Genomic DNA, 57,288 nt, shown 5'->3' with positions numbered 1-57,288 from the left:
CAAGCGATTTAGTTGCATTGTTTAAATTTTTAAGCCCTATTCCCTCTAGAGTTGCAATTTGGAAATATTTTTTTATTAGATAATTTGCTTCATTAATGCCAAAATTAGTCTCTTGAGAAACAGTATAAGTAATTTGACTATTTCCTTTAATTAATAAATTCCTTACTTCATTGCTGCCCACAATGATTTCTGAAGAATCTAATTTAATAATTTCATCAAATAGTTTTGACAGAGATTGTCCTTCTAAAGTTATTAATTCTCCTGTGCTTACATCAGCTTTTGATATACCCCATTCATAAGATTCATCTGAGTTTTCTTCTGATAAGTAAATAGCAGTAATCCAATTATTTTTCTTTGCTATCAACATCCCCTCTTCAATTACAGTTCCAGGAGTAATGATTCTTGTTATTCCTCTTTTAATTGGAGTCCCGTAATTGCCAGAACTTTTTTCTAATTGGTCGCATATAACTACAGAATAATTTTTTTTAATTAAATCAGCACAGTACCTCTCCATTGCATGATAAGGAACCCCTGCCATGGGGATTTTACCAATCTCTTTGCCAGCATCTTTACTGGTCAGTGTTATTTCTAAAAGGTTAGATATTAATACAGCGTCCTCAAAAAAACATTCAAAAAAATCTCCTAATCTATAAAGCAATAACCTATCTTTATTTTCCTCTTTTAGAGTTACATAGTGCTTCATTACAGGAGTTAATTTCAGTTTTGAGACTGTTTTGTAACTATAAGATTCTTCATTAATGCAAACATTTTTGTTATTTGAAATTAAATTAGTCTTGAATTTACTTGTTAAATTAGTTGAATTTTTTCTTTGTCTGGGTCTTTTTTGCGATTCTTTTTTTAAATCTTCCCAAGATAAATCTTCTGGAATTTGTGTTATTTCTTTTTGCTCATTATTTTCATTTTCAATAGCAAATAAATTCTTTTGAATTATCGTATCTTCTTGCATACTTTTTTAATTCCTAAATAGATATTAGGTAGAATTTTTTTTTTTGCATCTTACAAGTCACTACGAGTATGTAAACTTTTACCAAAAAAAGCATTTTCATGAGAATATAATACCCATAAATGTAAATTTTTAATTATGCAGGCTGTTAACTTTTTCTTTATAAATGCTCTTTTGTTCGCATCTTTAATTCTTGTGGTGGGTGTACCTTATTTGTATGCAACTCAAACCGATCCTTCTGATCGTCGTAATCCAGAAATCAAAAAAGTAGAAATTATTGGTGGAGTTTGGTTCCATCTAGTTCTAATTAATGGTGTTATTGCAGGTTTGGTTTGAATTTAATACCTTTTCGTGAGAGTCTATATAATATATCGAAGTAAAATTTAATGGCTATTTTTGAGGGGTCTTTTACTAATGCATCTACTTTAAAAGTAGGCATTGTAATAGCAAGATTTAATGATTTAATTACAAATAAAATACTTTCTGGTTGCCTTGATTGTCTAAAAAGACATGGTTTAGATACTTCTGAATTAAGCAATCAAGTAGATATAGTTTGGGTTCCTGGTTCATTCGAATTACCAATCGCAGCTAAAACCCTCATGAAAAAAAAGAGTTATGACGTTGTAATTGCTCTTGGGGCTGTGATCCGTGGTGAAACTTCCCACTATGATGTAGTTATATCTGAGGCTAGCAAAGGTATTTCACAAGTTTCAAATGAAAATAATGTTCCAATTATTTTTGGAGTTTTAACTACTGATACTATGCAGCAGGCTCTAGAAAGAGCAGGGATTAAAAACAATCTTGGTTGGAATTATGCTTTACAAGCAATTGAGATGGGATCCTTAATTAAAAATTTAAATTAATTGAAAAAATTTAATTATTTCTATCATTGATCCCTTCTTTGATATAAAATGTCAATAATCTGCGGATGTAGCTCAGTGGTAGAGCATCTCCTTGCCAAGGAGAATGTCGAGAGTTCGAATCTCTTCATCCGCTTTTAATGTTTGTATCTTTTAAAGTAAAAATAATTATAAATTTGTAATGTCAAGAGTAATTTCTATAGATGATTTAAGAGAATTATTTACTAAACCTTATGGTGCATCTGCACCAACAAAGCAAAAATGGGCTGAATTTTATAATGATAATGTTATTTTTATTGACCCAACGCAGGAAACAGAGGGTTTAGATTCTTATATCAAAGCTCAAGAAAAGCTAGTTAAAAGATGTGATGATGTCTTTTTAGAAACTCATGCGATCTCCATAAGTGGAAATTGTGGATTTGTTGAATGGACAATGGTTTTAAAAATTATGGGTAAAGAATTTATTTATCCTGGAACTACTCGTTTATTATTTAGTAAAAATGGCTTAATAAAAGAGCACAGAGATTATTTTGATTTTTGTGGACCAACTTTTGGACCAGTTCCTATTTTAGGTTCTTTTATAAGGTGGCTTTATAGTAAGTTTGTTTCTTGATTTTATTGATAAATTGAGTATCTTAATTATTTGAGTTTTTTAAATAAAAAGTTCTTTAGATTTCACGAATTAATAAATTTTGAGAAGTAACTTCTTTAAAGTCCAATTGAGAATAAAATAATTTTTTATTCGTCGTCATTAAATATAACTTCTTTGTATTTTTAACTTTTTTAGAGGATAAAAGATTGTTTACAATTAATTTGCCAAACCCTTTCCCTTGGTGATTCTGATCGATAACAATATCCCAAAGCACCCCGCGGTAAATCCCATCGGTTAAAGCTCTACCAAAACCAACTATTTCTTTCCCAACCCAAAGACTTATTACAACGTCACTGTTTGCAAGAGATTTTTTTAGATCGTTAATTGTTCTATTTTTTGCCCAGAAAGTATTAGTATCTAATAATTTTTGAAGCTTACTTAATCCATTTGTCGGTCTTAGATTAGGACCTAATCCAAATAACCTTAATCCTAAAGCTCCTTTGGAATGCTGGATTAGAGATATTTCTTTCATTTTTTATAAAGGTTTTAGAAAAGTACAGATAACTAGGTAATCTTTGTAATTTCAATCTAAATACCTTAGTCGATCATTTATAAAAAATAAAGAGATAGAAGTTTTCTTCATTCTGTTGTAACGCACTAATTTATAATGTTTGTAATAAGATAAATTTTTGGACTGTTACTTATGCTAAAACTTTTGTTAGGAGATCCGAATACACGAAAGTTAAAGCGCTATCAACCAATAGTTGAAGAGATAAATTTTTTAGAAGAGGAGATTTCTAAATTGACTGATGATGAGTTAAGAAGAGAGACTCATAATCTTAAATCAAAGATCTCATCAGAATTAGATCTTAAGAAACAAAAGGAACTCTTAGATGAATCTCTTCCTAAAGCCTTTGCAATCGTTAGAGAAGCAAGTAAACGTGTCCTTGATATGAGACATTTTGATGTTCAGTTAATTGGTGGGATGGTTTTACATGAGTGTCAAATTTCTGAGATGAAGACCGGAGAGGGAAAAACTCTTGTAGCTACATTACCTTGTTATTTAAATGCTCTTACTGGAAAAGGTGTTCACGTTGTTACTGTAAATGATTATTTAGCTAGAAGAGATGCAGAGTGGATGGGACAAGTTCATCGTTTCTTAGGTATTTCAGTTGGCTTGATTCAGCAAGATATGAGTCCAGTTGAGAGAAAGAAAAATTATGATTGTGATATAACTTATGCCACTAATTCCGAATTAGGATTTGACTATTTGAGAGATAATATGGCTACTGATATAAATGAGGTAGTGCAAAGAAAATTTAATTACTGTGTGATTGACGAGGTTGATTCAATATTAATTGATGAAGCTAGAACGCCTTTAATTATCTCTGGTCAAATTGAAAGACCACAGGAAAAATATCAAAAAGCTGCAGAATTATCTCTGACTTTAGTTAAAGCAAAAGAATTAAGTAAAGATGGTATTGATCCAGAAGGTGATTATGAAGTTGATGAAAAGCAGAGAAGTTGTATATTAACTGATCAGGGTTTCGCTAAGTGTGAAGAGTATTTGAGAGTTAATGATTTATATAATCCCAAAGATCCTTGGGCGCACTATATAACCAACGCTTTAAAAGCCAAAGAATTATTTATTAAAGATGTAAATTACATAATTAAAAATGATGAGGCTGTTATTGTGGATGAATTTACTGGCAGGGTTATGCCAGGAAGGCGTTGGAGTGACGGACAGCATCAGGCAATAGAAGCAAAAGAGAGTCTTAAAATTCAGCCTGAGACTCAAACATTAGCATCCATTACTTATCAGAATTTTTTCCTCTTATATCCTGGTCTAGCAGGAATGACAGGAACTGCAAAAACTGAGGAGGTTGAATTTGAAAAAACTTATAAATTAGAATCAACAGTTATACCAACAAATCAAATACGAAAGAGACAAGATTGGCCTGATCAAGTATTCAAAACAGAGATTGGCAAATGGAAAGCCGTTGCTAAAGAAACTGCACAAATCCATAGAGATGGCAGACCTGTTTTAGTTGGTACAACAAGTGTTGAAAAAAGTGAGTTATTAAGTTCACTTTTATCTGAAGAAAGAATCCCACATAATTTGTTAAATGCTAAACCAGAGAACGTAGAACGTGAGGCGGAAATTGTTGCCCAGGCAGGAAGAGCGGGGGCTGTTACTATCGCGACTAATATGGCTGGAAGGGGTACAGATATAATTCTTGGCGGTAATAGTGACTATATGGCAAGACTTAAATTAAAAGAAATTTTAATTCCTTTGCTAGTAAAGCCTGCTAATGAGCATAAACCACCAATCCCTAAACAAAGAAATTCAAAAACTAAGGCTGGTTTTTCTTCAAAGCTCGGATCAAATTTGAAAAAGAATATTCCAAATTCTTCAACTAGTCTTTTCCCTTGCAACCTCGATGAAGAAATTGAAAAGAAACTCTCTCTTTTATCTGATGAACTTGTTAAGAATTGGGGAGAAAGACAACTCTCTGTCTTGGAGCTAGATGACAGAATAGCTACAGCTGCAGAAAAAGCACCAACCGAGGATAATTTGATAAAGCGTTTGAGAGAATCTTTATCAGATGTAAAAAAAGAATATGAAAAAGTTTTGATTCATGAAGAAGCAAAAGTAAGAGAGGCTGGCGGTTTACATGTTATTGGTACTGAGAGACATGAATCAAGAAGAGTGGATAATCAACTTAGAGGTAGATCAGGAAGACAAGGTGATCTTGGAAGCACCAGATTCTTTTTATCCTTAGAAGATAATTTATTAAGGATTTTTGGAGGTGACAGAGTGGCAAATCTAATGAATGCATTTAGGGTTGATGAAGATATGCCTATCGAGTCAGGAATGCTTACTAGGTCTCTGGAAAGTGCTCAAAAGAAAGTTGAAACCTACTATTACGATATTAGAAAACAAGTATTTGAATATGACGAGGTAATGAACAATCAAAGAAAAGCAGTTTATGGCGAAAGAATAAGAGTCTTGCAAGGAATTGATTTAAAGAGACAAGTAATAGGATATGGAGAAAGAACAATGTCTGAAATTGTAGAGGCTTATATTAATCCTGATCTTCCTCCGGAAGAATGGAATATTGATCAATTAATTTCTAAAGTCAAAGAATTTATTTATTTATTAGACGACCTTAAAGCAGATGATGTCAATTTACTGTCAATAGAAGAATTAAAGAATTATCTTCAAGAGCAGTTGAGAATTGCTTATGATTTAAAAGAATCGCAAATAGAAAAGATTCGTCCAGGATTAATGAGAGAAGCTGAAAGATTTTTTATTTTGCAGCAAATTGATAATTTATGGCGTGAACATCTTCAATCCATGGATTCCTTGAGGGAATCTGTTGGATTGCGAGGTTATGGGCAAAAAGATCCTTTAATAGAATATAAAAACGAAGGATATGATATGTTCCTTGAAATGATGACTAATATGAGACGCAATGTTATTTATTCAATGTTTATGTTTGAACCTAAAATTGAAGTGGATGATAAAAATTAAAGCAAGATTTAATCATCTCCAAGAAATTCTATAATTTCTTTGTCTTTGAGGTTTTGCGCCTCTCCTAGTTTGGAAATATCAATAGATTCTGAGTTGGCTAGGCATTGAAGAGTTTTTTGTAATTTTAGAATTTCATTTTCAAGTAAGTCTATTCTATCCATTAAATTTTTTATCACATTAGCTTCTGCATCTGGTAAAGCTGAGTGAGCTAATGGATTTACTTTAACCCCACTTTGATGTACTACTCTGCCAGGAATTCCAACCACAGTACTGTTCCCTTCTACATTACGTACAACAACTGAACCAGCACCAATACGGGTATTAGATCCTACTGTGATGGATCCAAGAACTTTAGCCCCTGCTCCAACTACAACATTTTCCATTAAGGTTGGGTGTCTTTTCCCATTGCTTTTACCAGTGCCTCCTAATGTCACTCCCTGATAAAGCAGACAATTATTGCCTATCTCAGCTGTTTCTCCAATTACAACTCCCATTCCATGATCAATGAAAACCCTTTTACCAATTTTGGCTCCAGGATGGATTTCAATGCCTGTAACTAGCCTATTGAAATGACTTAATACGCGGGGAATTAAAGGAATTTTTAATTGCCATAATTTATGGGTAAACCTATGAATAACAATTGATTGAAAGCCTGGGTAGCAAAGAAAAATTTCTAATATTCCTCTAGCAGCAGGATCTCTTTCCTTAATAATTTCTATATCGGATTTAAAAGTTCTTAGCATTATGGTCTAATTAATAACTCCTATTTCTTTCTTTAATTGACTTATAGTCTCTGTACTCAAATAATTTTTAGCGCATATTATTTGAGGTAACCTTATAAGCTGAGAACGATTTTTTAATAATGTGTTTTCCACAACTGATAGACTAGGCCCATCACAAACTATATGGCTTGCAGCCTTTAAAAGCGATAGTAATCTATTGTTATTATCTGAAATTGCTGTCATCAACATTAATTCTCCACCTCTCATGCTGTGTATGATAACTTCTGCTGCCCTTAATAAACCAGGACTAATGCTAACAATACCTACACAACTTCCAGTATTTAATTCTTTGAGAATTTTCAATTCCTTTTGAAAGTCGCTCAAGTCAACTGTAATAGCTCGCACTCCATATTGTTTGGCAACTTTTTCTAAGGGCTGTAAAAAATATCTGCTTGTGACAATAGTCCCATTATTCGAACTACTTAAAACTTTTTCTAATTCTTCCATAGGAACAACTTCTACTGGTACATTAATTGTTGGAGAAAGGTCTTCTGCTATTAGCATAGAAGCTCCTATATCTTCTCTAGGAGTGCTGACGATAATTCTTGCTCCGCATTTAATACGCCAATCAATTTCATTAGTTAAGATTTCTCTTGTTTCTTGTAAGGTACATCCAATATTTATGAAGTTATCAATAGTTTTTTTTGCTTCTTGATATGGCGTTTTACCTGGGGAAATTGTTTTTTTTAAGTCTCTTTTTGTAAGATTATCTCTTACGTAGATACCTGATCCAGCTATCGCTTCAACAACCCCGTCTATTTCAAGTTGCCTGTAAACTTTACTTATTGTATTGCGATGGAGTCCAGTTTGCATTGCTAGTTGCCTAGTACTTGGAAGCCTGTGACCAGGTGGAAAATGTCTAGCTGCTATTGCAAAGCAAATTTGATTATATAGTTGAGTCGATGCAGGTATATCACTTTCTTGATGAATATGGAATCTCACTTTAAAAAAATCCTGACAAATTAATTTTTATTTATAGTGACACTTTAACATTCGGCATAGTTTTTGGTAACAATTTTTCACTCTGCCTCTTTTTTTATAAGAGGAGTTTTTCTAGGGCTTAAAAACATAATCATGTTTCTCCCTTCTCTTTTTGGCTTCTGTTGTACTTCTGATTGCTCCTCTAAATCATTAGCCATTTTTAATAGGAGTGTTTCAGCTAAATTTGAGTGTTGAATTTCTCTACCCCTAAAAATTACAGTACATTTTACTTTATCTCCTGATTTCAAAAATTTAGTAGCTTGGCCTATTCGAACGTCATAATCATGCTTGTCAATTTTGTACCTCATTTTTACTTCTTTAACTTCTGTTTGATGAGATTTTTTTCTTGCTTCTTTTGCTTTCTTTTCTTGTTCAAATTTATATTTTCCATAGTCCATAATTCTACAAACAGGTGGATTCGCTTTTTCACTTACCAAAACCAAATCAAGTTCTCTTTGAGAGGCTACTTCTAATGCTTTTAATCTATCTATAACTCCTAATTGTTTACCATCTGAATCAACGACTCTCAGTTGAGGGTATTTTATTCTTTCATTTATATTTGGGAGCTCTCTAATAGGAGCGCGGCGGTCAAAGCGTGGGCGTGGGGGCATTCAGTTTAGTTAATAAATTGATTAGATGATGAACAAAATCTATTATTTATAAAGTTAGCCTAAAAAAGACTCTATTTTAATTATTGCATCTTTTAGCAGGTTTTTGTTATTAAGCCAAATAGGATTATTTTTATTACGAAACCATGTTTTTTGTCTTTTGGCAAATTGTATAGTTTTTGTAGTGGTTAACTCAATCGCTTTATCAATCGCTAAACGATTGTTTATGACATCCCTAGCTTCGCAGTATCCAATAGTTTTCAAAATTGGTAAATCAGAACCATATTGAGAAATCAGTTGTTTTGTCTCTTCAAGAATTCCAGATAAAAACATACTTTTTGTTCTTTGTAAAATTCTTTCTTTTAAGTTATCTCTATCTAATCCAAGCTCTAGTATTTTCCATTTCGGTGGTTTTTGAAATTGAAGAGTTGACAGAGGTTTACCTGTTACGTAAAAAACTTCTAAAGCTCTTATTGTTCTAATCTGATCAGCAAAATTAATTTTCTTTGTTGAAATTGGATCACAATTTTTTAAAAGTTCCCAACACTTTTTCTGACCAAGTTCCTCTAATTGTCCTCTTAAATTATTTTGCGGCGGGATATTTGGAAGAAACAACCCTTTTGTTATTGAGTTCATGTATAACCCGCTTCCTCCAACAAGAAAAGGTAAATTCTTCTGTTTGATTTCTGTTTTTATTGATTTTTGAGCAATTTCTTGAAATTGTTTCACATTAATTGGATTAACGGGCTCTTCAATATCTATTAAAAAATGCTTTATTTGTTTTTGTTGATTTTCAGATGGTTTGGCCGTTCCAATGTCCATAGACTTATAAATTTGTCTTGAATCGATATTATGTATACGAGTTTTGAAATATTCTGCAATTTCAATAGCTAATTCTGTCTTGCCACTTGCTGTTGGTCCAATTAAAACTATTACATGAGGTAGATAAGAAGACATATGAATTTTTGAGGATTAATATATTAGCTATATAATTAAAGTGATTAAATTTTTCATAGACTTCGAGCCTTTCTCTTATTGCGGTGGTAAGTTTAATAGTAAGACCTTTTAAAATATTTTTTAAAAGTTTAATGTTTTTTTTTTATATTAAATGAGTGCGGACAAAAGATCTAATAAAATCTCAAATGACTATGGTGCGGAACAGATTCAGGTTTTAGAAGGTTTAGAACCTGTACGTAAACGTCCTGGGATGTATATAGGTTCTACAGGCCCAAGAGGTTTGCATCATCTAGTTTATGAGGTTGTTGATAACTCAGTTGATGAGGCACTTGCAGGACATTGTGATCACATAGAAATAGTTCTTCGAGCAGATGGATCAGCTTTAATATCTGATAATGGAAGGGGAATCCCAACAGATATTCATCCAAGGACTGGGAAAAGTGCATTAGAAACTGTCCTAACTGTTCTTCATGCAGGAGGTAAATTTGGAAGTGGTGGCTATAAAGTTTCAGGCGGTTTACATGGAGTAGGAATATCTGTTGTTAATGCTTTAAGCGAATGGGTAAATGTGACTGTATATAGGGATGGCAGTGAGTTTAATCAAAGATTTGAAAAAGGGTTATCAAAGGGAGAATTGCAAGCTAAAAAGCAGTCTCAAAAACCATTTAAAAAAGGAACTACTATTTGTTTTAAACCAGATAAAATGATTTTTTCTGGAGGAATCGAATTTGAATATACTCTTCTTTCCTCTAGGTTAAGAGAACTAGCTTATCTGAATGGTGGTGTAAAAATTGTTTTTAGAGATGAGAGAACTGAATTATCCGATGGTTCTTTTAAGGAAGAAATTTATTTGTATCAAGGAGGTATTAAAGAATATGTTCAGTATATGAATTCGGAGAAGGATTCTATTCATCCTGAGATAATTTATGTTGATTCACAGAAAGAAAGCGTATATGTAGAAGCAGCTATGCAATGGTGCTCAGATGTATATTCAGATAATATTTTAGGTTTTGCAAATAATATTAGAACTATTGATGGAGGTACTCATATTGAGGGATTAAAAACTGTTTTGACAAGAACTTTCAATAATCTTGCAAAAAAGAGAGGCAAAAGAAAAGATATTGAAAAAAATTTAGCTGGCGAAAATATTCGAGAAGGCTTGACCGTAGTTTTATCGGTTAAAGTTCCAGATCCCGAATTTGAAGGACAGACAAAAACAAAATTAGGTAACACTGAAGTAAGAGGAATAGTTGATTCCCTTATTGGGGAGGCTCTTACAAAATATATGGAATTCAATCCAGGAATTTTGGATTTGATTCTTGAAAAAGCAATTCAATCATTTAATGCAGCAGAAGCTGCAAGAAGGGCTAGAGAATTAGTCAGAAGAAAAAGTGTGCTTGAAAGTTCAACTTTGCCTGGTAAATTAGCAGATTGTAGTTCTAGGGATCCTTCGGAATCAGAAATTTATATAGTTGAGGGAGATTCTGCGGGAGGTTCGGCAAAACAAGGCAGAGATAGAAATTTTCAGGCTATATTGCCTCTAAGAGGTAAAATTCTTAATATCGAAAAAACTGATGATTCTAAAATATATAAAAATACCGAAATTCAATCATTAATAACAGCTCTAGGATTAGGAATTAAGGGAGAAGAGTTTGATGTTAGTTCTTTGAGATACCACAGAGTTGTAATCATGACAGATGCTGATGTTGATGGAGCCCATATTAGAACTTTATTATTGACATTTTTTTATAGATATCAAAGAGAACTTGTTGAGAGAGGTTTTATATACATAGCTTGTCCTCCTCTTTATAAAGTTGAAAGAGGTAAAAATCATAAATATTGTTATAACGAGAATCAATTAAAGGATACAATTTTAGGTTTTGGTGAAAATGCTAATTATAATATTCAAAGATTTAAAGGATTAGGTGAAATGATGCCAAAACAGTTATGGGATACAACAATGAATCCTCAGACTAGGATGATGAAAAGGGTTGAAATTGAAGATGCACTTGAAGCTGACAGAATATTCAATATATTGATGGGAGATAAAGTTGCACCAAGAAGAGAGTTTATTGAAACTCATAGTTCTAACCTAGATCTGGCAACTTTAGATATATGATCAAAAACCTGCTAAAGAATATTTGTTTAATTATATTTGCACTAATTGGTCCCATCACCTTACCTGCTGGTGGAATTCAAAAAAGTTTAAATCAATATAAGTTTTTCAATAATTCTAAAGAAATTATTATAACCACTAATACCTCTCTTTATTCTTTTCCTCAACAAGAGGCAAAAAAACTAATGGTTCTTAACCCAGGAACTTCAATCAATATATTACGTAATTGGAAAGTAAATGAAAGAGAAATTTGGGTCAGGGTGAAAGTGGCTTCCAATAAAATATTCGAAGATCCTAATAAAATCACAAAAGGTTGGATAAAAATGTAAATTTTGGATTTTCGTTCAATAGTTATTTTGTTAGTTGGGAGTACTATTGGATTAATACTAAGAATATTTATACAAAATAATTTAAAATTAAAGATAGGTTTTGATATTCAAAATACTTCAATATTGAATATCGTAGCATCTTTTTTTTTGGGAAATTTAGTAGCTTTAAACCCCACCAATAATTACATATTATTGTTTTTCTATACTGGATTTTTAGGATGTTTTAGCACATTTTCTTCATTTATATATCAACTATTTATTCTTTTTCAGAAGAGGAAATTTAAAATTTTATTTATTCACTATTTAGAAGTAGTGTTTCTTTCTTTTCTTTTCTTTTATCTAGGTTACTTTCTGATTGAATTTTTTTAAAGTGAAAATAAAAAGTGTTATTTATATTCTTTTAGCTTGTTATCTAGCCACTTTTTTAAGGATATTTATAGCTAATAACTTTGTTATTTCAATTCTAGGATCATTTTGCGTTGGTTTTATTACTAGTAAGAAATTAAGTTTCTCAAGCAAAAAAATTTTACTAAGCGGTTTTTTTTCTTGCTTTACATCTTTTAGCGGATTTATATATTTTTTGTATGAAATTCTTAATCAAAAGGATTGGCTAAAATTTATAATATTTTTTAATTTAATAATCATTGTAAATCTATTCACAATGTATTTGGGGTTCTGGATAAGTAGAAAAATTACTTAGATTTCATATAATGGTGTTGGTACTTTGAATAGGGATTATATTTTATGAATGAAAATAATCTTGAACCGGTTACATCATTATCTTCAGACTTAAGTGAACGAGAAAATATTACTATTCAATTAGAAGAATTGCTCGTCGCAGGTAATTATGATGAAGCAAAGTTACTTTTAGAACCTTCCCAACCTGTTGATATTGCAGATGCTATTGGAAGTCTTCCTTTAATATTGCAGGCATTGGCATTTCGATTGTTAAAGAAAAATGAGGCAATTGAAGTTTATGAATATTTAGATCCAATAGTTCAGCAAACTTTATTAGACAGACTTCGTTCAGGAGAAGTTTTAGAAATCGTTGAGAAAATGTCTCCTGATGACAGGGTTCAACTCTTTGACGAATTACCTGCAAAAGTTGTACGAAAATTTTTGTCTGCTCTTAGTCCTGGAGAAAGGAAAGTAACAGCTGAATTGCTTGGATATGAGCCTGAAACTGCTGGAAGATTAATGACGACTGAATTCATAGACCTTAAAGAGATGCAAACAGCAGCTGAGGCTCTTTCTTTAGTCAGGAAAAGAGCTCCATTTACAGAAACAATCTACAGTTTATATGTTACGGATAAAGAAAGACATTTAACGGGCATTCTATCTTTGAGAGACCTTGTAACTGCCGATCCCTCTAAGCCAATTGGAAATGTTATGACAAGAGATGTAGTTAATATTTCTACGAATACTAATCAAGAAGAGGTCGCAAGAGCAATACAAAGATATGATTTTTTAGCCCTACCAGTTGTTGATAAAGAAAAAAGACTCGTTGGGATAGTAACTGTCGATGATCTAATTGACGTCATAGAGCAAGAAGCAACAAGAGATATTTATGCAGCTGGGGCAGTTCAACCTGGAGATGAAGATGATTATTTTCAAAGTAGTTTGTTTACCATCGCTCGACGAAGAATTTTGTGGCTGTTAATTTTAGTGTTAGCAAATGGTTTGACGACAAAGGTTATAGCAATGAATGATCAAATTTTAAAAGAAATAGTTTTACTAGCTGCATTTATTCCGTTGCTGATAGGTACTGGGGGGAATGTTGGCGCTCAAAGTTCAACAGTTGTAATAAGAGGTTTAAGTACTCAAAAATTGAAGTCTCTTGGTGCAATTAAGGCAGTAGTTAAGGAGGCAATAACAGGCGCTATTTTGGGTGTTTTGATGATGCTAGTAGTATTCCCCTTTGCTTGGTGGCAGGGGGAAGGTCCTTTAATAGCCTCTGCGGTAGGAATAAGTTTAATATGCATAACTACTTTGGCTGCCACTACAGGTGCTCTTTTACCTTTGTTGTTTGACAGAATGAAATTAGACCCAGCTTTAATGTCTTCCCCTTTCATAACAACTGTTACTGACATTGCAGGTGTTTTTATTTATCTAAGTACAGCAAAATGGTTATTAAGCTCTTCATTGAGCTAAATTCACTAGGTATTTATTCTCATTTTTGTAAAAATGTGGATTTTTTTGTTTAACTTTACATTTCTTAATGGTATTGTTTACAGAACAACTTTTAATTTTCATGCCTTCTGAAACATTAAGTGAGAATAAATTAGCGACAATATCGACTTTAAAGGCTAGTAATGATGTCGACCTTGTTAGATCATATTTGAGGGACATAGGTAGAGTTCCATTACTATCGCATGAGCAAGAAATTACCCTTGGTAGGCAGGTGCAAGAGTATATGCAAGTCGAAAGAGCAGAATTAGAGATTATTGATTTAACAGGTGATAAGCCAAGTATTGAAGAATTATCAAGTAAGTTAAATTTATCTGCTGCCACAATAAAGAAAAGATTGAGGGCTGGACAAAGGGCTAAAGAAAGAATGGTTGCAGCTAATTTAAGGTTAGTAGTAAGTGTTGCAAAAAAATATACAAAAAGAAATATGGAATTATTAGATTTAATCCAGGAGGGAACAATAGGTCTGGTAAGGGGAGTAGAAAAATTTGATCCAGCCAGAGGTTATAAGTTTTCAACTTATGCATACTGGTGGATTAGACAAGGTATTACTAGAGCAATTGCTGAAAAAAGTAGGGCAATAAGACTACCAATTCACATAACTGAAATGCTGAATAAGTTGAAAAAAGGTCAAAGAGAGCTGAGTCAAGAAATGTCTAGAACTCCAACAGTTAGTGAACTGGCGAAATACGTAGAGCTTCCTGAAGAAGATGTTAAAGATTTGATGTGTAAAGCTGGGCAGCCAGTTAGTCTTGAAACAAAAGTCGGTGATGGCGAAGACACCGTTTTATTAGATTTACTAGCAGGCGGCGAGGATTTGCCAGATGAACAAATTGAGATGGATTGTATGAGAGGCGATCTTCATTCTCTTTTGCATCAATTACCAGACCTGCAATGTAGAGTTTTAAGAATGAGATACGGTATGGATGGTGACGAGCCAATGTCTCTAACAGGTATAGGAAGGGTGCTAGGAATAAGTAGAGATAGAGTTAGAAACCTGGAACGAGATGGTTTAAGAGGTTTAAGAAGACTTAGTGATAATGTGGAAGCTTATTTTGTTTCCTGAAGAAATTCACATATTAACTTATTTGTTTTTTCAGGCTCTTCATCATGAGGACAATGTCCAGCACCTTCGATAATATCTAATCTTTTAATATTTCTGAATTTTTTCTTCCACTCTTTTGCTTCACTTAAGGATTCCCAAGGATCTTTTTCTCCCCAAATCATTTGGATTGGAATCATAACCTTATCGAAAAGGTCTGTAGCAAGATAATCATCAAATAGGTTAATAAAGCCACGAAACGCTTCTTTAGAGTTTGTCCTTTGAGAGGGTTGATAAAGTATCTCGATTAATTCTTCATCGATATTTTTCCCTGATGGGTAAGCTTGTTTAAGTATTTTCTTTATAATTTTTGGATTAGCAGCTCTTGTAAAAAGTGTACTACTAATTATTCTTTGTCTCACTAACGTTTTTAAAACTGGCCTGAATAAATTCATTAAAATATCATTTTTTTTCAAGCGTTTATCATCCATAGTTCTTTGCGCACAATCAATCAAAATGACACCTTTACAATCATCTTTAAGAATTTCAGCAGCTTTTAATGCAATAACACCACCAATAGAGTTGCCTACTAAGTAAACAGGAGATTTTATTACCTCTGAGCAAAATGTTGATATTTGATTACTCCACAAGTCAAATGAATATTTAATTGAATTTTCTCTGTAAGGTTCGTAATTCAGTAGAGCACTAGGCTGACTGCTTTCTCCGAATCCTAGTAAGTCAATTGCATAGCAATTAGAAACTTTGCCAAGAAAATCTTGATTATGTCTCCAATGTTTTTTTGATGCCCCAAATCCATGCACTAATAAAATATTGATATTATTTTCGATAGTAGATTTTTTGGATAAAGACCATGAAATTTTCCAATCTTTCCATTTCCAAGTTTCAGATTTAGTAAAAGTCACTATTAATAGAATATTAATTAAACTTTAATTCAAAAAAAAAAATAATGTTTTTGATTAATTATTCTTAGGTAAGAAAAATGGTTTTATCTTATGGAAAAGACTAAGGTCGTATGTATTGGAGAGGCTTTAATAGACAGGATCAGGAATAAGTCAAATCAAGGATTTACAGATTTTTTGGGCGGTGCACCGGCTAATGTTGCTTGCGCATTAAAAAAATTGAAAATAGATTCAATATTTATTGGACGTTTAGGGAGTGATGATTTTGGGAAAAAATTTATCAGGCAATTTAATGAATTGGAGGTTAATTTAGATTTATTGCAATTAGATAATGTTTTTTCTACTCGCGTGGTTAATGTAGACAGAGATCACTTTGGAGATCGCTTCTTTTCAGGATTTGAACCAAGCTCTTATTCATGCTTCGCTGACGAGGCTCTGAGTAAAAAATTAATCGAGAAGAAACTTCCAAATTTGGAGAAAATTTTTTTAGAAACAAAATATTTGGTAATGGGAACAATTGTACTATCATCTCCAAAATCAGCAGAGACTATCTTTTTTCTTTTAGAACAGGCCAATAAATTTGAAGTCAAAATAATTATTGATTTAAATTGGAGAGAGGTGTTTTGGGATTATTCAAGTTTTTCATCAAAGATTAGTAAAACTGAGAGAGTTTATTTAATTAAAAATTTTTTAAATCATGCTCATGTTTTAAAACTTGCTAAGGAAGAAGCGACTCTATTTTTTGAGCATGAAAATCCTTCGCTAATATCTCAACAAATGCCAAAAAGACCAGATGTCATAATAACTGATGGAAAAAATCCTGTTGCATGGCATATCAATGGACTGCAGGGAACTACTGAAACTTCTCATTCACAAAAGATTGTCGACACTACTGGTGCCGGAGATGCTTTTCTCGCAGGATTAATTTCAAAGTTAATTTCTTCTGGCTATCCTTCAAATAAAATGGAGATAGAAGATTGTATTAAGTTCGCAAGTGTTTGCGGATTATTAACTTGTCTTGGTGAAGGCGCTATCGAGCAACAGCCAGATTATGAAAAGGTTAATAAATTTTTAGGATCCCTTATTTCATAATGCCTGCCATAATTTCTTGCGTAACTAATTTTTATTTTCCAGAAATTATCAATAAGTGGTTCTATTAATTCAGGCCATTCAATAACTAAAATGGCTTGGTTTTGTACTGCTTCTTCTTCTTCAGAAAAAAAAACTTCTTTCGCTGAGGAAATATTTTCTAACCTGTATAAATCAAGATGAATCAGCGGAATTTTTCCTGAACTATAATGATGCGACAAAGAAAATGTAGGGCTTGTAATATCCTCAGAGATAGATAACCCATTGGCAATGCCTTGCACAAATGAAGTTTTTCCTGCCCCAATTGGACCCTGTAATAAAACTATTGATTGGGGATTTAATTTTTGTGAGAGTTGTTCCCCTAAATTTAAAGTTTCTTTTAAACTCTCAATAAACACAAAATTACACAAAAATCATTTATAGTTTAATAGAAAAACATGTTGCTAGAAATGGTTATTGCAAATTCAGTTAAGACTTCTACACCCAAATTCGTAATTTCTGATATTTCCTTGTCAGATTTTGGACGTAAAGAAATTAAAATTGCCGAAACTGAAATGCCAGGATTAATGGCACTTAGAGATAAATATCAAACTGAAAAGCCACTCAAGGGAGCAAAAATAGCTGGTAGTCTACATATGACTATTCAGACAGCAGTATTAATTGAAACTCTTGTTGATCTTGGTGCAAAAGTTAAATGGGCTTCATGTAATATTTTTTCAACTCAAGATCATGCGGCTGCAGCTATTGCAGACCAAGGAATTTCTGTATATGCAAAAAAAGGTGAGACTCTTGATGAATATTGGCAATACACCCACTATATCCTTGATTGGGGTTCAGATTCACCAAATATGATTCTTGATGATGGAGGAGATGCAACTGGTTTATTAATACTCGGTAGTAAGGCAGAAAAGGATTTGTCTGTTCTAGATAACCCTAGTAATGAAGAAGAAATTGCTTTATTCAACGCTATTAAATCTAAACTGCAAGCCGATAGTAACTTTTATTCTAGAATTAAGAGTAATATTATTGGTGTCACTGAAGAAACTACTACGGGAGTTGCAAGACTTTATCAACTGCAAAAGCAAAATGCTTTGCCTTTTCCTGCTATTAACGTTAATGATTCAGTAACTAAAAGCAAATTTGATAACTTATATGGATGCCGAGAATCTTTAGTAGATAGCATAAAGCGTGCAACTGATGTGATGATTGCAGGTAAGGTTGCTTTAGTAATTGGTTTTGGTGATGTAGGTAAAGGTTCAGCGCAATCATTAAGAGGACTTGGTGCAATTGTAAAAGTTGCTGAAGTTGATCCAATTTGTGCTCTTCAAGCCGCAATGGAAGGATTTAGCGTTGTCAGGCTAGATGATGTTGTGGAAAATATAGATATATTTGTTACAGCTACTGGTAATTATCAGGTGATAACACACGAAAATCTTATCAAGATGAAGGATGAGGCCATAGTTTGTAATATTGGACATTTCGATAATGAAATTGATGTAGCTTCATTAAAAAATTATCCATGGGAAAATATTAAACCACAAGTTGATCATATAACTTTACCTAGTGGAAACAAAATTATTCTTTTAGCTGAAGGTAGATTAGTCAACTTAGGTTGTGCCACTGGACATCCAAGCTTTGTTATGAGTAATTCTTTTACTAATCAAGTATTAGCTCAAATCGAACTTTTCAATAAGTCAGAGCAATATGAGAAAGAGGTGTATGTTTTGCCCAAACATTTAGATGAAATGGTAGCAAGATTACATTTAGATAAAATTGGTGCAAAATTAACAAAATTAACCAAAGAACAGGCTGATTATATTAATGTTTCTGTTGAGGGACCTTATAAGCCAGAACTTTATAGATACTAAGCTTGATTTTAATTTTTATAAATTTATTCACTTCAATTCCAGAATATATCAGTTTGGCTGTTGAAAAGAATTCAACAATTGCATACCTTACTATCTGTTTGGCTATGTTTTTAGAAAATATAATACCCCCAATCCCTTCTGAAATAATAATGCCATTGGGCGGATTTTTTGTTTATCAACAAAAATTAAATTTCTATATTTTAGTTTTTTGGGGGTTGCTGGGAACGATTCTAGGATCACTTCCTTGGTATTACTTAGGTAGATTAGTTAATGAAAAAAGACTTTCAAATTTTCTAGATAAAAAAGGGAAATATCTAGGAATTTCTTCTAATGATCTAAATAAAAGCAAAAGGTGGTTTGAGAAATACGGGGTTTCTTTAGTTTTTTGGGGGCGATTAGTACCAGGTATAAGAACTTTAATTTCAGTTCCTGCTGGCATAGAACTTATGCCATTAAGAAAATTTTTGATTTGGACTACATTTGGTAGCTTGATATGGATCGCGCTGCTCACTTATTCAGGCTATTTATTTGGTGAAAATTATCCAATTATTGAAACTTATTTAGATCAAATTAAATATGTTGTGAAGCCAATTTTAATTTTAATTTTCTTTTATTTTTTTATAAAACTACTGATTAGGTTTTTAACAAAAAATAGAGCTTAGAAAGGGATTTCACCAGAGTTATTATTGTAAGAAGAACTATTATTAGAATCTCTTTTAGAACCTAATAAATGAAGTTTATCTACCCTTACTACTGGCCTAAATCTAGTTTCATTGGTATTTCTATCTGACCATGATTCAATATTTAGTCTCCCTACTATTCCTACTAAAGAACCCTTTTTGACATAGTCGACAGCTACTTGAGCTTGGTTTCCCCATATCTCAAGATTAAACCAATCAGGCATTTCGTCTTTTCTTCTGTTGACTGCTATGGCAAATTTAGTAACCATTGCTCCGGAATCAAAGTTTTTTATTTCAGGATCTGCTCCTGCTCTTCCAACTAAACTAACTGAATTGATTGTCATAATATTTTTTTTTTAATATTACTCATATTCTCAGATTCTGCTCAAAGTTTTGCGTGCTATTCATAACTAAATAAGAGAAATGTCATGGCTCAACAAAAAATAGTTATATCATTTACTAAGAAAGGGTTCTTATTGTGATTTTTAACAGATTTAAATTTTCTAGAGACATTGGCATAGATTTGGGAACGGCCAATACTCTTATACACGTATCAGGGAAGGGGGTTGTTTTACAGGAGCCTTCAGTAGTCGCAATGGATTTAGACGAAGGGATTCCGTTGGCTGTCGGTAAAGAAGCAAAGTTAATGCTTGGAAGAACTCCTGGCAATATAAGAGCCGTCAGACCACTAAGAGATGGGGTTATCGCAGATTTTGATGCGGCAGAACAAATGATAAAAACTTTTATTCAGAAATGTAACGAAGGTAAGGGTATAGTAGCCCCAAGAATAGTTATTGGTATTCCAAGTGGAGTTACCAGTGTTGAGCGAAGAGCAGTTAGAGAAGCTGGATTAGCCGGATCTAGAGAAGTTCACTTAATTGATGAACCTGTTGCAGCAGCAATAGGAGCATCATTACCAGTAACTGAGCCAATTGGAACTATGATTGTTGATATTGGTGGCGGTACTACTGAGGTTGCAGTATTAAGTTTGGGAGGTACTGTATTAAGTGAGTCTGTTCGAATAGCAGGCGATGAAATAAATGAATCAATTGCCTCGTATCTTAAGAAAGTTCATAATTTAGTTGTTGGAGAGAGAACTGCAGAAGAAATTAAGATTAAAATTGGATCTGCATTTCCAGATGATGATTTTGATAAAACTACATTAGAAGTGAGAGGGTTACATCTTTTATCTGGGTTACCTAGATCAATAACTTTAACGTCAGGAGAAATTAGAGAAGCCATGGCTGATACACTTATCAAAATAGTTGAAGCTGTAAAAAGAACTTTAGAGAGAACCCCTCCTGAACTTGCTGCAGATATTGTTGAAAGAGGCATTATGCTTGCAGGAGGGGGTGCTTTAGTAAGAGGTATTAATGATTTATTGAGCAATGAAACGGGTATTTTTACTCACATAGCAGAAAACCCACTGCTGTGTGTAGTTAATGGCTGTGGTGAGGTTTTGGATGATTTTAAAAAACTTAAAAGAGTTGTGGATAATCCAGAGTTTATAAGTAACGCGATAAGAAATTAAAACTATGTTAGGTATCCGACGAATTTCTACTAGTCGTTGGTGGCATAAAAAGAAAAGTTGGATATTTTTTGGAATTTTTTTATTTTTAGTTTTTGTAAGGATATCAAAAGGATCTATCTATAAGGATTTTTATTATTTTATTTCCAAGCCTTTTTGGCCTGGTCAATTTCAAAAAGAAGTTATTCTTGAGAGTATAAAACAAGAATCTTTAATAAACTTCAATCTTCTTACAAAAGATAATATAAGATTGAGGAAAATTTTATCTCTTCAAGACTCATCTAATAATGACAGGATTTCAGCTGCAGTTATTTCTAGGAAAACAGGTAGCTGGTGGAGACAAATAATCTTAAACAAAGGTTCAAAAGATGGAGTGGAAATTGGTAATACTGTTGTTGGTCCTGGTGGATTATTAGGAAGAGTACAAAATACTTCTTTATTTACTTCTTCGGTAACTTTATTAACTTCACCAGAAAGTAAAGTGGGAGTATGGGTGGATAGAATCCAAATTAATGGATTAATGGTCGGTTTAGGGGATGATTATCCTCGCTTAATACTTTATTCAAAGGATGCTGATATTAAAGTCGGAGATTTTGTATCATCTTCTCCTGCGAGTACTTTATTACCTCCCAATATACCTATTGGCATTGTCCACTCCATAGATGAGCCATTTAAAGCAAGAAAAACAGCCAAAATATCACTTTTAGCAAAACCTTACGCAATTGATTGGGTTCAAATTTTAGAAGTAAAAATTTAATGTATAAATTTTTTACAAAAAAAATTACTATGATTTTTTTTATTTTTGTCCCAATTATTTTTTTATGGCACCCTAATTGGCTTGGATTTTTAGGAGTACAGCCATATTGGCCTTTATTTTGGTTATTGCCTTGGTCAATGATTAATGGATCAATTAATGGACTAATATTTGGTTTGTTTTTAGGACTGATTTTAGATTCTTTAACTCTGGATAATAATTTTACTCAAATTCCAGGTTTGATTTTATGTGGATTTTTGTTTGGGCGAATTAAATTACATAGTGATATTGTGTTAAATCATTTTAGGTTTGGTTTAATTTGTTCTTTTGGAAGTTTTTTATGTGGGACTCTTTATTTTTTTCAGATTTTATTTAAAAATTTTTCAGATGGTACTTTTTTATTATTTATACCCAGTTTTCAAAATATCTTAGCTGAAGTTTTTCTTACAGGATTTTTTGCTCCTTTTATTTGCTCTCAACTTTTTAGAATGTTCAAATCTTCAGGGAGAAAATTTCAATAATAAATTTTGCAAAGAAATGAAAAGTCTGCAAAAAAAATACATAATTTTAAATTATTTAAAATTTCTGTAAATCTAAGGAATATCTCTTTGAGGGTTCTTAATGTTATATTTTTAATTGTTAGAATAAAAATTCAATGCAATAATTCTTTGCTTTGAAATGTCTGAAAATCTTTTTTATCTATGTCAAAAGCAAGAATTTTAGTTGTTGATGATGAGCCAGCAGTTTTGAAGGTATTAGTTACAAGACTTCAACTTGCAGGATATCAAGTTTATTCAGCCACTAACGGCGAAGAAGCTCTTGAATCTTTTCACAGAGACTCCCCAGATTTAATAGTTCTTGATGTTATGCTTCCAAAAATGGATGGATTTGCAGTTTGCAGAAGAATTAGAGCTGAATCAGTTGTCCCAATAATATTTTTAACGGCTCTAGAGGCAATTTCAGAGAGAGTCGCAGGTTTAGATTTAGGTGCTGATGATTACTTATCTAAACCCTTTAGCCCAAAAGAGTTAGAAGCTAGGATAGCGACTATTTTGAGAAGAATGGGACCCACTGTCTCGGTTAACGAAACTAAAGAGGTTCCATCTGGTAAAGGAGTTATGAAATTTGGAAGTTTAGTTGTTGATACTAATCGTAGACAAGTCTCTAGAGCCGGGGAAAGAATTAGCCTTACTTATACTGAATTTAGCCTTTTAGAGTTATTATTCGATGAGCCTGGAAAGGTTGTCCCAAGAGCTGAAATCTTAGAACAGTTATGGGGTTATCCTCCTCGGAGAGCTGCAGATTTAAGAGTTGTAGATGTTTATGTAGCAAGACTAAGAGGTAAATTGGAACCAGATCCACGAAATCCAGAATTAATATTAACTGTTCGAGGAATTGGTTATGCATCTCAGAGAGTTGGCGAAACAGCAACATCTTTGGCAAGTTGAGCATTTGTCTGATACTTTTATTAAATAAAACAAACATTTAAGATAAATTTTGTCCGAAATAAGAGAAGTACGCCTTCAAAAAGCTAATTTACTACTCAGTAAAGGATTCGCTTCTTACGCAGAAAGTTTTAGGGTTACCCATACTATAAATTTTCTTGCTAAAAAATTTGATTATTTAGAAAATGGTCAAGAGGAAGACTTCAGTGTCTCTATTGCGGGTAGAGTGATGGCAAAAAGGGTAATGGGTAAAATTGCTTTTTTTACAATAAGCGATCAAGAAGGTCAGATTCAGCTTTTTTTAGATAAACGAATTATTAATTGCAATTTAGAAAAACAAAAATTACTCTCTTTTGATGATATTAAAGAACTAGTAGATATTGGAGATTGGATAGGGGTCTACGGCACTATTAAAAAAACTAATAAAGGTGAGCTTTCAATTAAAGTTGAAAAGTGGGAAATGTTATCAAAATCATTACAGCCTTTGCCGGATAAATGGCATGGATTGACTGATATTGAAAAAAGATATAGACAACGTTATCTAGATTTGATAGTGAATCCTCACTCAAAGAATGTATTTAAAATAAGAGCAAAATGCATAAGTTTTATAAGAAAATGGCTAGATGATAGAAATTTTTTAGAGATAGAAACTCCAATTCTGCAATCTCAAGCTGGTGGTGCTGAAGCAAGACCATTTATTACACATCACAATACATTAGATATTCCGTTGTATTTAAGAATAGCTACAGAATTACATTTAAAAAGAATGGTTGTTGGAGGATTTGAGAAAGTTTATGAATTGGGAAGAATCTTTCGAAATGAGGGGATAAGTACAAAGCATAATCCAGAATTTACTTCAGTTGAAATCTATGAGGCTTTTTCTAACTATGTCGATATGATGAATTTAACAGAAGAACTCATTAAAGATATCGTAGCCGATGCATGTGGCTCTTTAGTAATAAATTATCAAAGTAAAGAGATTGATTTCTCTAAACCTTGGTTAAGAATATCTATGAAAGATATAGTCAAAAAATATACAGGGATTGATTTTGATTCTTTCAGTGGGGACTTTCAAGCAGCAAAAAAGGCAGTTAAAAGTATAAATGTTGAATTTTCTACTAAGATCAATACTATGGGAAGACTTTTAAATGAGGTCTTCGAGCAAAAAGTAGAGCCAGTACTTATAGAACCTACTTTTGTTATCGATTATCCTATTGAAATTTCTCCATTAGCTAGGCCTCATGTTGATAATAAAGAAATAGTTCAAAGATTCGAATTATTCATTGTTGGCCGAGAGTTGGCAAATGCTTTTAGCGAGTTGATAGATCCAGTTGATCAAAGAGAAAGAATGGAATTACAACAAAATCTTAGAGATGAAGGAGATTTTGAGGCTCATTGTATAGATGAAGACTTTTTGAATGCTTTAGAGATTGGGATGCCTCCTACTGGAGGCTTAGGTATAGGCATTGATAGACTTATAATGTTAATTACTAATAGTCCATCCATTAGAGATGTAATTCCTTTCCCATTGTTAAGACCAGAAATAACTTCGAAAAAAAATGAAAAATCACCCTTGAATGAAGTAAAATAAAAAAATTAATCCAATACGAAATTTTTAAATGAGTGGTGAACGTGTTGGTTTCCGTTTCAAACATGCGGATGCAGTAGTTAAAAGAAATCCTCAAGGCCGATCAAGAAGAGGATGGGTTATTGAACCAGTAGAGCAAACTACAAGCAGGGGTACCAAAATGCCTGCTTACAAAATTCGCTGGAGAGATAGTGAGAGACCTGAAACTGTTTTACAGCATATGTTGATTGCTGATCCAGATCCTTCCCCTCCTCCAAGCTCAGTAAGTTTAGATGCATAGTTTCAATAAGTTTGAATTATATTTTTATCTTTTTAGTGCAGAGTTGATTTCTTTTTTTAAACTTTTTTGTTTTTCAGATTGTCTTTTGTCATGTAATTTTTTCCCTTTACCGACACCAATAGTTAGTTTTATCCATGAGCCTTTTAAGTAAAGAGATAATGGAACAATAGTCATTCCCTTTTTTTCACTATTGGATTTAAGTTTTATTATTTCTTTTTTATGTAGTAGCAACTTTCTATTTCTTAATGGATCATGATTAAAAAAAGACCCTACATTTTTGTGTGGTGAAATGTGAACATTCAATAATAAAATTTCACCATCTCTGAACGAACAGTATCCATCTCTTAAATTTGCTTTTCCGTTTCTAATAGATTTTACTTCAGTCCCTAAAAGTTCAATTCCAGCTTCGATTGTCTCAGATATGGCATATTGAAATTTTGCATATCTATTTTCAGCTAAACGTTTAAAATTATTTTCTTTTTTAGTATTTTTTTGAACTTTGTTTGAATTTTTTGCCATTTTAGTTGTAAGAAATCTTTCTACTCGGAACAATTGCAATTAACCTTTCATTATGGCAATAATTTCCTCCAATATAGGCGATAATGACTTTTCTCTTCGTAAAAAAGAGCTTAGGTTAGTTGATTCTAAAATCATTCCAGAAGAAAAAATAAAACATAATCTGAACTTAGCTCGTCCTGTTTCTTTGAAAGAATTTATTGGCCAAGAACAACTTAAGTCTTCTTTAAGAATAGCTATAGATGCTTCAATTTATAGGAAAGAACCTTTAGAGCATACTCTTTTATATGGACAGCCCGGTTTAGGTAAGACCACCCTTGCTTTTTTGATAGCTCATGAAATGAATACAAAATGTAGGATAGCTACTGCACCTGCAATCGAAAGACCAAGAGATATTGTGGGGTTACTGCTTGGATTAAAAGAAGGTGAAGTTTTATTTATCGATGAGATACATCGCTTAAATAGGTTAACTGAAGAATTGTTATATTCTGCAATGGAGGATTTTAGACTAGATTTAACTATGGGAGCTAATAGAGGTGCACGTTGCAGAACAATTAATCTTCCTAGGTTTACACTGATCGGTGCAACAACTAAATTAGCCTCAATTAGTGCCCCTCTCAGAGATAGATTTGGTATTTCTCAGAAAATTGAATTTTATACATATGATGAATTAAAACATATAATTGTTAATTTCTCCCGATTTATAAACCTTAATTTAGATGATGAAGCATCTTATAATTTAGCGAAGATATCTCGAGGGACGCCAAGAATTGCTTTGAGATTATTAAGAAGAGTTAGGGATTATGCTCAAGTTGTTAAAAAAACTAATGTAGTCTCCATAAATTTAATAAAAAAAGCTTTAAATTCATACCAAATAGACGAAAAAGGATTGGATTCTTTAGACAGACAATACTTATCTTTTCTCAACCAAAACAATAATATTCCAATTGGCCTAGATTCAATAGCAGCCGGATTGGGTGATGATTCTTCAATGTTAGAATATGTTATTGAACCATATCTGATTCAAATTGGTTTCCTCATGAGAACTCCTCGAGGAAGAGTGCTTACTGCTTTAGGAAAAAAGTACATTGATTCAAAAAATGATAACTTTTAAAAAAGTTAAGGTTTGTTTTTTATTAATTTTTGTTTTTTTCAATATTTTTTATATTGCACCATCCTATTCATTATCTTTGAGAGAGGATTTATTTAAGAATGCATTAGATTTAAGCTCAGGCGGAAATTTTAATCTCGCTTTACAAGAATGGAATCGCTATATTGATTCTTATCCTGATGATGCTGCAGGTTTGAGCAATAGAGGCAATGTAAGACTTGTCATAGGTGATATAGAGGGATCAATAGATGACCAGAATAAGGCAATAACATTAAATCCTAATGAAATTGATCCTTACATTAACAGAGGTATAGCAGAGGAAGCATTGGGTCTATGGTCGCAAGCAAAAAAGGATTATATGTTTGTTATTTCGCAAGATAGTAAAAATTTCTCCGCATTATACAATTTAGCTAATGTTGAAGGCTCTACATCAGAATGGGAAAAAGCAAGAGATTTATTTTCAAAAGCTGCTTTATCTAATCCTGGATTTGCTATGGCAAGGTCAAGTATGGCGTTAGCAGATTTCCAGTTGGGAAATATTGATAAATCTGAAAAAGAATTAAAAAATTTAATTAGACGTTATCCAACTTTTGCAGATGCTAGGGCAGCTTTAACAGCTTTGAATTGGTCCAAGGGTGAATTTGGTAAGGCAGAGAGTAATTGGATAGCAGTAACTGAATTAGATCCTAGGTATAGTGATGAGGAATGGTTAAAAAAAATAAGAAGATGGCCTCCAAAACCAATTAAAGATTTAATGAAATTTATCGATTTAAAATAAGTAATGAATAGAGACCAGTTTTTTAAAAAAATTGATTCGTTTAATGATGAATTAATTAATTTAAGAAGATATATCCATGCACATCCTGAATTAAGTGGTCTTGAAAATCAAACAGCTATTTTGATAAGTGGTTATTTAAAAAATATTGGTTGGGAAGTTAGAGAATCTATAGGCAGGACTGGAGTTATAGCTGATTTTGGGCCCTTAGATAAAGGTATTATAGGATTAAGAGTCGATATGGATGCTTTACCAATATTTGAGGAGACTAAATTAAGTTTTTCTTCAAAAGTTGATGGTGTTATGCATGCATGTGGTCACGATTTGCATATATCGATTGGATTGGGTGTAGCAAAAATTGTTAAGGATTTAAAACTTAATTTTGGGACTCGAATAATTTTTCAGCCTGCTGAAGAAATTGCGAGTGGCGCTAGATGGATGATTAAGGATGGAGCAACAAATGGTTTAACTCATATTATTGGAGTTCATGTCTACCCCGATTTATCTGTAGGGACTATTGGAATTAAAGAGGGAAGTTTAACTGCGGCCGCTGGAGAACTTAAGGTTGAGATTAAAGGAAAATCAGGCCATGGTGCTCGACCTCATGAAGGGGTTGATGCTATTTGGGTTGCCTCTAAAGTGGTCTCGGGAATTCAGGAATCAATAACACGTAAATTGGATCCTCTAGATCCTGTCGTAATAACTTTTGGCAAAATAAATGGTGGCAATGCATTCAATGTTCTTGCAGAAAAGGTTAATTTAATCGGTACTGTTAGATGCACTAATCTTAAATTATTTAAGAATATTGGTAATTGGCTCAATGAAACTATTTCTGATTTAGCTAATAGTTGTGGAGCTGATGCAAAAGTAATATTTAGAGAAATTACTCCACCAGTTAATAATAATTCTGAAATCAATAGAGTCCTCAGACATTCTGGAATTAAGGTTTTGGGTCAAGAAAATGTTATCGAGCTCCAAAAACCATCATTAGGTGCTGAAGATTTCGCTGAGTTCTTGAATGAGATCCCTGGAGCTATGTTTAGGCTTGGTGTTTCTAGTCCAAATGGATGTGCTCCACTACATAGTTCCAAATTTGATCCAGATGAAAGAGCTATTGCTGTTGGAATTAAAGTGATAACAGAATCCATAGTAAAATTAAATAATGAAACAATTAATGCAGTTGATAAATGAAAATTAATAAAAGATTTCTTTTATCTTTTGTAGCTCCTTTGATGATTTTCATATCAGCTATTGGCTTAATATTGAGGGATAATACTAGGAGGATATTTTATTTGCCTATTGGCTTAATGGGGATTTCAATTATTTTGGAGAAAGATCTAAGTAGAAGATTGGATAGGAAAAATATTTTAAACAAGATAAAGTCCTATCAAAAAGTTAAATAGAATTCTTTTATTTATTTTTACGCAACATGTGATGACTATTTTTTAGAAAAGAGCTATTAATAATATTAATACTAGGGGTGCTAGGAAATTTAACTTAGCTGAGATCATACCCTTTGAACCTGAATCATTCATTTTGATGAAGGGAAGTGGAAATCTGATCAAACTTTAGTAATAAAACTTTAAAAACTTATAAATTATGAGAAGTTCCTGGATTAAGCCTCGCCTTGGAAAAAATAATGTAACTCAGATTAACTTTGCGAGGAACGGATATATTACGGAAGAAATGGATTTTGTTGCAAAAAAAGAGAATCTACCTGCTTCTTTAATAATGGAAGAAGTAGCAAGAGGAAGATTAATAATTCCAGCGAATATTAATCATTTGAATCTTGAGCCAATGTGTATAGGTATTGCCTCTAGATGCAAAGTTAATGCAAATATTGGTGCTTCCCCTAATGCAAGTGATATCAATGAAGAAGTTGAGAAACTCAAGCTGGCTGTTAAATATGGTGCTGATACTGTTATGGATCTTTCTACAGGAGGGGTAAATTTAGATGCAGTGCGGCAAGCAATTATTCACGAATCTTCTGTGCCTATAGGGACAGTTCCTGTTTATCAAGCTTTAGAAAGTGTACATGGCTCAATAGATAGACTAACTGAAGACGATTTTCTTCATATTATTGAAAAACATTGCCAGCAAGGCGTAGATTATCAAACTATTCATGCTGGATTATTAATAGAGCATTTGCCAAAAGTTAAAGGAAGAATTACTGGAATTGTAAGTAGAGGGGGTGGGATTTTAGCCCAATGGATGTTACATCATTTTAAGCAAAATCCTCTCTATACAAGGTTTGATGATATTTGTGAGATTTTTAAGAAATATGATTGTACGTTTTCTCTTGGAGATTCACTCAGGCCTGGATGTTTGCATGATGCTTCTGATGATGCTCAGTTAGCTGAATTGAAGACCTTGGGAGAACTTACTCGAAGAGCATGGGAACATAATGTTCAAGTAATGGTTGAGGGTCCTGGACATGTACCTATGGACCAAATTGAGTTTAATGTGAGAAAGCAAATGGAAGAATGTTCAGAAGCGCCATTTTATGTACTTGGTCCATTAGTAACAGATATATCTCCTGGTTATGACCATATATCAAGTGCTATTGGAGCGGCGATGGCGGGTTGGTATGGCACTTCTATGTTATGTTATGTAACCCCTAAAGAACATTTAGGTCTTCCAAATGCAGAAGATGTACGCGAAGGATTAATTGCTTATAAGATAGCAGCTCATGCTGCTGATATAGCTAGACATCGATCTGGAGCTAGGGATAGAGACGATGAACTTAGTCATGCAAGGTATAACTTTGATTGGAATAAACAATTCGAACTTTCATTAGATCCAGAAAGAGCGAAGCAATACCATGATGAGACACTACCTGAAGAAATCTTTAAAAAGGCCGAATTCTGTTCAATGTGTGGACCTAAGCATTGCCCAATGAATTCAAAAATTTCTGATGAATCTCTTGATCAACTAAAAAATAAACTTGAAGGCTGTAGTACTTCAGTGTAGTTATTAATTAATATTTATAGAATTTCTTTTGTCTTATTAACAACGTTTTCAACCGTAAATCCAAAATTCTTCATACACTCGCCGCCAGGAGCTGACGCGCCAAACCTATCCATAGTAATACAAATCCCATCAAAACCTGTATATTTGTGCCAACCAAATGAATGGGCAGCTTCTACTACAACTCTCTTAGTTACACTATTAGGTAAAACACTTTCTTTGTAAGATTCTTCTTGTTCTTCGAAGAGTTCTACGCAAGGCATAGAGACAACTCTAGTCTTTTTACCTAAGTTTGAAATCTCCTTACTTGCTTCAATACAAAGATTTAGTTCACTTCCAGTGCCAATAAAGATTAAATCTGGCGTCCCTTCGCAATCAGAAACTATATATCCTCCTAATGCAACTTTTTCGATTGAAGTATTATCTTGGTTAGGCATACCTTGTCTACTTAAACAAAGAGCAGAAGGCCTTTTTCGATTCTGAATAGCAAGCTTATAAGCCCCACTCGTCTCATTCCCATCTCCTGGTCTGAAAACTAGCATGTTAGGCATTGCACGAAGAGAAGGGATAGTTTCAATAGGTTGATGTGTCGGACCATCTTCTCCAACACCAATTGAATCATGTGTTAATACATAGATAACTCCTAATTCGCTAAGTGCTGAAAGCCTCATTGATCCTCTCATGTAATCTGCGAAAACAAGGAAGGTTCCACCATAAGGTATGAGGCCACTATTGTGGTATGCAATCCCATTAAGTACTGCTGCCATTGCATGCTCTCGAACTCCAAAATGTAAATATCTTTTTTTAGGGCTGTGAGACTGGAAAGATCCAGTTTCTCCTTTGATATCTGTGTAGTTAGAGTGAGTTAGGTCTGCTGAACCACCTATTAATTCAGGTAAGTTAGGACCAAGGGCACCTAAACATATTTGTGAATGCTTTCTGGTGGCTAAACCTTTATCATCAGGTGTATAAGAGGGTAGATCTGAGTCCCAATTCTCAGGTAATTGGCCTTTTAACATTCTGTTTAACTCGGCTCCTTCAGACGGATATTTTTTCTGATATTCTTCAAATCTAGAATCCCATTCTTTCTCTAAGTTTTGTCCTTTGTTTATTGATTTTCTAAAGTGCTTATATACTTCATCTGGTATTTCAAATGGAGGATATTCCCAATTTAAAAACTCTCTGGTTAATGAAGCTTCTTCTTCTCCAACAGCCGCTCCATGAATTCCAGCAGTATCTGATTTATTAGGCGAACCATAACCTATGGTTGTTGAGATTTTTATTATTGAGGGTTTGTCTGTAACTAATTTTGCCTTTTCAATAGCTTCAGTTATTCCTTTAACATCATGATTTCCATCTTCAACATGTTGGACATGCCATCCATAAGCTTCATATCTTTTCAAAACATCTTCAGTGAAAGAAACATCGGTTCGCCCATCAATAGTAATTTGATTATCGTCATAGAGTGCAATTAATTTCCCAAGCTTAAGATGACCAGCTAATGAGCAAGCTTCTGATGCAATACCCTCTTGATTGCAGCCGTCACCCATAATTACGTAAGTATAATGATCAACGATATCGCAATCAGGCTTATTGAATTTAGCTGCTAAGTGAGTTTCCGCTATTGCTAAACCAACTGCATTAGAAATTCCAGCTCCTAGAGGTCCAGCAGTAACTTCAACTCCCTCAGTTTCGAAAGTTTCTGGATGTCCAGGAGTTTTGGATCCCCATTGCCTAAATTCTTTAATATCTTCTATGGAAACCGATTTGTAACCTGTCAGATGCAGCAAAGAATATAACAACATACAGCCATGACCAGCTGATAATACAAAACGATCTCTATTGAACCATTTTGGATTATTAGGATTGTGATTAAGTATGTTTTGCCATAATGCATAACCCATAGGAGCACAACCCATTGGCAATCCAGGATGTCCACTATTAGATTTATTTACTGCATCTACAGCAAGCATTCTTATACTATTTACACAGAGTGATTCTAATGAAACAGATGCAGCGACCATTGTTTTAAAATAAGATAAGTTGGAAATACAGAATTGGTTGTCTTCAATTCATTTTGCTGAAAGCAAGGCAAACATTGTGACCACCAAACCCGAAAGAATTTGAAAGAGCAACTCCTACTTGAGCGTCTCTTGCATTATTTGGTACATAATCAAGATCACAATCAGGATCTGGATTGACGTAGTTAATTGTAGGAGGGATAAAATTATGTGTCAAAGAAAGTATACAAGCTACAGCTTCTATACCTCCTGAACCTCCTAGGAGATGACCAGTCATCGACTTAGTAGAGCTTACAGGAATAAGGTAAGATCTGTCTTTAAATATTGATTTAATTGCAGAAGTTTCATTTTTGTCATTAGCTGATGTACTCGTTCCATGAGCATTTATGTAATCAACTTTTTCAAGGCTTAGAGAACTGTCTTCAATGGCTAGTTTGATAGCTTCTGCTCCTCCAACCCCACCTGGAGAGGGAGCAGTGATGTGATGAGCATCGCATGTTGTTCCATATCCAATAATTTCTGCATAGATTCTTGCATCCCTTTTTTGTGCATTTTCTAGAGTTTCTAAAATAAGAATTCCAGATCCTTCTCCAATAACAAATCCATCTCTTTCTGCATCAAAAGGTCTACTCGCTGTTTCAGGACTTTCATTTCTGAAGGAAAGAGCTTTAGCACTGGCAAAACCAGCTACTCCAAGAGGAGTAATACTTGCTTCTGCCCCTCCACAGATCATTGCATCTGCTTTCCCGAGTTGGAGCAATCTAAAAGAATCTCCAATTGCATTAGAACCGGCAGCGCAAGCAGTGGAAACAGAAGAGCTTGGTCCTTTTGCGCCTAAAGCAATGGCAGCTAGTCCAGTTGCCATATTGGGTATCATCATTGGAACTGTAAATGGACTTACTCTTTTTGGTCCTTTATGACTCAGTATCTGAGCTTGGCTTTCCATTGTTAGTAAGCCTCCAACTCCCGAGCCAATAATTACTCCAATTCTTGAAGCATTAGCTTCAGTAATTTCAAGTCCAGAATCATTAAAGGCTTGCTTTGCAGCAATAACACCAAACTGTGAAAAACGATCCCACCTTTTTGATTCTTTAGCTTCAATAAAATTGTCAGTTTGAAGGTTTTTAACTTCTGCTGCAAATTTGCAAGGATGTTCTACTGGATCAAAGAGAGTAATTCCTGAGACCCCATTCATTCCCTTTTGAAGACTGAGTAAATATTCATCAATGTTGTTACCAATTGGAGTTACTGCTCCGATACCAGTAATAACTACTCGATGGAGATTTCGCATTCTTGATTAACCTTTTTTTTCTTCGATGAATTTAACTGCATCGCCAACTGTTGCGATTCCTTCAGCTGCTTCATCAGGGATTTCAATATCAAATGCTTCTTCTAGAGCCATCACTAATTCAACGGTATCTAGAGAATCTGCACCCAAATCATTTTGGAAATTGGAGTCTGATTTTACTTCTCCTGCTTCAACGCTTAATTGCTCTGAAACAATAGAACAGACTTTTTCGAGGATTTCTTCTGACATAGTTTATGGAAATTACTAATTATCTATAAGATTTTATGCCCTAGAGTTAACAAGAGTGAAGCATATCTTAATTTTTTTAATTTCTTTGTAAGACAATAGTATTATATAACGAGGTTCAAAAGACAATTTTTACATGTCACACGCAGTTAAAATTTATGACACTTGCATTGGATGCACCCAATGTGTAAGGGCTTGCCCACTTGATGTTTTAGAGATGGTCCCTTGGGATGGCTGCAAAGCTGGCCAAATTGCATCATCCCCTAGAACTGAAGATTGTGTAGGTTGTAAAAGATGTGAAACGGCTTGTCCTACAGACTTCTTAAGTATTCGTGTTTATTTGGGAGATGAAACGTCTAGAAGTATGGGCTTAGCGTACTAACTTATAGTGCAGTTTCAAGAGAGTCCATACATTCAGAAATAAGTTTTTTTTTTCAATATAATTGAAAAAAAAAAATTTCGTATGTGTGGGATAGTTGCTGTAACTGGTTATAAAAAAGCTTTACCAATATTGATTAATGGTTTAGAAAAACTTGAATATAGAGGCTATGATTCCTCAGGTATTGCAATTATAAATTCAGAAACAAATTCTATAACTTGTAACAAAGCAGAGGGGAAACTTAAGAATTTAATAAGTAATCTTAATGATCAGAATATTCCGGGAACTGTGGGTATAGGACATACTCGTTGGGCAACTCATGGAAAACCTGAACTTAAAAATGCTCATCCCCATACTGATAGTGCGGGAACCATAGCAGTTGTTCAAAATGGCATTATTGAAAATTTTCAAGATTTAAAAAATAAATTAGAAAAAGAGGGTATTAGTTTTAATTCCGATACAGATACCGAGGTCATTCCCCATTTAATTGAAAGAGAATTAAATACATTAAGTAAACTTAATCTTGAGAATAATGGTTCAACATTATTAGTAGCTGTGAGAAATGTAATATCTGATCTAGAAGGATCTTATGCTTTGGCAGTTTTATGGGCTGAAGCTCCAACCTCTCTTGTAGTTGCAAGAAGGCAAGCACCTTTGATTATTGGTTTGGGTGAAGGAGAATTTATTTGTGCGAGTGATACTCCAGCTATTGCAAACTTTACAAATATTATTTTGCCTATGGAAGATGAGGAAATAGCTTTATTAACCCCTCTTGGGATCGAAATATATGACTCAAACAACGAAAGACAATATAGAAATCCAGTCTCTTTAAAAGTCTCAGAGCAAATAATGGATAAGATGAATTTCAAACACTACATGTTAAAAGAGATATATGATCAGCCTGGCACTGCAAAAAACTGGTTAGAAAATTACTTAATCAAAAACTTAGAAAATGGTCAATATCAAATCAAATATCCTTTTGATACGAAGTTTTTAAAATCAATTGAGAGAATAGAAATTATCGCTTGTGGCACAAGTAAACATGCTGCAATGGTGGGAAGCTTTTTATTAGAACAATTTGCAGGTATACCTGCAAATGTCTTTTACGCAAGCGAATTTCGATATTCACCACCTCCACTTCTCCCAAATACATTAACGATTGGCGTCACACAATCTGGAGAAACTGCTGACACAATTGCAGCACTCGATATGGAAATTAAAAGACGGTCTTCAATTGATGATAAAAAATTTAAACCCAATCTTATTGCAATAACAAATAGAAAAGAAAGCTCGATAGGAAGGCAGATCCCAAATATAATTGATATCTGTGCAGGAATAGAAGTGGGAGTTGCGGCAACAAAAACTTTTTTTGCACAATTACTTTCTTTTTATGGATTAGCTATAAAATTTGCGCATATTAAATGCAGTCGAAGTTCAAATGAAATAGATAAATTAATAACAGAATTATTAAAATTGCCACCAATAATAGAAGATCTCTTAGAGAAACATAATAAATCATCAGAAAAGTTAGCACATGATTTTTTTAATATCAAAGATGTCATATTTTTAGGGAGAGGTATAAATTATCCTATTGCTCTTGAAGGAGCTCTAAAATTAAAGGAAATAAGTTATATTCATGCAGCTGGATATCCAGCTGGAGAAATGAAGCATGGTCCAATAGCTTTGTTAGATAAAAAAGTACCTGTAATTTCTATTGCCTCCTCTGGCGAAGTTTTTGATAAAGTAATTAGTAATGCTCAAGAAGCAAAAGCAAGAAATTCATATTTGATTGGGATAGCTCCTGAAATTAATGGAACTGAAATCTTTGATTATTTAATGCAAATTCCTTCCTCTAATGAATGGATTTCCCCTTTACTTAATATAATACCTTTGCAATTATTGAGTTACCATATCGCAGCTCATAGAGGACTTGACGTAGATCAACCAAGAAATTTAGCTAAAAGTGTAACAGTGGAATGATTAATCTTTTTTAGATTTATAGCTCTAACAGCCCCTTTGGAGGATTGATGATTAGAAAGTTATTTTTAATATCTACTACTGGGACTATTTCTTTGACAAATGGTATGAGAACTTTTTTTTGATTTTTAAATAGTTCAATAACAAGTAAATTGTTTTTCTCATTTTCTAAATTAGTAACTTTCCCAATTATTAATTCATCATTTTCTACAGTCTTGACTTGTAAATTTATAAGTTCTAATAAATGGTATTCCTCTTTTTTTAATTTAGGAAGTTTATTTGTTTTTACAAGAATTTTATATTTTTTCAGTTGCTCTGCATTATTTCTATTATTTATCCCTTGGAATTTAATGATAAAAGTTTCTTTCCCAGGTTGTTTAAAACCAGAGATGAGTTCTATCTCTGAAGGAGGTTCATTTTCTTTTTGTAACCATCTCATTCCTGGTTTTAAAAATCTTTCTTCAAAATCACTTAAAGATTTAACCTTTACTTGTCCCTTAATTCCATGACATGATGTTATCAATCCAACAACTAACCATTCATTTTTATCTATCATAAATTGTATTAATAGTAATTTATGGAATTATCAACTAAACCAATACTCCCTGGCTCTTTTGTTATTGTAAAAGATGCCAACTCCATATATAGAGGATATAAAGGCTTCGTACAGCGAGTTACAAAAAAAAGAGCTGCTGTTCTGTTTGAAGGGGGTAACTGGGATAAACTCATAACTTTTCAGCTAATTAATTTAGAAATAGTATAAAAATTAGATTTTACCTGTAGTTATAAATTTTTCTATCAAAATTCTAGCTGCATTTGTCTCTGCTTCCTTATGAGATTTTCCAAATGCAGAAGATTCTTTTAATCCTTCGATAAATATTTCGCAACAAAATCTTTTTGGGTCGCCATTTTTATTAGATACTTCAATTATTTTATAAACTGGCAAATCGTAACCTTTACTTTGACACCACTCTTGTAATACAGTCTTAGATTTGAATTTATATGGAGCTTTTAAAAAAATTTCTGAATCTTTCTCCCAAATATCATCTAGCCATAGATTTACTTCCTTAATAGAATTAAAGCACTTATAAAGGGCACCGATTAAAGCTTCTGTAGCTTCACAAATAATAGTGTTTTTTGAATTTTCATCACCTAGAGCTTTAGGGCCTTTAATTATAAGTTCCTCTATACCAATTTTTTTGCCTAATTTAGTTAACCATTCATCACTTACGATTTGTGCTCTTAGCTCTGATCTTTCTCCTACACTCATTTGAGGATATTTTTTTTCAATAAAAATAGACGCAGCTAATCTGAGTACTGCATCCCCAAAGAATTCTAAGTTTTCGTAATTTATTATTTTGTCATTTGAGGAATGGATTAATGCTTGATTAAAATCTTGAATCACTGAAATATTTTGTTTTTGAATTATCTCAGAAAATCTTTTTGATTTAATTTTTAAGTACTTTAAAAAAGTAACTATTTGATTTATCCTCTTTTCGTTAATTGTATTTTTCATATGATTTTAATAATCGCATCAATTGGAAAGCAGGTCATAAGCCGGGTTCTGTTCATCTTAACTAAGATGGGCAATCATCTATCTAGGGCTGGAATTACTTCACAGTCTCAAGCGGCACTTAAAAGTAGATCTTGTAATGGTCATAAATCTACTAAGCCTTGCACCCTGCCGGGGTTTACCTAGCCAACACTTCTCAATGTTGCTGGTGCGCTCTTACCGCACCATTGCACCCTTGCCATACTAAAAGTATTAGGCGGTATGTTTCTGTGGCACTATCCTCACGGTTACCCGCACTGGGAATTACCCAGCAAGCCTGACCATGTGGGAGCCCGGACTTTCCTCAAAAAAGTTTTATTTTGGAAACAAAATAAAACTTTTTTGCGATTGCCTCTCCTGCTTTCATTTAGCATAGTGCTTAATACCCCAAAAATCATCTATGGGGCTGTAGCTCAGCAGGATAGAGCAACGGTTTCCTAAACCGTAGGTCGTGGGTTCGACTCCCACCAGTCCCGTTTAAGTAATAAACTATATGTAGTATGTGTGCAAATTTCCTACTCTCTAGCTAGCGTATAATTAGTAATAAATCTTTTATGGCTAAGTTGCATGATATGCGTTTAAAGCTCTTAATTCAACAAGAGCACGAACGCATTTCTAAATCTCAACCTAATGATGTAGATCTTTCAATAGTTCAAGCAAGATGCTTATGCTGGCTTGCTTTATTGGCAGAAGCTCATGAAGATCAAGCAAATGATGCTGAAAAAAGAGGAGATGCTGAACAAGCAATGGGATGGTTTGCCGATTCTATGAGATTAAGAGACGTAATAAACTTGGTTACTAGTATTGAGATACCTTTGCCAGATAGTCCAGATTCACCAGATGAAAATGACGAATTATTGGATGGACCTACAATTATGCCCAAATAGTGGGATGATATAGAAAGAGTTATATTTTCTTTTGACTGAAGAACCCTGTCAATGCTCTGATTGTCAGAGATTTTATAAAGAGCATGATCGTTTGATTAGAGAATTCCCTACTTTTAAGCAGCAACAAGAATTAAATTGGACATCAATTCAATCTTTTAGAACTCTCTGTAATAAAATGACTAGTGAATTACAGAGACAATTATCTGAAAGAGAATCTAATGAAAATATAAGTTCTGTAGAAAAACATATTTCTGATAGAGAAATTGCTGAAGCTTTAGATGAACTTGAAATTGTTAATGCTTATTTATATTCAATTGAAGCATTAATGGAAAGAATTTTTGATACAAAAATTTCAAATAATATTGAATTAAAATTCAAAGAAATTGCAAACGAACTTGCACCAGACCCCTTAAACGTTGATAGATTAATTTTGAACAGGTTATTTCATCAAACTCCAGATTTTCCAGATAAGAAAAATTTTAATTAGATAATTCTTCGACATCGCAAGTAATCTCTACGGGCATTGGAGAGACTTTCCAAATTGATTTGCAGTATTCTCTTATAGATCTATCTGATGAAAAATAACCTGATCTTGCTGTATTTAATAATGCCATTTTATTCCAAGAATTTTTATTATTCCAGCATTTACTAACTTCATCCTGCTTATTTAAGTAATCTTGGAAGTCAGCCATTACAAAGAATGGGTCATGTCCGGTCAAGCTATTTAATAAGGGTTTAAATAATTCTTTATCACCGTTACTAAAGTGCCCAATTTCTATTAGGCGTATCACCTCTTTAAGCTCTGGACAATTCTCAATAAAAGTATTGGGCAAGTAATTATTGTTTTTTAAATCCATAATTTCACTTTCAGTTTTCCCAAAAAGGAAGAAATTTTCCTTATTCACAAGATCCCTTAATTCTACATTAGCTCCATCTAAGGTTCCAATAGTCAGTGCACCATTCATGGCAAACTTCATATTTCCAGTACCAGAAGCTTCTTTTCCTGCAGTTGAAATTTGTTCTGATAGATCTGTGGCAGGATAAACTATTTCACCAAGCTTTACATTATAGTCTGGCAAAAAAACAACCCTTAATAGACCATCCATATCTGGATCTGAATTAACTACATCAGCAATACCATTAATGAATCGAATCATAAGTTTTGCCATAAAGTAACCAGGGGCAGCTTTACCTCCAAAGATTATTGTTCTTGGTACTTCATATTTGTTTGTGCCATTCTTTATTCTTAGATATTGAGCAATAATTTGTAAGGCATTTAAATGTTGTCTTTTATATTGATGAATTCTTTTTACTTGAACATCAAATAAACTTGATGGATCTACAAGTATGCTTGTTTTTGAATGGATAAAGCTAGCTAATTTTCGTTTACCATTTAATTTAGTTTCCTCAAATTTTTGTAAAAAATTGGCATCGTCTTTTTTCCCTTCTAACTTTTTCAAAAGTTCCATATTAGTTATCCAATCAGGACCTACTTCTTTTTCTAAAAGGTCAGATAAAGATGGGTTTGAGAGGGCGACCCATCTTCTTGGAGTAACTCCATTAGTAACATTTGTAAATTTTTCAGGCCATAATTTTGCAAATTCAGGGAGAAGCTGTCTTTTTATGAGATCTGAGTGAAGAGTCGCAACCCCATTTATATGATGTGCTCCAATTGTAGCTAAGTGTGCCATTCTTACTGATTTTGATCCTTCTTCATCAATAATTGAGAGTTTTTGAAGAATTTTGTCATCACCAGGATAACGTAGCCTTAATTGTTGTAAAAAACGCCAATTAATTTCATAAATAATTTCTAGATGGCGAGGAAGAAGATCATTAAATAAACTTAAATCCCATTTTTCTAAAGCCTCTGGAAGTAAGGTGTGGTTGGTATATGCAACCGATGATGTTGTTATGTTCCAAGCTTTATCCCAACCTATTTGATATTGGTCAATAAGAAGTCGCATTAATTCTGCGACAGCAATAGCTGGATGGGTATCGTTTAATTGGACTGTCCAATGTAGAGGAAATTCAGTTATTGGTATTGATCTTTTTTCAAGGCTTCTCAACATATCCTGAAGAGAGCAACTTACGAAAAAGTGTTGTTGTTTGAGTCTTAATCTTCTACCTTCATCGGTTCCATCGTTTGGATATAGAACTTTTGAAAGAGTTTCAGATGCAACTTTTTCTTCTACTGCTCCATAGTAATCACCAATGTTGAAGGCATAAAAGTCAAAACTTTCTGTCGCATCAGCTCTCCATAATCTTAATCTGTCACATGTATTTACCCTATATCCCAGGACTGGAACATCATGAGGAACTCCAATTGCGTGTTCTGAAGGTATCCATCTTGATCTATAGTTTCCCTTGTCATCTCTATAACTTTCAGTTCTTCCTCCAAAACCCACAAAACATGATTCGTCAGGTTGTGGAAGTTCCCATGGCCATCCTCCTTTAAGCCATTTATCTGTCACTTCAACTTGCCAACCATCTCTAATTAATTGATTGAATATTCCAAATTCATAGCGAATACCATATCCCACAGCTGGTACTTGTAAGGATGCTAATGATTCCATATAACATGCTGCAAGTCTGCCAAGTCCGCCATTTCCTAATCCTGGCTCTTCTTCTACTTCAAGAATTGTTGACAATGATTCAATCCCAAATCTCTTTAAAGCATCTTCTGCTTCTTGAGTTATGCCAAGATTGAGGAGGTTATTACTTAATTGAGGACCTATTAGAAATTCCGCTGATAAGTAAGCTACTGTTTTTTGTGGTTTTTTTCTTATGGCTTCTTGGCTGGCTAAATATCTTGTCATTAGCCTGTCTTTAACTGCGTAACTTAATGCCATATACAAGTCATGAGGACTTGCAGAAGTTGCTAATTTCCCAAGAGTATAAAATAAATGAGCCGTCATTCCTTGAAAAACAGCATCCGAATCCATGCCAGCTTTCTCAGGATCTAAGTAGCAACCAGGAGTAGGCAAGCGTAGATCTAAGGGTTCGTTGGAATTCATTGGATTAGCCATATTTAAGACAATAGCCATTTTTTAGAAAATTTCTTTGTAGTAACTTCAGATCCACACTTGTTGAGTATTTTTGCTTTTTTTTTACATATTTCTTAAAGTGGGCCCTCAATAAACTATCTTCCAATTATGTAGTTTATTTTTTCTCGAATTTCATATGTATTCTTTACTTGCTGAATTAAGTGCGCATGATTTAGAAGTTGCTGAAACGTTGATCGGAGTTATAAGATTTCTACTGATCTTTTTATCAGCAAGAGCATTAGCAGAAGTATTAGTAAGATTAAGTTTACCAACGATTGTAGGTGAGCTTCTGGCAGGGGTTGTAATAGGGGCTTCAGGATTCCATTTATTGATACCGCCCTCAGCTGGAACTGAACTAAATGAGGGACTTGTAAATGTTATTAGTTCATTGGCTTCAATTCCTCCGGAAGCAGTACCTGATGTTTATTTCGAAAGTTTTCCATCTCTCCAAGCAGTCGCAACACTTGGTTTATATGCACTTTTATTTTTAACAGGATTAGAAAGTGAGTTAGAGGAATTGGTAGCTGTCGGTGCGCAGGCTTTTACTGTTGCTATGGCTGGGGTAATTTTACCGTTTGCTTTTGGAACTCTTGGATTAATGTTTATTTTCCAAGTAGATCTAATTCCAGCAGTTTTTGCTGGTGCATCTATGACAGCCACAAGTATAGGAATTACTGCTAGTGTTTTCGGTGAATTAGGATATTTAAAAACTAGAGAAGGGCAAATTGTTATTGGCGCAGCAGTGCTAGATGATATTTTGGGAATTGTTATTCTGGCAGTTGTTGTGGCTCTTGCTGCAGGAGGTTCTTTAGAAATTGCTCCTATTATTAAATTAGTTGCGGCAGCAGTAGTATTTGTTATTGCTGCTATTGCATTAAGTCGAACAGCAGCCCCAGGATTTGATTGGTTATTAGATAGATTAAAAGCTCCTGGAGCTGTAGTAGTGGCTTCTTTTGTAATACTTGTATTATGTTGTTTTGTCGCAACAGCCATTGGATTGGAAGCAGCTTTAGGTGCTTTTGCAGCTGGATTAATTCTTAGTAGTTCTAAAAATAATCATGCAATACAACAATCTGTTTTACCTTTAGTTTCCTTATTCGCAACTATTTTCTTTGTATTAGTTGGAGCTGGAATGGATTTATCAGTTATCAATCCACTTGATCCAACAAGTAGATCAGCTCTTGTAGTTGCAGGATTTTTATTAGTTGTTGCAATTATTGGAAAAATTGCAGCCGGATGGGTATTTTCAATTGATAAACCTACAAATAGATTAGTTGTAGGTTTGGGTATGATGCCTAGAGGAGAGGTTGGTTTAATTTTCCTTGGGCTAGGAACAAGCGCTAAGTTGTTAACTCCTTCTCTTGAGGCAGCTATTTTATTAATGGTTATTGGAACTACTTTTCTTGCACCTGTTCTCTTGAGAATTGTTCTAAAAGATAAGCCCCCAAATGATGGTAATAAAATTTCAGATGATGTTGCAGCTGATCCTGTTGGTCTTCTTTAGGAAATAAGTTTATTAGAATCAAACTACATAATATTTTCAATAAATGGAAAAATCAGCTTTGATAGATAGTGATGTAAATTATGATTGGAATTTTTTAAATTACCCCATACATACTGTTTCTGCTAAGCCTGAGCAAATATCAAAAGAATGTGCAATTTTATTAATTCATGGTTTCGGGGCTTCTACGGATCATTGGAGATTCAATATTCCTATTTTGAGTAACAAATACGAAGTTCACGCTATGGACCTACTGGGTTTTGGAAAAAGTCCTAAGCCTCAAGATGTTGAATACTCAGGATCTTTATGGAAAGATCAGGTTGTCGCTTATGTAAAAGAGAAAATAAAAAAACCTACAATTGTTGTTGGAAATTCATTAGGTGGTTATGCAGCATTAGCAGCTGGTTCAGAATTAAATGAGCTAAACGCAGGAGTGATATTACTTAATGCTGCAGGATATTTTAGTGAAGAAAAAACTATCAAAAAGAATATGTTGCAAACTTCAATTGAAACAGTTGCAGGCATATTTTTGAAAAATGTTGTTCTTCAACGTTTAATTTTTGAGAACATGAGAAATCCTAAAAATATTAAAAAAACTTTGAATCAAGTTTATGTTGACAAAAAAAATGTTGATGATTTTTTAGTTGAGTCAATAAGAAAGCCTTCGCTAGATTACGGAGCTTTTAATGTTTTTAGAAGTGTATTTAACCCATCAGGTCCTCAGGGATTGCCGTTGGATAAGTTATTCGCAAAACTCGATTCACCATTATTACTGCTCTGGGGAAGCAAAGATCCTTGGATGAACACTCCAAAAAAAAGAAATTTATATAATAAATTTACACCAAAGAATACAAAAGAAATCATTCTAGATGCTGGGCATTGTCCTCATGATGAAATACCTGAATTAGTTAATCAGCATATTTTGGATTGGGTTGATTCTCTCTAAGTAAAAATTATTGTGCAAACTAAATTATCTAATAAAGACAATGGAATTTTTGTCTTTCAATTAGATCAAAATAACTATATTAAATTTTGTCCTCAAAGAGGAGGTGTTATTACAAATTGGGTTTCGGATGGTAAAGAGATACTTTATTTCGATGAAAAAAGATTTATGGATAAAACAAAAAGTATTAGGGGAGGCATTCCAATCTTGTTCCCAATTTGTGGAAATCTCAATACCTCTAGTTCAGTATTTGGAAAAGATTATATGCAATTAACTCAACATGGTTTTGCTAGGGATTTGCAATGGCAATACTGTTTTAACGAAAATGAAAAATCTTTATGCTTATTTTTAAATGAATCTAAAAAAACCAAAAAATATTATCCTTTCGATTTCGAATTAAAAATAGAAGTTATCTTAAATATTAACTGTTTAGAATTTGAAATTAAGATTTATAATAAAACAGACACTGCAATGCCTATAAATTTTGGATTGCATCCTTATTTTAATGTTTCAGATTTCAAGAATTTAGAGTTTATTGATATTCCACTTAATTGTCAGAATCAAGAAAAAAACGTCATAAGTAATACTTTGGATGAATTAAACAATATTAAGTTAGGAGTTGATCTTCTTATGTATACATCCGGTAGGAGCTCTTTTCGAGATAGAGTTTTCAAAAGACAGGTAACTTTAAATCATCCATATCCTTTTGATCTAGGAGTGATTTGGAGTGATCCTCCAAGAAGAATGATATGTTTTGAACCTTGGACTAGTCCCCGAAATTCTTTTGTTGATGGTTTCAGAAACATTATGATTCCTTCAAATTATAGTCAAAGGTTTGATGCCTCAATACAAATAAAATCTCTTAATTAATTATGTAATACTGATGAAATTTGTTGTTATTGATGATGATCCAACAGGCTCTCAAACTGTACATGATTGCTTATTACTTCTTAAGTGGGACTGCTCAACTTTAGTCAAAGGTTTTGAATCTAAATCTAATTTATTTTTTATTTTGGCTAATACAAGGTCACTTTCGGAAAATGATGCGCAATTAACTATAGAGGAAATTTGCAAAAATCTTAAGACCGTCATGGCTTCTCATTCTTATGAAGAAGAAATTATTTTTATAAGTAGAGGAGACTCTACTCTTCGAGGACATAATTTTATAGAGCCAAGTGCCCTAAATAGTTGCTTAGGTCCTTTTGATGCTACTTTTCATATTCCAGCTTTTATAGAGGGTAAAAGATTAACAATTAATGGATCACACTTTGTTGATAAAACCCCTATCAATCAAACAATTTTTGCAAGAGATAAAATTTTTGGATATGAGACAAGTAATGTCAAGAATCTTTTATTTAAGAAGAGTAAATCGCAAATAAATTTTGAAGATATTCAAAATCTTTTATTGTCAGATATAGAAATTCTGAATGATGAAGAAAATAACATTGTTTTTAAAACATTAAAGAACTTGAAGAATAATAAACATGTAATTGTAGATGTAGAAAATTATTCTCAACTAAAAAAATTTTCTTTAGTAATTAAAAAATTAACTAAACAAAAAAAATTCCTTTTTCGAACTGCAGCAAGTTTTATAAGTTCAATTTCTGAGAAAAAAAGCGCCTCTCAGGGGAAAACATTTTTCTCTAATTTAAGAATAAGAAATAAAGAAAATAGTTTTCTTCCAGGATTGATAATTGTTGGATCCTATGTGGAACTTTCAACGATACAATTGAAAAATTTATTAGAGATAAGTAATTGCAGCCCAATTGAATTAGATGTTTTTGAATTCTTTAAAATTAATTCATCAGACAATAATCAGGAGCTAAAGAATTACTTTAAAAACAAATTTTTGAGAGAAATTAGACTTTCTTTTGATCAAGGAAAAACTCCTGTATTGTTTACTTCAAGAAAAATTTTGTCCTTAGATTACTCTGAACAATTTAATTTGTATAATTCACTTGCTTTTTTTATTGCTGAATTAGTCGCAGATTTGAAGTATGAGATAGGATATTTGATTTCAAAAGGTGGAATAACAACAAATGTGATTCTTAGTAATGGACTTAATGCAGATTATGTTTATCTTGAGGGACAGATTCTAACAGGCATTTCTGTAGTGACTTACAACTTAAAAAATGATGAAAAGCTTCCTATAGTTACACATCCTGGAAACATTGGCACTAAAGATTCATTAGTCAATATATGGAAAGTTTTTGAAAATAAAAATAATTTTTAAATTTAGAATTTTGAGATAATTTCTTTAGCAAAACTACTGCAGGATAATGGTTCTACTTTGGGTTCCATTAAACGTGCTAGATCATAGGTGACTTTTTTTTTCTCTATTGCCTTACTTAAACCGTTAGTAATTAAGTTAGCGGCTTCATCCCAACCAAAATATTCAAGCATCATAACACCACTCAGAATTACTGAACCTGGATTAATTTTATTTAATCCTGCGTGTTTTGGCGCAGTACCATGCGTTGCTTCAAAAATTGCTGCATTATCACCAATATTCGCACCAGGAGCCATACCAAGTCCACCAACTATTGCCGCAGCTGCATCAGAAACATAGTCGCCATTAAGATTTAATGTTGCAAGAATTGAATATTCTTGAGGTCTAGTTTGAATTTGTTGAAATATACTATCAGCTATCCGATCATCAACAAGAATTAGTTCTTTCCATTTACCATCTCCATGGGAATGAGAGATTGAGGAAATAACTTCTCTAATTTCTTCGCAGATTAATGCCTTTTTATTTTTAGTAAGTTTGTCAAAACCTGGTTCGATTTTTTGTGCATTATTCTCAACTGTAATTTCTGGATTTTTCTGAATATTATCTAAAATCCAGCTTTCTCTTTCCGTAATGCAGTCTTCTCTAAATTCATTCACTGCCAATTCATATCCCCAATCTCTAAAAGCACCTTCTGTATACTTCATAATATTACCTTTATGTACAAGAGTTACATGTCTTTTATCTCTTGCTAACCTTTTTGCATGTTCAATAGCCTTTCTAATATGCCTTTGGCTACCTATTTTACTGACTGGTTTTATTCCAATTCCAGACCCCTTTGGAATTGATCTATTTTTTAAATTTTTACTATTTGGTATTACAACGTTATTTAAGTGATTAATTAATTCAATACAATTATGATCTTCAGCCTCCCATTCAATTCCCATGTAGATGTCCTCAGTATTTTCTCTATAAACAATAACGTCTAAATTTTGAGGGTTTTTGTGAGGGCTTGGAGTTCCTGTATAATATCTACATGGTCTAACACAGCTATATAAATCAAAGATTTGTCTTAATGCAACATTAAGTGATCTAATACCTCCTCCTATTGGAGTTGTTAAAGGACCTTTGATGGCCACACCGAAGTGTTTAATTGCTTCAATAGTATCTTGAGGGAGATAGTTATATGTTCCATAAATTTCACAAGCTTCATCCCCTGCATAGACTTTAAACCAATTAATTTTTCTTTGATCTCCATAGCTTTTTTTTATCGCTGCATCAAGAACAAGTTGAGTCGCTGGCCATATATCAACTCCAGTTCCATCACCCCTAATAAATGGGACAATTGGATTATTAGGAACATTAGGCTTGCCTTCATTAAAAGTTATTATCTCTCCTTCATTAGGTAAATTTAATTTTTCAAATTTTGGCATAGCATTGAATTAATAACTAAGATAACTCATTTAAGTTCTTCGTATTGTAATTTGCGATGAGTTATTTTCTTTAAAAGCTAGAAATTTATTATTCAAATGTGAATAGGGAATACTTTATTGATCAGCATATCAACATCTTTATTAAAAGAAAAAGTAGTTAATAAGCAAGTTAAATGAAATTATGTCATTTTCAAAAAAAACACTTAGCTATTTATGAATGCGAGTTCAAACGTAAGTAATGTTGAAATAGCTAATAAAATTGCTTCCACTGCAGTGTTGTTTCGGAAATATTTTCCAGATGCCAGCGTAAACTTTAGTCCCTGGGAAAATTCAAACAATGAATCTATGCAAGATAGCATTGACTTTGCGTTTCATTTCCCTGGTTGGAGTCCTCTCATTGAATGTAGAGCAATACTTTTACAATTAAGAATTGAAAATGATGACAATAACAGAGTCCCAAAATTGTTAGGAATAATAATGAGAGGTATGATTGTACCCTCCGAGAGATGGAGAGTAGCGACTATCGGCCACTGGGAAGTGACTGGTACTCATTTACCGCAAAAGGAACAGAAAGATAATCTTTTTTTGGTTTGTAAAGAACTTTATAAGTTATTCTCTACAACATCCGCTGGTAACAAAAATTAGCTGTTTTATGTATTTTCCTTGTAGATTAAATACACTTAAAAAATTAATTCAAAATAAATGACAGTCGCTCTTGCAGGACAACTAAGAGAAGGGACAAAAAAATCCCATACCATGGCCGAAAATACTGGTTTTGTGGCTTGTTTTTTAAAAGGAGTTGTTGAAAAAAAATCTTATAGAAAATTAATTAGTGATTTATATTTTGTTTATGAGGCTATGGAAGAAGAAATTGAAAGATTAGTTTCCGAGGAACATCCCGTAATAAAACCTATTGGTTTTAAATCTTTATTCAGAAAAGAAACCCTTGAAAATGATCTTAAATTTTATTTTGGTGATAATTGGAAGAATGAAATTAATATTTCTCAATCAGCAAAAGAATACGTTGAAAGAATCCGTGAGGTTGCAAAAAATTCACCGGAGTTGTTGGTTGGTCACCACTACACGCGCTATATAGGAGATTTATCTGGTGGTCAAATTTTAAAAAGGATTGCTAAAAAAGCATTAAATTTGCAGGGAAATGATGGTTTAAATTTTTATGAATTTGAATTAATTACTGACGAAAAGAAATTCAAGGAAGAATACTCCCTTACTTTGAATCAACTTCCAATAAATCAAAAAACTGCTGATCAAATTATTGATGAAGCTAATCAAGCTTTTACTTATAATATGAAAATGTTTAAGGAGCTTGAAGGCAACTTGATTGCTGTTTTAGGCAAGATTGTATTCAATTACATTACAAAAAAAGTTAGGAAAGGAAGCACTGAGACCTAGTATTTATGTTTGATTCATTAGTTGATTTCCTTAAAACCAATATTGATGAATTAAATGGTCATGAAGTGCAAATATCTAGCGAATTCAAAGAACATCAGAATGAAGACTCAAAATATATTATTAAGAATTGGCTTTTTTCATCTCCCGAATATAGAAAATGGCGAATAACTAGATTAGACGGTGGCAAAAAACTGCAAGTGTTTAATACAGTTGCATATCCAAATTTTGATAGTGAAGTGCCTATTCTAGGAGCGGATATTTTATGGTTTGGAGCTTCTCAAAAGTTATTAGCAATCCTTGATTATCAACCTTTAATTCAAGAATGCAAGTATCTTGAAAAATATTGTTCAAGTTTAGGTATTATTAAGAAAAAATATTCTGCATTTGATAATAATAAAATGAAGAATATCTATGATGCAAAAAAGTATTTCTCCCCATGGGTGATTATATGTAGAGGAAATAAATTAAACCTTGATAGAGATTTAAATAATATATTCCATTCATTTGTAAATAATTATTTGAATATCTATAAATTGAATCCTGTTAATCAATTTTTAAATACTGAACAAATAAAGATTAATCAAATTAAATACGATAAGTACAGTTTTGAAAAAGACCCTGCGGATAAATTGTTTAAATCTTTTTTTGGTGACAAATGGACAAAACAATTTATTAATAAATTTCTTTTTACACTAAATAATGAAATTATTCATTGAATGTTAATCCAAGATACTATTTTTTATAGACCAGATTGGAGATGGCATAATTTTCTAAAATATTTAATTAATAATTTAAGTAAATATAATTGTTTAGAAAAAATAATACCCTCCGAATATTCTTATAAAGATTCAAATTATGGTTCAAAAAAATCAAAAAAAAATGTGAATCTTTCTACTTGGGGTGTAAAGCATAAAAAAAGAATTCAATTTGCAAGAGCAGTTTGTATTAACAGTCCAAATTATTCTGTTTTAAATTTTTTAATTATTCCAAATACTATGTATAACGTACCATTTTTTGGAGTAGATTTTGTTTCCTTACCTAATAGTCATTTATTAGTATTAGATTTCCAGCCTTCATTAAAAATACAAAATCAATATAATAATGATTTATTAGAAAAACTTATAAAACTCAAAACTCATTGTCATTCATCACTCCCATTAGCTGAAAAAATGTCTTCAGATGTAGCGAGATTCTTTTCTCCAGGAGTAATCTGGTCAAAATTGCCAAAAGATGAAAGGAGTGATTCTTTAATTGCTAATCAGCTGTATAAATCATTTAAGGAATATCTAACTTTGTATTTGGAAATTCTTTTTGAAAGTAAGGAAGCTAATACGGAACTGCAAAAAGAATTAATAAATGGTCAAAAAAATTACTTGAAATATAGAAGAGATAACGATCCAGCAAGGCCAATGTTATCGAGTTTGTTTGGCAAGGAATTTACTGAATCTTTAATTAAAGAAGTTTTATTTACTACTTAAAAGTCTTATAGTTAACTAAATTTGAAATAATATGAAAAAAATTTCTGTACTTTTTGTATGTTTGGGAAATATTTGCAGGTCTCCTGCTGCAGAAGCTATTTTTATAAGTCTCATTGAAAAGAATGGATTAACTGATGGCTTTATTGTAGATTCTGCTGGAACTGGGAGTTGGCATATTGGAAAAAAAGCTGATTCGAGAATGAGAATTGCAGCATCAAGAAGAGATCTAAATATCTTGAGCAGGGCTCGTCAAATTACTAGTAAAGATTTTGACCAATTTAACTATATTCTTGCGATGGACGACTCAAATTTTAGAAATATTCAAGATCTTAAAAATAGAACAACTTCAACTGATTTTTCATCAATTAATAAAATACAAAATTTCAGATCAGTTTTTAATGAGCAAGAAGTTCCAGACCCATATTTTGGAGGTGATGAGGGCTTTGATTATGTTCTTGATATTTTAGAAGACTCTGTAAGTGGCTTCTTGGCAAGTATTTCTTGAATTTATTGGATCTGAATCTCTTTAGGAATCTTGTCATTATAAAGATCAATAATTTTATCTACTACCTCATGAATTGAATATTCATCCGTAACGATTTCTATTGCGTCATTCGCTTTTAATAAAGGTGAAATTTCCCTATTAGAGTCTTCAAAATCTCTTTTCTTTATAAGTTCCTTTAATATATGAAGATCTATTTCTTGTGAGTCTTTATTTTTTTTGTCAGATCTTCTTCTTTTTGCTCTTTCATCGATGCTTGCAGTTAAAAATATTTTAAGTTCTGCATGAGGAAAAACAGTAGTTCCTATATCTCTGCCCTCAGCAACAAGTCCGCCTGTTTCCCCAATTTTTCTTTGTTCTTCTACTAAGAATTTTCTTACTTCTTTAATTGAGGAAATTTTAGAAACGATGGAACTTATCTCTTGCGACCTAATTTCTTCAGTAACACAGTAGTTATTAATAAAAACATCCTGGTGTGAATTTTCATTTGACTTGAACACAATAGAAATATTTTTAAGAACATTTTGTAATTTTTTTTCTTTTTTATAATCAATATTTTCTTTTATTAAGAGCCAACTCAATGCCCTATACATTGCACCAGTATCTAAATATAAAAGTTGAAGTTTCTTGGCTATTAACTTTGTTACGGTACTTTTACCTGAACCTGCAGGGCCATCAATTGCAATAATCGGTCTTCTTTTCATTAGAAAAACGTGATCAATTAATCTTGTCTCTCCACATCTTATCGCACCAGCCAGTAAAGAAATATTATCCTCAATTCTTGCTTTTTGGAGGGTATGAGGGTGTAAATGTTCTAAATATTCGATTGAAATTTTTTTTGCTGACAGCTTTTTAATTATTTCTTTTACACTGATCTTTTTTTCTTCTTGAAAAGTTTTTTTTGCTAATAATAATTCTTTTGAAAAAAATCTAATTAATTTTCTTTCGTTTTTTGATAAATGTAAATTACGAGAACTTAAAGGAATTCCATCAAAATCTCTTTGTGTAGGAATAGATTTGATAGTAACATTTAATTTCTTTGTTAGGACAAGATTTTTTAAAATTAAGAGTTGTTGCCAATCTTTTTCTCCTAAATAAAGATTTTTTGGCTTGATGAGATTAATTAATCTATAAACTACAGTGCAAACTCCATCAAAATGTCCAATTCGATTTAATCCACATAATTGAGAAGATAATTCTGCAGAAGCTTTCAGGAATGTAATATTTCTATTATTTGGCGGATACATATCTTCAGTACTGGGGATGAAGATGGCATCTGCACCATTTGCAAAAGTGATATTAATATCATTATCAATTGTTTTAGGGTAATTCTCTAAATCTGACTTGTCATCAAATTGAAGTGGATTAACAAAAATACTTACTAAATTAACATTGGAATTTTCATTTTTAGCTGTTGATATTAGTTTTGTATGTCCATTATGAAGATTACCCATTGTTGGAATGAAATTAATATCACTATTTATATTTTTTCTCCAATTTTTTATTTCTTCTGTTTTCCTTATAATTACTTTCTTCACTTTGTTTTTTTAAAATAAATCTATTTGATAAATAATTACTGGACAAAAGCAATCTTAGTAGGAATATCTATATAGAGAGAGTCTATCATTTTTATTTTATGGATTACAAAACATCAGGCGTTGATATAGAAGCTGGTCGAGAATTTGTTTCCGAAATTAAACAGGCAGTTGAAGGAACGCATACATCTAATGTGATTGAAGGTATTGGTGGGTTTGGAGGTTTATTTAGAATTCCTATAGATAGTTTTAAAAAACCAGTTCTAGTTTCAGGAACCGATGGCGTTGGAACGAAATTAGAATTAGCCCAAAGTGAAAATTTTCACTTTGAGGTTGGGATTGATTTGGTTGCGATGTGCATGAACGATATTATTACTAGCGGCGCAAGACCTTTATTTTTTCTTGATTATATTGCTACTGGCAAGCTTGATAAGAAAAAATTATTGCAGGTTGTTCAAGGCATTTCATATGCCTGTGTAAAAAATAAATGTTCATTACTAGGTGGGGAAACTGCTGAAATGCCTGGATTTTATTCAAAGAATAAATATGATTTAGCTGGATTTTGTGTAGGAATAGTTGATGAGGACAAGCTTATTAATGGTAAAAAAGTATCAGAAGATGACTTAATAATTGCTTTAAAAAGTAATGGAATCCATAGTAACGGCTTTAGTTTAGTAAGAAAAATTATTCAAAATAATAATCAAATAGATAAAGAATTCGAAAAAGTTTCTCACTTAAATTTTTATGATGAGTTATTAAAACCTACAAAAATCTACAATAATGTTATTAATCAAATGTTAAATGAAAATATAGAAATTAAAGCTATGTCTCACATTACTGGTGGAGGCATTCCAGAGAATCTACCAAGATGCATACCCTCTCATTTTATTCCCTATATCGATACTAAATCTTGGGAAATTCCTACTTTATTTAAATTTTTAAAAGAAAAAGGGATGATTCCTGAAAAAGATTTCTGGAATACTTTTAATCTTGGAGTCGGATTTTGTTTAATTATTGATAAACAATTTAAAGATTCAATATTAAATATTTGTAAAGATCATCAAATCGATAGTTGGGAGATTGGACAGATAGTACGAAAAAAAGATTCAAAAGTTAGTAAATTTTTGCCTGAAATTTTAACTTAAATTTTTTATCTTATTTCTAAAATGAATTTAAAAATTTTTTTTTATACACAAATGAAAAAGTTAGGTGTAATATAATAAAATTAGCACCGAATTATATCGGAAGTTTAAGTATTAAGATTTAACCTTTAATTCAATGCCTTTTGCAAATAATCAAAGAATTACACGTAGACGTAGTTCAGCTGGTCCTACACCTCCCAAAAGACCTATAGGTAATAATTCTGAATTTAGTGGAAGACAAGCTCAGGGTCCAAGACCTACTTTTTTGACACTGAGGGATCATGGGAAGGTGTTTGTTGCTGATTTGCCTAATTTGTCCGATGGTCAATTAGCTCATATTAGTAAAGAAGCTAATGAGGTTTTAAATAGTTTGGAAAAAAGGCTGAGTGATCTTGAGAATGAGCCTAACGTTATTAACCCTGAAAACGATACGCTGATAAAAGCTTCTACTAAAAGAGATGTCACACTTAGATTTATTAAATCCATAGAAGAAGAACAAGAACATAGAAAGAATAATCCTGCTTTGAGAGATGCTGCTTCTGAATCTTTACCTAGAACTTTTCTTGAGGTTGCTAGACATAGATTGCCAGGTGCTACTTTTGATTCACTACTTAGAGAGGCTCTTGAAGCATGCGCAGTTGATGAGAGTGCTGAAGAAAATCAAATTATTGATGAGCCTAAAGAAACTGTAAAAATCATGGACATACCCTCTTCCAACACAAATGCTTCACTTGTTGTTAGTATTGACTCAAGTGATGACTCCAAGAATGGCTCTATTTGATTCAAGAAAAGGGTTTATAAGTTTAAAGGTTCAAAATAGTTCAAAAATTAATGTTCCTCTAAAGAAAGATACGATTTTGTGTAATCATTGTAAAAGGACATCATCAAATGGTGTTAGATGTCTAGGAATGTGTGTCGCAGATAATGATTACTAAAATAGTTCAGCAATATATAGAAAATAATCTGGTGATAATAAATAAATTCATTTAATGTTTTTTATACATGAATATATCAAGTTAATATTTATCTACAATTAAGAAAGGTTATTTTTCTACATATAAATAAGTGATTGTAACTTTTTAGATAATGAGTGCATAAGACTTGAAGTGGGCAAACAAATTTCCTCATATTTTATTTTTCAGAACCTCAAAATATTGAAAAAACAAAACAGTATGTAAAAGTAAAATAGTTTAATAATATTTATTTTTGAGTGACTAATCTTTTCTCCAAAAATATTCCATTAGAAAATACTCGTTACCTTTTAGAGATTGATGGTTTAAGAGCATTTTAGTAGGAGCTGTTATTATCAATCACTTCAACAAAGAAATATTTCCCAAGGGATACCTTGGAGTTGATATATTTTTTGTTATCTAAGGATTTGTAATAACATCATCTCTTTATAAAAGATCAAGTAAAAACTTGCAGGATTTCATTAGTGGATTTTATGAAAAAAGAATAAAACGATTAGTACCAGCACTTTCAATAAATTTATTTACATTCAGCATTTCCTATCCCTGCGCCTAAAACTGCCCCTAAAGGAATAGTCCAACCATATGCATCTCGTTTTGATAAAGATGCTGCAAGTCCACCTCCAATCAATCCACCTAAAGTTTTACTAGTAGTGCATTTTGGAGCAGGTTTATATTTTACATATGAAGTTTGGGGTTCAGGTTTGTGATGATAATAATTAAATACTTTTCGATGATTATTGCATGGGATAGAAACTTTCTCGTTATAAGATTTGACATAACCAGGCGACATTGAATTGCCTGGAATATATTGTTCCCTGTACTCATAACGGAAACACTTGTTTTCGTATGCGTATCCTTTTTGTGACTCATATGCTTCACGATTACTGCGATCTCCAATGCTCTCATAAGCATTTACTGGAAGAGATGAACCAAATATAAGAATTGCGATAAATGTTTTCATTTTAAAAATTAAGATATTTTCAGCAACTCACTCACACATGTCAACATTAAATTATTTATTTAAAATTTAAAGTTTCAATATTATTCTTTGTCAACTGTCACATGTGACAGTTGCTCTCACAATGATTAAAAATAGATAATTTTCTTCAAAGAAATTTGAATTCTCTTCAGAAATACTTTTTCTCATATGAGAGGTGTTAGGTGAACTTATGGGATAATATTAAAAAAGGGAAAAAGTTCGATTAACCTATCACTCACCTACCGCTAAAAACGCTTTGAAATTTAATAATAGATATTCTAAACTCAAGTTTTTGGAAGGGGTTACAGCGAATCTTTTAACCCAAATAATAAAGGTTGCACCCAGATTCGAATTGGGGTATTAATACTAAAAAACAAGACTTTATCTGCAGTTTCAGCGATAATAATTAACAACTAACCGCCCACTAACCGCACATAAAGGTTATTTTTAGTGCTTATTTTTGCTCTTGATTAACTTTTTCGTCAGGAATTTCGGGAGGTAAATGATATTAACTGGCACCTCTAAAGTGTTCCCCTAATGAATAGTTGAGGAAACCTTGAATCAGGAATACAATAGATTGAAGAAAATACAGGAGGATCAACAACAATAATGACAAAAGATTTTGACGATACAAATTGGAAGCAAGAAATATTAGGGAGTTTGGAGTTTAACCAATCCAAGTTTGCTAGTAAGTTTCTCAAAAATGGACCAAAATCATTTATGCAGAGTATCTATCTTGGTTATCTCTACACCAGATGGAAAAAATTGAAAGGATATGACAAGTTTGATCCAAAAGAAAATACAGGGCAAATGCAATCATCATTAAAAGAGTTTTGGAAGAGAACCAAATCAAGATAATTGAAAAGTTCGATATGTAGATTTTCAAAAAAGATCTCACACAGTTGAAGTGCAAATTGCTATGCGTTATAAAAGAATTGAGAACTTAAGTGAGCCTCTCCAAAGCAATTTTCACAAACTAAGAATGTCATTGTTAAATAAATTCTCGATTCAAGATATCATACTCTCAAGCAAAGAGGCATATGAAAAGGAACTCAATAACAAAGGTGTGGGTTCAGATATAGGAAAATCATTATTTAATAAATTCTCGATTAAAGATTTCATACTCTCAAGCAAAGAGGCATATCAAAAGGAACTCAATAACAAAGGTGTGGGTTCAGATATAGGAAAGTCATTATTTAATAAATTCTCGATTAAAGATTTCATACTCTCAAGCAAAGAGGCATATCAAAAGGAACTCAATAACAAAGGTGTGGGTTCAGATATAGGAAAGTAATT

At 32.7% G+C, this 57,288-nt stretch carries 62 protein-coding genes, 2 tRNA genes and 1 other RNA gene (1 of these 65 only partly in view); 45 read left to right on the top strand and 20 right to left on the bottom strand.

The features are described 5' to 3' along the window. Positions 1–967, bottom strand: the start of a protein-coding gene (mutS, locus tag EU92_RS08370; RefSeq protein WP_032513514.1) for a DNA mismatch repair protein MutS. 1,775 nt of this gene lie to the left of the window's left edge; only the first 967 of its 2,742 coding nucleotides appear in the window; the start codon lies at positions 965–967; its stop codon lies beyond the left edge, outside the window. 135 nt (positions 968–1,102) lie between these two features. On the opposite strand from mutS, the gene psbZ reads away from it, so the two are divergent. The 4 genes from psbZ to EU92_RS08390 all read left to right on the top strand — a co-directional run bounded on the left by psbZ (position 1,103) and on the right by EU92_RS08390 (position 2,437). Then, positions 1,103–1,300: a photosystem II reaction center protein PsbZ gene (gene psbZ / locus EU92_RS08375; protein WP_032513513.1), complete on the top strand. Its 198-nt coding sequence runs from the start codon at positions 1,103–1,105 to the stop codon at positions 1,298–1,300. A 50-nt stretch (positions 1,301–1,350) separates the two neighbouring features. Next, entirely contained in the window at positions 1,351–1,827 is a 477-nt protein-coding gene (gene ribH / locus EU92_RS08380; RefSeq protein ID WP_025893656.1) for a 6,7-dimethyl-8-ribityllumazine synthase, read from the top strand. A 61-nt stretch (positions 1,828–1,888) separates the two neighbouring features. Continuing rightward, positions 1,889–1,960 (top strand) — tRNA-Gly (locus tag EU92_RS08385). 45 nt (positions 1,961–2,005) lie between these two features. Beyond that, complete coding sequence (locus EU92_RS08390; RefSeq protein ID WP_032513510.1) at positions 2,006–2,437, top strand: nuclear transport factor 2 family protein; 432 nt, start codon at positions 2,006–2,008, stop codon at positions 2,435–2,437. A gap of 55 nt (positions 2,438–2,492) precedes the next feature. Here EU92_RS08390 and EU92_RS08395 read toward each other — a convergent pair whose 3' ends face one another. Next, positions 2,493–2,948, bottom strand: a complete 456-nt coding sequence (locus EU92_RS08395) for a GNAT family N-acetyltransferase (RefSeq protein WP_032513509.1) — start codon at positions 2,946–2,948, stop codon at positions 2,493–2,495. Between the two features lie 171 nt (positions 2,949–3,119). Between EU92_RS08395 and secA the strand changes: the two genes are divergently transcribed. After that, complete coding sequence (secA, locus tag EU92_RS08400; RefSeq protein ID WP_032513508.1) at positions 3,120–5,951, top strand: preprotein translocase subunit SecA; 2,832 nt, start codon at positions 3,120–3,122, stop codon at positions 5,949–5,951. An 8-nt stretch (positions 5,952–5,959) separates the two neighbouring features. On the opposite strand, the gene cysE is transcribed toward secA, so the two are convergent. From cysE to miaA, 4 genes are all read right to left on the bottom strand, one after another. Then, positions 5,960–6,694: a serine O-acetyltransferase gene (gene cysE / locus EU92_RS08405; protein WP_032513506.1), complete on the bottom strand. Its 735-nt coding sequence runs from the start codon at positions 6,692–6,694 to the stop codon at positions 5,960–5,962. 6 nt (positions 6,695–6,700) lie between these two features. Then, positions 6,701–7,675, bottom strand: coding sequence for a GntR family transcriptional regulator (locus EU92_RS08410; RefSeq protein ID WP_032513505.1), 975 nt, complete (start codon positions 7,673–7,675; stop codon positions 6,701–6,703). A gap of 77 nt (positions 7,676–7,752) precedes the next feature. Further along, on the bottom strand, positions 7,753–8,325 hold the full coding sequence (infC, locus tag EU92_RS08415) for a translation initiation factor IF-3 (protein ID WP_032513503.1): 573 nt from the start codon (positions 8,323–8,325) through the stop codon (positions 7,753–7,755). Positions 8,326–8,379: 54 nt separating this feature from the next. After that, positions 8,380–9,279 (bottom strand): tRNA (adenosine(37)-N6)-dimethylallyltransferase MiaA, encoded by a 900-nt coding sequence (gene miaA, locus EU92_RS08420; RefSeq protein ID WP_032513502.1) that lies wholly within the window; start codon positions 9,277–9,279, stop codon positions 8,380–8,382. Between the two features lie 151 nt (positions 9,280–9,430). Between miaA and gyrB the strand changes: the two genes are divergently transcribed. From gyrB to EU92_RS08445, 6 genes are all read left to right on the top strand, one after another. After that, entirely contained in the window at positions 9,431–11,398 is a 1,968-nt protein-coding gene (gyrB, locus tag EU92_RS08425; protein WP_032523371.1) for a DNA topoisomerase (ATP-hydrolyzing) subunit B, read from the top strand. Continuing rightward, entirely contained in the window at positions 11,395–11,724 is a 330-nt protein-coding gene (locus EU92_RS08430) for a hypothetical protein (RefSeq protein WP_032513607.1), read from the top strand. Before gyrB ends, EU92_RS08430 begins: the two co-directional genes overlap by 4 nt. 3 nt (positions 11,725–11,727) lie before the next feature. Continuing rightward, on the top strand, positions 11,728–12,093 hold the full coding sequence (locus tag EU92_RS0108680) for a CrcB family protein (RefSeq protein WP_032513606.1): 366 nt from the start codon (positions 11,728–11,730) through the stop codon (positions 12,091–12,093). Between the two features lies 1 nt (position 12,094). Next, positions 12,095–12,424 (top strand): CrcB family protein, encoded by a 330-nt coding sequence (locus EU92_RS08435; protein WP_032513616.1) that lies wholly within the window; start codon positions 12,095–12,097, stop codon positions 12,422–12,424. A gap of 44 nt (positions 12,425–12,468) precedes the next feature. Beyond that, positions 12,469–13,875, top strand: a complete 1,407-nt coding sequence (gene mgtE, locus EU92_RS08440; RefSeq protein ID WP_032513605.1) for a magnesium transporter — start codon at positions 12,469–12,471, stop codon at positions 13,873–13,875. Positions 13,876–13,975: 100 nt separating this feature from the next. Further along, the gene (locus tag EU92_RS08445; protein ID WP_032513604.1) at positions 13,976–14,977 is read left to right on the top strand and encodes an RpoD/SigA family RNA polymerase sigma factor; all 1,002 of its coding nucleotides are present in this window, start codon (positions 13,976–13,978) and stop codon (positions 14,975–14,977) included. On the opposite strand, the gene EU92_RS08450 is transcribed toward EU92_RS08445, so the two are convergent. After that, positions 14,962–15,876, bottom strand: a complete 915-nt coding sequence (locus EU92_RS08450) for an alpha/beta fold hydrolase (RefSeq protein WP_032513603.1) — start codon at positions 15,874–15,876, stop codon at positions 14,962–14,964. The two genes, EU92_RS08445 and EU92_RS08450, sit on opposite strands and share 16 nt — an antisense overlap. Before the next feature lie 90 nt (positions 15,877–15,966). Here EU92_RS08450 and EU92_RS08455 point away from each other — a divergent pair, with 90 nt between their 5' ends. Further along, positions 15,967–16,965: a carbohydrate kinase family protein gene (locus EU92_RS08455; RefSeq protein ID WP_032513602.1), complete on the top strand. Its 999-nt coding sequence runs from the start codon at positions 15,967–15,969 to the stop codon at positions 16,963–16,965. Here the strand turns inward: EU92_RS08455 and tsaE are convergent. Then, positions 16,923–17,360, bottom strand: coding sequence for a tRNA (adenosine(37)-N6)-threonylcarbamoyltransferase complex ATPase subunit type 1 TsaE (gene tsaE, locus EU92_RS0108675; protein WP_032513600.1), 438 nt, complete (start codon positions 17,358–17,360; stop codon positions 16,923–16,925). The genes EU92_RS08455 and tsaE overlap by 43 nt on opposite strands. A 51-nt stretch (positions 17,361–17,411) precedes the next feature. Between tsaE and ahcY the strand changes: the two genes are divergently transcribed. Together ahcY and EU92_RS08465 are read left to right on the top strand one after the other, a co-directional pair. After that, entirely contained in the window at positions 17,412–18,830 is a 1,419-nt protein-coding gene (ahcY, locus tag EU92_RS08460) for an adenosylhomocysteinase (RefSeq protein ID WP_032513615.1), read from the top strand. A 2-nt stretch (positions 18,831–18,832) separates the two neighbouring features. Beyond that, positions 18,833–19,492 carry a DedA family protein gene (locus EU92_RS08465; RefSeq protein ID WP_032513599.1) on the top strand — a complete coding sequence of 220 codons (660 nt, stop codon included), beginning with the start codon at positions 18,833–18,835 and terminating at the stop codon, positions 19,490–19,492. Here the strand turns inward: EU92_RS08465 and EU92_RS08470 are convergent. Continuing rightward, positions 19,489–19,854: a single-stranded DNA-binding protein gene (locus EU92_RS08470; protein WP_032513598.1), complete on the bottom strand. Its 366-nt coding sequence runs from the start codon at positions 19,852–19,854 to the stop codon at positions 19,489–19,491. The genes EU92_RS08465 and EU92_RS08470 overlap by 4 nt on opposite strands. A gap of 134 nt (positions 19,855–19,988) precedes the next feature. Between EU92_RS08470 and EU92_RS08475 the strand changes: the two genes are divergently transcribed. The 6 genes from EU92_RS08475 (at position 19,989) to EU92_RS08500 (ending at position 25,105) form a co-directional block, all read left to right on the top strand. Next, positions 19,989–21,041 (top strand): rod shape-determining protein, encoded by a 1,053-nt coding sequence (locus EU92_RS08475; RefSeq protein ID WP_032523370.1) that lies wholly within the window; start codon positions 19,989–19,991, stop codon positions 21,039–21,041. Between the two features lie 4 nt (positions 21,042–21,045). Next, entirely contained in the window at positions 21,046–21,795 is a 750-nt protein-coding gene (gene mreC / locus EU92_RS08480; RefSeq protein ID WP_032513596.1) for a rod shape-determining protein MreC, read from the top strand. After that, a complete protein-coding gene (locus EU92_RS08485; protein ID WP_032513614.1) occupies positions 21,795–22,313 on the top strand; it encodes a hypothetical protein in 519 nt (172 codons plus the stop codon). Before mreC ends, EU92_RS08485 begins: the two co-directional genes overlap by 1 nt. Positions 22,314–22,493: 180 nt before the next feature. After that, positions 22,494–23,240, top strand: coding sequence for a response regulator transcription factor RpaB (rpaB, locus tag EU92_RS08490; protein WP_032513595.1), 747 nt, complete (start codon positions 22,494–22,496; stop codon positions 23,238–23,240). A 49-nt stretch (positions 23,241–23,289) separates the two neighbouring features. After that, positions 23,290–24,828, top strand: coding sequence for a lysine--tRNA ligase (gene lysS / locus EU92_RS08495; protein WP_032513594.1), 1,539 nt, complete (start codon positions 23,290–23,292; stop codon positions 24,826–24,828). 28 nt (positions 24,829–24,856) lie between these two features. Beyond that, complete coding sequence (locus EU92_RS08500) at positions 24,857–25,105, top strand: hypothetical protein (protein ID WP_032513593.1); 249 nt, start codon at positions 24,857–24,859, stop codon at positions 25,103–25,105. Positions 25,106–25,129: 24 nt separating this feature from the next. Here EU92_RS08500 and smpB read toward each other — a convergent pair whose 3' ends face one another. Next, positions 25,130–25,624 (bottom strand): SsrA-binding protein SmpB, encoded by a 495-nt coding sequence (gene smpB, locus EU92_RS08505; protein WP_032513592.1) that lies wholly within the window; start codon positions 25,622–25,624, stop codon positions 25,130–25,132. Positions 25,625–25,676: 52 nt separating this feature from the next. Here smpB and ruvB point away from each other — a divergent pair, with 52 nt between their 5' ends. The 5 genes from ruvB (at position 25,677) to thiC (ending at position 30,477) form a co-directional block, all read left to right on the top strand. Next, positions 25,677–26,735: a Holliday junction branch migration DNA helicase RuvB gene (gene ruvB, locus EU92_RS08510; protein ID WP_032513591.1), complete on the top strand. Its 1,059-nt coding sequence runs from the start codon at positions 25,677–25,679 to the stop codon at positions 26,733–26,735. Continuing rightward, positions 26,722–27,510: a tetratricopeptide repeat protein gene (locus EU92_RS08515; protein ID WP_032513611.1), complete on the top strand. Its 789-nt coding sequence runs from the start codon at positions 26,722–26,724 to the stop codon at positions 27,508–27,510. The genes ruvB and EU92_RS08515 overlap by 14 nt, the downstream gene beginning before the upstream one ends. A gap of 3 nt (positions 27,511–27,513) precedes the next feature. Beyond that, complete coding sequence (locus EU92_RS08520) at positions 27,514–28,698, top strand: amidohydrolase (RefSeq protein WP_032513590.1); 1,185 nt, start codon at positions 27,514–27,516, stop codon at positions 28,696–28,698. Next, a complete protein-coding gene (locus tag EU92_RS08525; protein ID WP_032513589.1) occupies positions 28,695–28,910 on the top strand; it encodes a DUF3188 domain-containing protein in 216 nt (71 codons plus the stop codon). Before EU92_RS08520 ends, EU92_RS08525 begins: the two co-directional genes overlap by 4 nt. A 196-nt stretch (positions 28,911–29,106) precedes the next feature. Beyond that, positions 29,107–30,477, top strand: coding sequence for a phosphomethylpyrimidine synthase ThiC (gene thiC / locus EU92_RS08530; protein WP_032513588.1), 1,371 nt, complete (start codon positions 29,107–29,109; stop codon positions 30,475–30,477). Between the two features lie 14 nt (positions 30,478–30,491). Here the strand turns inward: thiC and tkt are convergent, their stop codons facing one another. The 3 genes from tkt to acpP are packed head-to-tail and all read right to left on the bottom strand — an operon-like array spanning position 30,492 to position 34,032. Beyond that, positions 30,492–32,498, bottom strand: a complete 2,007-nt coding sequence (tkt, locus tag EU92_RS08535; RefSeq protein ID WP_032513587.1) for a transketolase — start codon at positions 32,496–32,498, stop codon at positions 30,492–30,494. Positions 32,499–32,541: 43 nt separating this feature from the next. Further along, complete coding sequence (gene fabF, locus EU92_RS08540; protein WP_032513586.1) at positions 32,542–33,786, bottom strand: beta-ketoacyl-ACP synthase II; 1,245 nt, start codon at positions 33,784–33,786, stop codon at positions 32,542–32,544. A gap of 6 nt (positions 33,787–33,792) precedes the next feature. Further along, positions 33,793–34,032, bottom strand: coding sequence for an acyl carrier protein (gene acpP / locus EU92_RS08545; protein ID WP_032513584.1), 240 nt, complete (start codon positions 34,030–34,032; stop codon positions 33,793–33,795). A 133-nt stretch (positions 34,033–34,165) separates the two neighbouring features. Here acpP and psaC point away from each other — a divergent pair, with 133 nt between their 5' ends. Both psaC and glmS read left to right on the top strand, forming a co-directional pair. After that, complete coding sequence (psaC, locus tag EU92_RS0108670) at positions 34,166–34,411, top strand: photosystem I iron-sulfur center protein PsaC (RefSeq protein ID WP_007099573.1); 246 nt, start codon at positions 34,166–34,168, stop codon at positions 34,409–34,411. 81 nt (positions 34,412–34,492) lie between these two features. Then, on the top strand, positions 34,493–36,388 hold the full coding sequence (gene glmS, locus EU92_RS08550) for a glutamine--fructose-6-phosphate transaminase (isomerizing) (RefSeq protein ID WP_032513583.1): 1,896 nt from the start codon (positions 34,493–34,495) through the stop codon (positions 36,386–36,388). Between the two features lie 16 nt (positions 36,389–36,404). Here glmS and rimM read toward each other — a convergent pair whose 3' ends face one another. Next, complete coding sequence (gene rimM, locus EU92_RS08555; protein WP_032513581.1) at positions 36,405–36,941, bottom strand: ribosome maturation factor RimM; 537 nt, start codon at positions 36,939–36,941, stop codon at positions 36,405–36,407. A 21-nt stretch (positions 36,942–36,962) separates the two neighbouring features. On the opposite strand from rimM, the gene EU92_RS08560 reads away from it, so the two are divergent. Next, the gene (locus EU92_RS08560; protein ID WP_032513579.1) at positions 36,963–37,148 is read left to right on the top strand and encodes an NAD(P)H dehydrogenase subunit NdhS; all 186 of its coding nucleotides are present in this window, start codon (positions 36,963–36,965) and stop codon (positions 37,146–37,148) included. A gap of 3 nt (positions 37,149–37,151) precedes the next feature. Here EU92_RS08560 and EU92_RS08565 read toward each other — a convergent pair whose 3' ends face one another. Further along, complete coding sequence (locus EU92_RS08565) at positions 37,152–37,901, bottom strand: ribonuclease III family protein (RefSeq protein ID WP_032513577.1); 750 nt, start codon at positions 37,899–37,901, stop codon at positions 37,152–37,154. A 21-nt stretch (positions 37,902–37,922) separates the two neighbouring features. Continuing rightward, positions 37,923–38,302, bottom strand: an RNA gene (gene rnpB / locus EU92_RS09365) — RNase P RNA component class A. A gap of 37 nt (positions 38,303–38,339) precedes the next feature. Here rnpB and EU92_RS08570 point away from each other — a divergent pair. The 3 genes from EU92_RS08570 (at position 38,340) to EU92_RS08580 (ending at position 39,311) form a co-directional block, all read left to right on the top strand. Further along, a tRNA-Arg gene (locus EU92_RS08570) sits at positions 38,340–38,413 on the top strand. 78 nt (positions 38,414–38,491) lie between these two features. Continuing rightward, entirely contained in the window at positions 38,492–38,824 is a 333-nt protein-coding gene (locus EU92_RS08575; protein WP_032513574.1) for a hypothetical protein, read from the top strand. A 31-nt stretch (positions 38,825–38,855) separates the two neighbouring features. After that, positions 38,856–39,311 (top strand): hypothetical protein, encoded by a 456-nt coding sequence (locus EU92_RS08580; protein WP_032513573.1) that lies wholly within the window; start codon positions 38,856–38,858, stop codon positions 39,309–39,311. Here the strand turns inward: EU92_RS08580 and EU92_RS08585 are convergent. Beyond that, the gene (locus EU92_RS08585) at positions 39,304–41,850 is read right to left on the bottom strand and encodes a glycogen/starch/alpha-glucan phosphorylase (RefSeq protein ID WP_080727633.1); all 2,547 of its coding nucleotides are present in this window, start codon (positions 41,848–41,850) and stop codon (positions 39,304–39,306) included. The genes EU92_RS08580 and EU92_RS08585 overlap by 8 nt on opposite strands. A 154-nt stretch (positions 41,851–42,004) precedes the next feature. Here EU92_RS08585 and EU92_RS08590 point away from each other — a divergent pair, with 154 nt between their 5' ends. The 4 genes from EU92_RS08590 to EU92_RS08605 are packed head-to-tail and all read left to right on the top strand — an operon-like array spanning position 42,005 to position 46,545. Then, positions 42,005–43,372 carry a cation:proton antiporter gene (locus EU92_RS08590; RefSeq protein ID WP_032513571.1) on the top strand — a complete coding sequence of 456 codons (1,368 nt, stop codon included), beginning with the start codon at positions 42,005–42,007 and terminating at the stop codon, positions 43,370–43,372. Positions 43,373–43,415: 43 nt separating this feature from the next. After that, entirely contained in the window at positions 43,416–44,315 is a 900-nt protein-coding gene (locus tag EU92_RS08595; RefSeq protein WP_032513570.1) for an alpha/beta fold hydrolase, read from the top strand. Between the two features lie 12 nt (positions 44,316–44,327). Continuing rightward, positions 44,328–45,182, top strand: a complete 855-nt coding sequence (locus tag EU92_RS08600; RefSeq protein ID WP_032513569.1) for a galactose mutarotase — start codon at positions 44,328–44,330, stop codon at positions 45,180–45,182. A 13-nt stretch (positions 45,183–45,195) separates the two neighbouring features. Then, a complete protein-coding gene (locus tag EU92_RS08605) occupies positions 45,196–46,545 on the top strand; it encodes a four-carbon acid sugar kinase family protein (RefSeq protein ID WP_032513567.1) in 1,350 nt (449 codons plus the stop codon). Positions 46,546–46,547: 2 nt separating this feature from the next. Here the strand turns inward: EU92_RS08605 and EU92_RS08610 are convergent, their stop codons facing one another. Further along, positions 46,548–47,972, bottom strand: coding sequence for an NADP-dependent isocitrate dehydrogenase (locus tag EU92_RS08610; protein WP_032513566.1), 1,425 nt, complete (start codon positions 47,970–47,972; stop codon positions 46,548–46,550). A gap of 213 nt (positions 47,973–48,185) precedes the next feature. Here EU92_RS08610 and EU92_RS08615 point away from each other — a divergent pair, with 213 nt between their 5' ends. The 5 genes from EU92_RS08615 to EU92_RS08635 are packed head-to-tail and all read left to right on the top strand — an operon-like array spanning position 48,186 to position 51,368. Then, positions 48,186–48,617 carry a hypothetical protein gene (locus EU92_RS08615; RefSeq protein ID WP_032513565.1) on the top strand — a complete coding sequence of 144 codons (432 nt, stop codon included), beginning with the start codon at positions 48,186–48,188 and terminating at the stop codon, positions 48,615–48,617. Between the two features lie 57 nt (positions 48,618–48,674). Continuing rightward, positions 48,675–49,385, top strand: coding sequence for a heme oxygenase (biliverdin-producing) (locus tag EU92_RS08620; RefSeq protein ID WP_032513564.1), 711 nt, complete (start codon positions 48,675–48,677; stop codon positions 49,383–49,385). A gap of 5 nt (positions 49,386–49,390) precedes the next feature. Beyond that, positions 49,391–50,101 (top strand): 15,16-dihydrobiliverdin:ferredoxin oxidoreductase, encoded by a 711-nt coding sequence (locus tag EU92_RS08625; RefSeq protein WP_032513563.1) that lies wholly within the window; start codon positions 49,391–49,393, stop codon positions 50,099–50,101. After that, on the top strand, positions 50,102–50,863 hold the full coding sequence (locus tag EU92_RS08630) for a phycoerythrobilin:ferredoxin oxidoreductase (RefSeq protein ID WP_032513562.1): 762 nt from the start codon (positions 50,102–50,104) through the stop codon (positions 50,861–50,863). It begins immediately after the preceding gene. A 31-nt stretch (positions 50,864–50,894) separates the two neighbouring features. Continuing rightward, on the top strand, positions 50,895–51,368 hold the full coding sequence (locus EU92_RS08635) for a low molecular weight protein-tyrosine-phosphatase (protein WP_032513560.1): 474 nt from the start codon (positions 50,895–50,897) through the stop codon (positions 51,366–51,368). A gap of 2 nt (positions 51,369–51,370) precedes the next feature. Here EU92_RS08635 and EU92_RS08640 read toward each other — a convergent pair whose 3' ends face one another. Beyond that, positions 51,371–52,903: a bifunctional pantoate--beta-alanine ligase/(d)CMP kinase gene (locus EU92_RS08640; protein ID WP_032523497.1), complete on the bottom strand. Its 1,533-nt coding sequence runs from the start codon at positions 52,901–52,903 to the stop codon at positions 51,371–51,373. Between the two features lie 98 nt (positions 52,904–53,001). Between EU92_RS08640 and purM the strand changes: the two genes are divergently transcribed. The 3 genes from purM to EU92_RS09750 all read left to right on the top strand — a co-directional run bounded on the left by purM (position 53,002) and on the right by EU92_RS09750 (position 54,977). Further along, complete coding sequence (gene purM, locus EU92_RS08645) at positions 53,002–54,045, top strand: phosphoribosylformylglycinamidine cyclo-ligase (protein WP_032513557.1); 1,044 nt, start codon at positions 53,002–53,004, stop codon at positions 54,043–54,045. A 133-nt stretch (positions 54,046–54,178) separates the two neighbouring features. Beyond that, a complete protein-coding gene (locus tag EU92_RS08650; protein ID WP_032513556.1) occupies positions 54,179–54,823 on the top strand; it encodes a hypothetical protein in 645 nt (214 codons plus the stop codon). Beyond that, positions 54,810–54,977, top strand: a complete 168-nt coding sequence (locus EU92_RS09750) for a hypothetical protein (RefSeq protein ID WP_193741738.1) — start codon at positions 54,810–54,812, stop codon at positions 54,975–54,977. Before EU92_RS08650 ends, EU92_RS09750 begins: the two co-directional genes overlap by 14 nt. 553 nt (positions 54,978–55,530) lie before the next feature. Here EU92_RS09750 and EU92_RS0108665 read toward each other — a convergent pair. Beyond that, entirely contained in the window at positions 55,531–55,974 is a 444-nt protein-coding gene (locus tag EU92_RS0108665) for a hypothetical protein (RefSeq protein WP_032513554.1), read from the bottom strand. A 627-nt stretch (positions 55,975–56,601) separates the two neighbouring features. Between EU92_RS0108665 and EU92_RS08655 the strand changes: the two genes are divergently transcribed. Then, positions 56,602–56,850, top strand: coding sequence for a hypothetical protein (locus tag EU92_RS08655; protein WP_032513553.1), 249 nt, complete (start codon positions 56,602–56,604; stop codon positions 56,848–56,850). Positions 56,851–56,911: 61 nt separating this feature from the next. Further along, on the top strand, positions 56,912–57,286 hold the full coding sequence (locus tag EU92_RS08660) for a hypothetical protein (protein WP_241432548.1): 375 nt from the start codon (positions 56,912–56,914) through the stop codon (positions 57,284–57,286). Positions 57,287–57,288: the final 2 nt, after the last annotated feature.

The organism is Prochlorococcus marinus str. MIT 9107 (genome assembly GCF_000759855.1).
GTDB classification, from domain to species: Bacteria; Cyanobacteriota; Cyanobacteriia; order PCC-6307; family Cyanobiaceae; genus Prochlorococcus_A; species Prochlorococcus_A marinus_N.
This window is presented reverse-complemented; position numbering and strand designations above follow the sequence as displayed.

Bases quoted from the DNA above. Each gene is read 5' to 3' on its own strand.
- EU92_RS08655 (WP_032513553.1), top strand. From the start codon at position 56,602: ATGACAAAAGATTTTGACGATACAAATTGGAAGCAAGAAATATTAGGG.
- EU92_RS08585 (WP_080727633.1), bottom strand. From the start codon at position 41,850: ATGGCTAATCCAATGAATTCCAACGAACCCTTAGATCTACGCTTGCCT.
- EU92_RS08455 (WP_032513602.1), top strand. From the start codon at position 15,967: ATGGAAAAGACTAAGGTCGTATGTATTGGAGAGGCTTTAATAGACAGG.
- EU92_RS08395 (WP_032513509.1), bottom strand. From the start codon at position 2,948: ATGAAAGAAATATCTCTAATCCAGCATTCCAAAGGAGCTTTAGGATTA.
- psbZ (WP_032513513.1), top strand. From the start codon at position 1,103: ATGCAGGCTGTTAACTTTTTCTTTATAAATGCTCTTTTGTTCGCATCT.
- EU92_RS08520 (WP_032513590.1), top strand. From the start codon at position 27,514: ATGAATAGAGACCAGTTTTTTAAAAAAATTGATTCGTTTAATGATGAA.
- infC (WP_032513503.1), bottom strand. From the start codon at position 8,325: ATGCCCCCACGCCCACGCTTTGACCGCCGCGCTCCTATTAGAGAGCTC.
- EU92_RS08625 (WP_032513563.1), top strand. From the start codon at position 49,391: ATGTTTGATTCATTAGTTGATTTCCTTAAAACCAATATTGATGAATTA.
- purM (WP_032513557.1), top strand. From the start codon at position 53,002: ATGGATTACAAAACATCAGGCGTTGATATAGAAGCTGGTCGAGAATTT.
- EU92_RS08610 (WP_032513566.1), bottom strand. From the start codon at position 47,972: ATGCCAAAATTTGAAAAATTAAATTTACCTAATGAAGGAGAGATAATA.
- rpaB (WP_032513595.1), top strand. From the start codon at position 22,494: ATGTCAAAAGCAAGAATTTTAGTTGTTGATGATGAGCCAGCAGTTTTG.
- EU92_RS08615 (WP_032513565.1), top strand. From the start codon at position 48,186: ATGAATGCGAGTTCAAACGTAAGTAATGTTGAAATAGCTAATAAAATT.
- EU92_RS08605 (WP_032513567.1), top strand. From the start codon at position 45,196: ATGAAATTTGTTGTTATTGATGATGATCCAACAGGCTCTCAAACTGTA.
- thiC (WP_032513588.1), top strand. From the start codon at position 29,107: ATGAGAAGTTCCTGGATTAAGCCTCGCCTTGGAAAAAATAATGTAACT.
- EU92_RS08590 (WP_032513571.1), top strand. From the start codon at position 42,005: ATGTATTCTTTACTTGCTGAATTAAGTGCGCATGATTTAGAAGTTGCT.
- EU92_RS08390 (WP_032513510.1), top strand. From the start codon at position 2,006: ATGTCAAGAGTAATTTCTATAGATGATTTAAGAGAATTATTTACTAAA.
- EU92_RS09750 (WP_193741738.1), top strand. From the start codon at position 54,810: ATGGCTCTATTTGATTCAAGAAAAGGGTTTATAAGTTTAAAGGTTCAA.
- EU92_RS08650 (WP_032513556.1), top strand. From the start codon at position 54,179: ATGCCTTTTGCAAATAATCAAAGAATTACACGTAGACGTAGTTCAGCT.
- EU92_RS08470 (WP_032513598.1), bottom strand. From the start codon at position 19,854: ATGACAATCAATTCAGTTAGTTTAGTTGGAAGAGCAGGAGCAGATCCT.
- secA (WP_032513508.1), top strand. From the start codon at position 3,120: ATGCTAAAACTTTTGTTAGGAGATCCGAATACACGAAAGTTAAAGCGC.
- miaA (WP_032513502.1), bottom strand. From the start codon at position 9,279: ATGTCTTCTTATCTACCTCATGTAATAGTTTTAATTGGACCAACAGCA.
- tkt (WP_032513587.1), bottom strand. From the start codon at position 32,498: ATGGTCGCTGCATCTGTTTCATTAGAATCACTCTGTGTAAATAGTATA.
- EU92_RS08445 (WP_032513604.1), top strand. From the start codon at position 13,976: ATGCCTTCTGAAACATTAAGTGAGAATAAATTAGCGACAATATCGACT.
- EU92_RS08635 (WP_032513560.1), top strand. From the start codon at position 50,895: ATGAAAAAAATTTCTGTACTTTTTGTATGTTTGGGAAATATTTGCAGG.
- EU92_RS08660 (WP_241432548.1), top strand. From the start codon at position 56,912: ATGCGTTATAAAAGAATTGAGAACTTAAGTGAGCCTCTCCAAAGCAAT.
- ruvB (WP_032513591.1), top strand. From the start codon at position 25,677: ATGGCAATAATTTCCTCCAATATAGGCGATAATGACTTTTCTCTTCGT.
- EU92_RS08500 (WP_032513593.1), top strand. From the start codon at position 24,857: ATGAGTGGTGAACGTGTTGGTTTCCGTTTCAAACATGCGGATGCAGTA.
- EU92_RS08430 (WP_032513607.1), top strand. From the start codon at position 11,395: ATGATCAAAAACCTGCTAAAGAATATTTGTTTAATTATATTTGCACTA.
- EU92_RS08620 (WP_032513564.1), top strand. From the start codon at position 48,675: ATGACAGTCGCTCTTGCAGGACAACTAAGAGAAGGGACAAAAAAATCC.
- EU92_RS08575 (WP_032513574.1), top strand. From the start codon at position 38,492: ATGGCTAAGTTGCATGATATGCGTTTAAAGCTCTTAATTCAACAAGAG.
- EU92_RS08525 (WP_032513589.1), top strand. From the start codon at position 28,695: ATGAAAATTAATAAAAGATTTCTTTTATCTTTTGTAGCTCCTTTGATG.
- ahcY (WP_032513615.1), top strand. From the start codon at position 17,412: ATGGTTATTGCAAATTCAGTTAAGACTTCTACACCCAAATTCGTAATT.
- smpB (WP_032513592.1), bottom strand. From the start codon at position 25,624: ATGGCAAAAAATTCAAACAAAGTTCAAAAAAATACTAAAAAAGAAAAT.
- psaC (WP_007099573.1), top strand. From the start codon at position 34,166: ATGTCACACGCAGTTAAAATTTATGACACTTGCATTGGATGCACCCAA.
- EU92_RS08485 (WP_032513614.1), top strand. From the start codon at position 21,795: ATGTATAAATTTTTTACAAAAAAAATTACTATGATTTTTTTTATTTTT.
- acpP (WP_032513584.1), bottom strand. From the start codon at position 34,032: ATGTCAGAAGAAATCCTCGAAAAAGTCTGTTCTATTGTTTCAGAGCAA.
- EU92_RS08515 (WP_032513611.1), top strand. From the start codon at position 26,722: ATGATAACTTTTAAAAAAGTTAAGGTTTGTTTTTTATTAATTTTTGTT.
- ribH (WP_025893656.1), top strand. From the start codon at position 1,351: ATGGCTATTTTTGAGGGGTCTTTTACTAATGCATCTACTTTAAAAGTA.
- mreC (WP_032513596.1), top strand. From the start codon at position 21,046: ATGTTAGGTATCCGACGAATTTCTACTAGTCGTTGGTGGCATAAAAAG.
- fabF (WP_032513586.1), bottom strand. From the start codon at position 33,786: ATGCGAAATCTCCATCGAGTAGTTATTACTGGTATCGGAGCAGTAACT.
- cysE (WP_032513506.1), bottom strand. From the start codon at position 6,694: ATGCTAAGAACTTTTAAATCCGATATAGAAATTATTAAGGAAAGAGAT.
- EU92_RS08595 (WP_032513570.1), top strand. From the start codon at position 43,416: ATGGAAAAATCAGCTTTGATAGATAGTGATGTAAATTATGATTGGAAT.
- mgtE (WP_032513605.1), top strand. From the start codon at position 12,469: ATGAATGAAAATAATCTTGAACCGGTTACATCATTATCTTCAGACTTA.
- EU92_RS08630 (WP_032513562.1), top strand. From the start codon at position 50,102: ATGTTAATCCAAGATACTATTTTTTATAGACCAGATTGGAGATGGCAT.
- glmS (WP_032513583.1), top strand. From the start codon at position 34,493: ATGTGTGGGATAGTTGCTGTAACTGGTTATAAAAAAGCTTTACCAATA.
- rimM (WP_032513581.1), bottom strand. From the start codon at position 36,941: ATGATAGATAAAAATGAATGGTTAGTTGTTGGATTGATAACATCATGT.
- gyrB (WP_032523371.1), top strand. From the start codon at position 9,431: ATGAGTGCGGACAAAAGATCTAATAAAATCTCAAATGACTATGGTGCG.
- EU92_RS08565 (WP_032513577.1), bottom strand. From the start codon at position 37,901: ATGAAAAATACAATTAACGAAAAGAGGATAAATCAAATAGTTACTTTT.
- EU92_RS08560 (WP_032513579.1), top strand. From the start codon at position 36,963: ATGGAATTATCAACTAAACCAATACTCCCTGGCTCTTTTGTTATTGTA.
- EU92_RS0108665 (WP_032513554.1), bottom strand. From the start codon at position 55,974: ATGAAAACATTTATCGCAATTCTTATATTTGGTTCATCTCTTCCAGTA.